This is a genomic window from Microbulbifer sp. CNSA002, from assembly GCF_047324085.1.
Taxonomy (GTDB): domain Bacteria; phylum Pseudomonadota; class Gammaproteobacteria; order Pseudomonadales; family Cellvibrionaceae; genus Microbulbifer.
On record NZ_CP172449.1, the window covers coordinates 1153872 to 1210000 of the forward strand.

Here is a 56129-nt window from a genome sequence, read left to right on the forward strand (position 1 = left end):
TCTGGCTGGTTCACCCGCCGTTCCTACTGCTCGGCTTGCTGTTGTTAGCGGGAAGAAATTGGCGCAAGGCGCCGCCCAAGCGTTTGCCCGAGGGTGTGAAGGAGTCGCCAGGTGAGTAAGCTCGATTTATATATCGCCCGCACCGTTATTGTTGCTGTGGGTGGCGCACTGATGATTATTCTTGGCCTCACTGTGGTCTTTGCATTAGTGGACCAGTTGGGGGAGCTGAAGAAGGATTACGGCTTTATCGATGCCCTGAAGTATGTGGGTTGGACATTGCCGGCGCGTATCTATGAACAGCTGGGCTTTTCCGCCCTGGTTGGATGTCTGGTGGGATTGGGTTCATTGGCAGGTACCAGTGAGCTGACCGTTATGCGGTCTGCCGGAGTCTCAATCGGTCGGATTACCTGGGCGGTGATGAAGCCCATTATGTTGCTGATTTTACTGGGCTTGGGCCTGGCGGAATTTGTTATTCCCAAGACCAATGTAATTGCCGAGAGTGACAAAGCCCGGGCATTGGGTGAGCTGGAGGCGAGCGGTCTGGAAAGTGGCCTGTGGCTGAAAGACAGCGGCGAGTTTGTTCATTTCAATGCGGCACTGCCGGATGGTGAACTTTACGGTGTTACCCGCTACCACTTCGGTGCTGATCGAGAACTGGAGCAGGTGGAGTTTGCTGAACGCGGCCATTTTGATGGCAAGCGCTGGGAGCTGGAGAATAGCCGCACGACCATCTTCACCGGTGAGCATACCGAGAGTGAAGTACTGCCTACGACCGAATGGAAGGCGGAGATTTCGCCTGAGTTATTCGCTTTGGTGGTGCCTTTGCCAGCGGACCTGTCACCGCGCAGTCTGTGGGCTTACGGCAAATTCCTCGATCGCAAGGGGGAAGACTCCAGTCGCTACTGGCTGCAGTTCTGGAAAAAAGTATTGCAGCCTCTCACTATCGCCAGTCTGGTGATGGTGGCGATCTCCTTTATTTTTGGCCCTCTGCGGGAAGTAACCACCGGACTGCGTGTGTTTACCGGATTGGTGGTTGGCCTGGTGTTCCAGTTTGTCCAGGATATGCTGGGGCCATCTTCCCTGGTATTTGGCTTCCCGCCTTTCCTCGCGGTGTTACTACCGATATTGCTGTGCTTTGGCGCGGGATGGTATCTACTGCAGCGGGCCCGTTAGGGCCCCTGGCCTTCTACTTTTTAGACTTCTTGGGAAGTACGCGCACCTCGGATTCGGAGATAAGGTCATGCCACGTGGCCTTGTCGGATCTGGCCCAGGCAGAGAAGTAACCGAGTCCCAAACAAGCAATAGACAGTGGCGCTACGATGGCGCGAAGGATGCACTGGCGCCAAGTGAGCTGGGCTCCGTTTGGGCTCGCCAGCAGCAGACGCCAGGCGCGCATCCCCACAGTTTGACCCGCAGCCCTCCAGGACCAGAAGTAATACCCTACGATAACCGCTAGAGCGCCCAGCTGGAAGAATGGTCCGCTGACACAGGGGTTGTAGTCATTTGCCTCGGGCTGGCAGTTGAGGCCCACCACGGTAGAGGCAACCATCAGCGCGATAAAGCCGTAAACCACCAGTAGGCCCATAAGTATCAGGGTGTCGTAGAGCAGTGCGGCCAGGCGTGGACCCACCCCGGCAACAGGGAGTTCAGGAAAGGATTTGGGGGTGTTCGAGCTACTCACGGTTATCTCCGCCGGTTTTAAGTGGCGGAGATTCTAACAAACCTGTAAACGGGGAAGGAGAGGTAGCGCGCCTGAGTTCAGGGGCTCCCTAAAACTCCAGCTCAAAAGAGAACTTGAATTTGTCGTCGGACAGAGAGATGCCGTAGTCCACCGAGCTGCCAATCTTGCCCTCGTTGTTGGTGTAACGGAGCAACCCTGTACGTGCGGCGCGGGAGTTCTGTGTCTTGTACGTTTCTAGGCCCATTCGCAGGATTTTGGATAATGCCTTGCCACCTTTCAGGGGCTTAAACTTATCTGGATTGGTGTGCATCTGCAGCCACTGGTAATTCAGGCGTCGCTGTACGTTGCTCATACTATTGGTGCGCAAGTACTCGGCGGCCTGGACCAGTGCTTCGTTATCCATAGCAAATGCACTGTCGGAGAAAAACAGACTGCCGGATTCCATATTCAGGGTTTCATGGGAATCCGGGATAAATAACTCATCGGCAGAACAGACGCAGCACGCGGGCAGAAGAAATAGGCCAACGGTTTTTGGCACTAGTTGATTGGCGCTGAATCGGAAACTGCAGAGTAGCATTCTGTTTACCCCTGGGTGTCAACTTCTCATTTCGATGGCCGCAAGCGGTCGTTGAATTTATTATGGGTCACCCTTAACAAAGCATTTTTTCGAATTAATTAGGCGGCTGATGCAACTCCACTTACTGGACAGTCCGAAAAAGTCATCTCTTTCCTTGGAGGCCGCATGAAATGGATACTTTTTCATTTTTGTCTAAGTGGTCGCGAGCGTGAGCAGGAGCCCGCCAATGTTTTTTTATTATTGTTTTGGTATTTCTGTGCCAATGCTGATGAAAAAATTGTCTTGAATAGCTCCTCTTTCCACCGGATCGGGGCTTAGGTGCCAGGAAAGAGTTCCAAAATGCGCTACCGCAAAATTCTCCCACAAATAATCAGTGAGGATGGGGTTGGTTGGCTATCGGCTCTGGGTTCGTAAATCGCTTCTATGGCAAAGCTGTTGTTGCGAAATAGCTGGACCCAACTTTCCAGGGTGCGGAAATACCAGGGAGCGGCCTCTTCAAAATCTCCGTCAATACCTTCCCAAGATCCCGGGCGCCATCCATCTCGATAGGGCTCATTACCACAGGCCTGATGGGGGTGAAGAGTTTGGATGACAAAGTACCCACCGGGCAGCATTAACTCGCGTGCATGGCTGAATAGTTGCTCGACAGATTCCTTTCCGATGAGGGAGAAGTTGCACACGATAAGTTCAAACTGCTGTTCCAGTTTTTCGGCGCAAATTTCTTCGTATTGCAATCGCCGGTAGGACTCATTGGCGCCTGCTCGAGCGCTGGCAATATCCACTAAATCTTTAACGCCATCGACACCACAGACTCGAATACCTTGCTCCGCCAGTTTTCTACTGAGCCAGCCTTCACCGCAACCGATATCTAAAATACTCGTAGGTTGGTACGCCATGATTGTGCTGACAATGGCGGCATCAGTGATCAGTCGGCGGCTGGGAATGGCGGCATTGTCTACTACTTTAGTCCACTCATGAGCATTCTTATGCCAGCAGGTGAGTACCTGATCATCACTGAATTCGGAATTGGGCATGCTTGGGTGACCTCCAGCCTGTCATTATTCACAGCTTGAGTGTACCGTCAGTGGACCATCCAGCTACAAAGGTGCTGAGGTCCCATGTCCACTCAAATGATTTTTGATTATGTGATCGTAGGTGCCGGCTCCGCCGGTTGTGTTTTAGCAAATCGGCTCAGTGCCGAAGAGCAGAATCGAGTTTGTCTTCTGGAGGCGGGTCCTAAAGATCGGAGCCCCTTGATCTCCATCCCTGTCGGTATTGGCGAGTTACTACCGGGTACTCGCTATAACCTACACCACCATACCACGCCACAAAAGCACCTGAATGACAGGAAACTGTTTTGGCCGAGGGGCAGGACCCTCGGGGGCAGTAGCTCTATAAATGCCATGGTTTATATCCGTGGTAATAGTGATGACTACGATGCCTGGGAAGCAGAGGGTAATCCCGGTTGGGGCTGGAAAGGTTTGTTGCCTTACTTCTTAATGTCGGAAGGCAATGAACGGGGTACTGATGCGCACCACAGTGGCTACGGCCCTCTGTCGGTCTCGGATTTAAAGTGGAAAACCCGGTCGGGGCATGCTTTTTTACGCGCAGCTGAGTCCCTGGGACACCGGCCGAATAACGATTTCAACGGCAGCCAGCAAAATGGCGTGGGTTTTTACCAAGTAACCCAACGGCGCGGGCGCCGCTGCTCTGCGGCTACAGCTTATCTGCACCCAGTTTCCAGCCGCTCTAACCTACATGTTCGTACCAACAGTCAGGTGGCGAGGATTATTCTCCGGGGAGAGAAAGCGACCGGCGTCGAATTGCTTGATGGCACTAAAATCCTGGCGAACAAGGAAGTGATTTTAAGTGCCGGTGCTATCCAGTCGCCACAGCTATTAATGCTGTCCGGTATTGGGGATCAGGACCAATTGCGTAAATCTGGAGTGACTTCGCAAGCGCATCTTCCCGGTGTTGGGAAAAACCTACAGGACCACCTGGATATCATCCAAGTAGTGGAAGCCTCTGAAGCGGTTAGCTTTTCCGAGGCACTATGGCCAAAGCTTCTCACAGCAATGCGCCTGCCAGAACTGATCTTTTTAAATAAAGGGCCCTTAACCAGCAATGTGGCCGAGGCGGGGGGCTTTGCCAGTTCCAGTCTGGCGGGGGGCAACCCGGATATTCAGTTCCACATGACGGCAGTCCCGACTTTCCAGCACGGGTTTAATAAGCGTACTTGCTACGGTTACTCCCTTCACGCCTGTGCCTTGAGGCCTAAGAGTCGCGGTGAGATCACTCTGGACTCCACCGATCCACGCAAACTGCCCAGAATTGAACCCAACTACCTGAGTGAGCCCGAGGATCTGCAGGTAATGGTGGAAGCATTTGAAATGGCACAGGATATCCTCGCTCAGGAGGAACTGAGTCGCTACAAGAAAAAGTCCTTGCGCCCAGAGCAGAAGTTGAGTGATAGAGAGTCAATCATCCACTATATTCGCCAGCATGCAGAATCCATCTACCATCCGATAGGTACCTGTCGAATGGGGAGTGATGAATTGGCTGTAGTGGACAGCGAGCTAAAAGTACACGGTGTGGATGGACTGAGGGTTGTGGACGCCTCCATAATGCCCACCCTGATCAGTGGCAATACCAATGCGCCTGTGATCGCTATTGCGGAGAAGGCGGCAGATTTGATTATGCAGCGGTCTTCGCGCTCGTTTGTAAAAGAGAATAGACACACTCAGGAAGTTGAATGATTTGGCAATGCCCGCTTTGTGCTGCCCCCTTAACTCTAGGAAAAGATACTTGGCACTGTACCAATCGACATAGTTTTGATCGCGCGCGTGAGGGCTACGTCAATTTGTTGCCCGTTTATCGCAAGCGCCGCAAAGATCCCGGTGACTCTTCGGAGATGCTTCACGCGCGGCGGCGCTTTCTTCACGCCGGTTACTATCGGCCTTTGGTTGATAGTATTTCGGCGCTCTTGCCCTACAAGCCCGGCCGCCGTTTATTGGATATCGGTTGCGGTGAGGGGTATTACCTGCGGGAGCTTGAGTCCGCTGGCTGGCATGGTCACGGCCTTTCCGGTATCGACATTTCAAAATCCGGCGTGCGTATGGCGGCCAAGCGCGACAGTGGCGCCCAGTTTGTGGTTGCCAGCAATGTGAATTTGCCGGTGGTTTCGGAGTCGGTGGATAACCTGCTGAAGATCTTTGCCCCAGCCCCCGATCATGAAATGGAGCGGGTAATCAAAACCGGTGGCCATTTGGTAGACGTATCCCCTGGCCCTGATCACTTGTGGTCACTAAAGAAGTACCTCTATAAAGAGCCGCGTAAACATCCCGCACCCAAAGTGATTGAGAAATTGACGCCGGAAGTCGATATGCGTTGCTGTTTCCCTTTCGTATTGAAGGGCAAGCAGGCCATTGCAGATTTTCTCGCTATGACGCCTTTTGCCTGGAAGGGCAACCGTGAAGAACGGCAGAAACTCGAAGAGCGCGACAGCCTGGAGCTGGAAGCGGACTTTGTTATTCGTCGTTTTATTAAACATAAATAACAGGCATTTGCTAGGTAGAGGTAATAGAGCAGCGTTATGGCGACTCCCAGAGACTTTGGATTTATGCGGCGAGCCCTGGAGCTTGCACAACTCGCTGCTGAGCGCGGTGAAGTACCGGTAGGTGCGGTTTTGGTCCAGGATGGAAAAATCATAGGAGAGGGCAGTAATCGCCCGATTGGGAATTGTGACCCCAGTGCCCATGCGGAAATCGTAGCCCTGCGGCAAGCGGCAGATAAACAACAAAACTACCGCCTGCCAAACACCACTTTATATGTGACGATTGAGCCCTGTACTATGTGCTTTGGCGCAATGGTACATGCGCGGGTAGGGCGGCTGGTATACGGCGCTACCGAACCCCGGGCCGGCGTTGTTGAGAGCCAGCTGGAATTGGCACAAGCCAACTTTTTCAATCACAAGATTACGGTGGAGTCGGGAGTCATGGCGGAAGAGGCAAGCAATTTAGTGCGCGAGTTCTTTCATGATCGACGCTGATCTGGCATTTGCTTTTGTGGTGAATTCAATAGTTGTCGCCACCGTCGTCCTGATTCACCACGAAGTATTGAGTGCCCTTGCCCGGATTGGCCGCTGGATTCCGATCAAGCATAACCTGGCGATTGTCCTGGGGGTGTTTGGCGCACTGATCGCCCACGTGGCTGAAATATGGCTGTTTGCCTACTGCTACTACTTTATGGTGAATTCGCCTTATTTTGGTACTTTGGTGGGCAACTTTAATGGCAGCCTGTTGGATTGCGCCTATTTCTCATTCACCACTTATACCTCACTGGGTTTCGGTGATATCGAGCCCTTGGGACATCTGCGTTTTACTGCTGGCCTCGAAGCCCTTACGGGACTGGTAATGATTACCTGGACCGCTTCTTTTATGTTTTTAAAAATGCAGCGTTATTGGGAGAATTGATCGCAGGGTTCTTAAGATTTAATTCGCGCCGTACGCCCTGTGCGTTGTGTGGGTTTTTCTGCTGGATAGAACTCTTTTGAGTGGAGCCTTAAATAAAAGTGCCTGCCCACACTGCGCCAGAGTTTTCCGAAAGGGTGCAGCCAATAGAGCCACCGGGCGACTTTCGTGCGGTGGATATTGGATTTAACAATATTGGAGATGTGTTCGTTTTCCCACAGAAGGTGGGGTTCAACGCCATACAGTTTTAGATCAAATTGCCAGAAGTGATCGAATACCTTGTCGATGGGTTCGAAAATACGGCTGGCATATTTTAAGACTTTCTCCATACCGCGCCGGTTAATCAAATATCCCTGTGCCCCACACCACCCCCGCTCTGGTCGTACTAACTGATGAACACCGTCATTCAAGGTTTGCACGACTTTTCGCTTGCGGACTTTAAGTCCCATCAGTCGAATCATCTCGATATTTTCAGGGAGTTGCTCTAACTCCGCTAAGACGCGGCCAAATGAGGGTTCTAGCTGTACATCATCTTCCAGAATACAGACCCGGTCCAAGCCGGAGCGGTATGCCCGGCGAATTGCTCTCAAGTGGGCGAGATAGCATCCAATTTCGGAGCTTTTGAGTTCGCACAAGTGGCGCCACCGGGTGACGTTACTTGCGATATGCTCATCATCTTCCAGTTCCGGAATGCCTGAGCGCCCATCAATCCCCTCAATCGTGTTGATATGCAGTCGCTGCATTTTCCCGGCGCTGAGTAATAGATCAACGTCATCACTGTTTGGTTGCAGAGTGATAATCCAACAGGGGGTATTGGCGATATAGGGTCGCTGACGGCGGCCGCGCGGGGTAATTGGGCGCCTAGAGCTTAAAGGGAGGCGGCGACGTTGTCTTGTTGGTGGGGAAAGCGGGTGCCGCTTGGGCTTGTGGCTGGTAGCAGCCAGCAGGCCAGGCAAAACTTCCTGAGCTACCACAGTTGCTAGAATGACAGGGCTTTTCCACCAAGAGGCGCTGAACAAGTGCCGGGCACCACAGGAGCCCCTTGGACGCTTGGAGGTCAGGGTTGGAAAACCTTTAGTTATACCGTCTGCAGACGGTATAGAAGCGTCATGGGCCATTAACTCCCCTGATCTTATGGTCCTAAGTTAAGTTGCTACGATTGAAGGTTAAGGTTTGACCTGCCAGTCCGAAAAGGATGAGGAAACTTACTACTGGGGTGGAAGGAAAGAATACACCGCACTCGAGACACGCTGTGAATACATCCCTGTAAGCTCCTAATCGGCATCCATGCCTCATAGGGTCCCAAGCGCGGTGTATTCTTTCCTTCTCCCTTTTTAGTATTTGTGAGAGGTGTCTTGTAGAGGTGCCAAGGTGGAGTTGGCTCAATAGGGGCTGTGGATGAACTCAGGCTTTATAAAAATGGCATTGATCCTGGGGCTTTTGAGCTCTGTTGGTCCTATGGCCATTGATATGTATCTGCCTGCATTGCCTGCGATGACAAAGGCCCTCGGTACCTCAACCCAGGTCGCGTCCTATACGCTGATGGCCTATTTTATTGCGTTCGGGGTATGTCAGATTTTTTATGGCCCCGCTTCCGATATGTTTGGCCGCAAACCGCCGCTCTATTTTGGTTTGCTGGTTTTTACTTTTGCATCTATTTGTTGTGCCCTGGCAACCACTATCGAGTGGTTGATTGCCTTTCGCTTCCTGCAAGGGGTGGGTGCTGCCTCGGTAATGTCGATTCCCCGAGCAATAATTCGAGATTCTTATACGGGTACTCAAGCAACTCGCCTTCTCACGACAGCAATTCTTGTCCTTTCAATTTCTCCTATGTTGGCGCCATTAATTGGTAGTCTGCTATTAATTTCGTTTGGTTGGCGCAGCATATTTTGGGGGATATCCATTGCTACTTTTTTAAGTCTGATACTTGCTATTACAAGCCTTCACGAGACCTTACCAGTGAATAAGCGCATACCATTTAAAATAGGTGCGCTGCTTGAGTCTTATTCGATATTGCTACGTGACCCCATCTATATAGGACTTACTTGTATAGGAGGGTTTGGCTTCGCTAGTGTACTTGCTTTTTTTGCGGCAGCTTCATTCCTATATACGAATTACTACGGATTGACCCCAACCGAATTTAGTCTCGCCTTTGCTCTGAATGCGCTTAGTTTCTTCCTGTCGAGTCAATTTTCGGCAAATTTCGGTGCCCGTTTAGGGATGGTGAAGCTGGTGAAGTGGGGTGTGACTGGATTTGTAATAAGCTCGGTGACTATGTATTTAGTAATAGAGGCCGGTTTTGATCATCTCGTACTACTGATATGCATGCTTATCGTGTGTAATATGTTTCTTGGTTTGGTTCTTCCGACGGCATTTATTCTTTCCATGGAAAGACATGGCCCTATAGCGGGAACGGCTTCTGCCCTGGCTGGTACTATGCAGTTATCAATCGGGGCTGTAGCTATCCTGATAACCAGTTTGGTTTTTAATGGAACACCAGAATCGCTTGCTGGGGTAATTGCGGTGTGTGGAATTTTGGCCTTTGTGGTTTCCTGGTTGGTTTTGCGTAATGTAGTCAGTATCACAGCAGACCAGAACGATTGAGTAATACCAAAATAAATTAAGTAATAGGGAATTGCTCTGTATAGGCATTTCACTCAGCATCGTTCGAGTGATGCTGAGTGAACTCTGGAGTACTTATTATCAGTAGGCACCAGCACTGTAGATCAGCTCATAGCTGTGGCTGTAAATTTCCAGAATGTTGCCAAAAGGATCTTCCATATAAATCATGCGATAAGGCTTTTCACCGGGGTAGTAATAACGAGGCTCCGGCATACGTTTTTTACCACCGGCCGCCACAATCTTATCCGCCAGTTCTTCCAGGTTAGGGTCTTGCACGCAGAAGTGAAAAATACCGGTTTTCCAGTATTCAAAATTATCTTCTGGGTTTTCCTGATTGCTAAACTGGAATAGTTCTACGCCAATCCTGTCCCCTGTCGACAAGTGAGCAATACGGAAACTACCCCAGTTTGGGCCAAATACGTCGGTGCACATTTCACCGATAGCACTTTTGTCCTCTGTGATATCTGTGGGCTTCATAATCAGGTACCAACCAAGTACCTCGGTGTAAAACTTCACAGCTTCTTCAAGGTTTGGCACTGAAATACCGATATGAGAAAAGGTTCTCGGGTATGGGCTACTCATAGCTGTCTCCTTTGTTGAATGCGGTTAAGTTACAGCCTCTAATTCATTACGTATAATTATCATTTGTAATATTTTTAAGTAGCGTTCGTAATGATAAATCCAGTGTGGTTAAGAAGCTTTTGTACTTTAGCTGAAGAGGGGCACTTCACTCGTACGGCGGATCGCTTGCATATGACTCAGTCTGGGGTCAGTCAGCATATACGCAAGTTAGAGGAGCAGTTAGGTGTCGCTCTGTTAGTCAGGCAGGGTAAACACTTCACGCTCACGGATGCTGGTGATCGGCTCTATCGGGAAGGGCAGGGGATTATTCAGAAGCTTTCCAGCCTGGGGCAAATTGTTGGTGAAGATCCTCCCCATCATGGGGATGTACGAGTAATGTGCCCCGGGAGCGTGGGGCTGAAGCTCTACCCCAAGTTATTGTCCCTGCAGAAGATCCACCAGGGTTTATCGATGAGCTGCCGTTTTGCACCCAACCTGGATGTGGAGAAGGCTATTGCGGAAAACGGCGCTGATATCGGATTAATGACTAGCCCGCCACAAGCAGAGGAGATTGACAGTCGGCCGATCGCCAGTGAAAGGTTATTGCTAGTGACGCCGGCTAAAGTGAAAACCCCTGACTGGGAGTCGCTTTTAGCGCTGGGGTACATAGGCCATCCAGACGGTATACACCATGCGAGTCTATTATTGGGAGCGAACTTCCCACAATTTAGAAGTCTTGAAGCTTTTCAACAAAAAGGGTTTTCCAATCAGATCAGCTTAATACTGGAGCCCGTTAGTATGGGTTTGGGTTTCACAGTTTTACCCGCCTATGCGGTAAGTGCATTTCGAAAGCCGAAATTGATTAAGGCACATAGCCTTGAAAATCCCGTTAGTGAGACACTGTATTTGGCGCTTAGGCGCACTCAACTTGTACCCGCCAGAGTCAGGTTTATTATTGGTGAAATGGAGAAATGGCTTTAATTGGGCTCCTAAGTATCAAAAAGCTGAACAGTTTTGGTAAAAATACCGGGTTGTTTCGCCTCCTGTTATTTTTCGCTTTATCACAATTTTCTCTTGTGGGAATAGCTAAAACCGAGAGTGTTAAAGATGAGCAAGATAAGATACTGATGTTGTTGGCTTATTCTATAGTATTCCAGGACTGGGTGAGACCTACTGATGAAAATAAAAGAGGTCATAATATTGGTGCGGTTTTATTTGATGATATTTCCAAGCACATTGGGGGAGTTCAGCTTAACTCGGTTTCAGTCTGTGAGGATAAGACCCAGCACGCTGAAGTGCGTGTAATGCAAAGATGTCTTGAGACAAAATGCTTAGGGCCTCAGACAAAATACTTAACTAATTCCAATGTCAGTATTTATACAACTCTTGAACCCTGCATGATGTGTAGTGGAATGATGATTTTCTTAGGCGTTTCACGTGTTGTATACGGGCAGACCGATCCCGACTACGGTAAAAGTATAGAGCGATTAAAGCAAAGTTATAATGGAAACTGTGGCAAGGAAAATTCTCAGTGTATCGTGGATAAGCCTGGAAATTATTACACTCGCCGTATAACGTCTGAACCGTCGAAATTAGTACAAAAAGAAAAGCTAGACGGAGCCTACTTCGCTTATGAGTTAAAGCATGGAGACCAAATAGTTAGCTTTTTATTGGGAGACGATGCGAAAGAAATTTATAAGGAATCCTATCGGGACTTCAAAAATCTAAATGTTCGACATAAGGAAAATCAACCAATATATCATCAAGCACTCTCAATCCTAGTGCAGCTGGAAAATGGTGAACTGCAGCTGGACTACTGTCCATACTGGCAGTTGCACCATCACTAATTACTCAAGAACTACTGACTCAGGGCTTTTCGAGCATGCTCTGTGAGGTTGATAGTGATCTCTTTAATCAATTTCGATTTTAAGTTCCAAACATGCCAGTAAAGAGGAATCTTCAAATACTGGTCTTCAGCGAGTTTCACCAGCTTTCCGCTTTTTAGCAGGCTGGCAATCTGAATATCTGGCGCCATTCCCCAACCCAGCCCCAGAGTTAAGAAACTGAGGAAGCTCTTTGAAGAGGGGATTTCATGAGATGGGTACTGACCAGTCTCCACTCCCCAAAACTGTTTAAGGTAACGACTCTGCAATTGATCCTTATAGTTGAACTCCACTGTGGGAGCGTAGTGGAGCTCTTCAACCTTAATCGGGTCTGAAAAAAACTTCTTCTTAAAAGCCTTGGTGCATACCGGGTAATAGGCCATGTGACCGAGCAGTACCGATTGGCAGCCCTGGAGGTTACTGGTTGTTGAACTGATACAGCCAATGACTTCACCATTCTTCAGCAGTTCATGGGTAGCGTCCTGATCGTCGACCTTTAGATCCACGAGCAACTGCTGGGATCGAATCAATGGCGTGATGGCGGCCAGGAACCAGGTATCCAAACTATCTGCATTCAGTGCGATACGAACCTTATTCTGGTTGCTATAGCGGGTCTTGCCTCCCTCTGGATCGATATCAGTGAGAAGCTCTTGCTGTAACAAGTGCATTTGCTGGTAGTACCCCAAAACTTTGAGGCCGGCTTCAGTGGGCCGCAAAGGGTTGGAGCGTATCAATAGGGCTTGGCCAACCTGGCTTTCTAAGGCTTTGATTCGTTGGGAAATCGCAGACTGGCTGACATGGAGTAGGGCGGCAGCCTTGTCAAAACTGCGCTCCTCTACGACAAAGGCAAAGGCTTGGAGTTGCTTTAGGTCTAGCATAAGAATTTCTTATGAGGGATCAGTATAATTAAGTTTACTTATTCTAGTTTGACTCTTAATCTCGCGCCACTATTCAGGCCCGCAGCCCTGCGGGCACTTCCAAATTAGAGAATGAAGCACAGGAGGCATCGTGTTTTCAGGGTTGTTGCTGGCGCCGCTCGCAAAAGGTTTTTTGACTACCATCAGTTTGATTATGGCGATCGGAGCGCAGAATGCGTTTCTGCTGACGCAGAGTATCCGTCGACAATATCACTTTAGTATCGCGGCTTTATGCGTACTGATGGATATTGCCTTGATTACAGGTGGTGTGTTCCTGGTTGCAAATCTCGCACAAGCGGGTGGCGACTGGATGATCTGGCTGACCTGGCTCGGTGCTGCTTTCCTGTTCTCCTACGGTGCCATGGCTTTCCGTTCGGCCTTCACTAACAAAGGTCTTGGAGAGCAAAAAGAGTGGATGAAATCCCGCCGCTCTGCCTTGATTACCGCGGTAGCCTTAACCCTGCTTAATCCACACGCGTATGTGGACACGGTTGTACTGATTGGCTCAGTAGGGGCGCAGTATGCTGGCAATGGAACCTGGTTTTTTGTGCTGGGGGCATGTAGTGCATCCCTGCTATGGTTCACCCTTCTTTCAGTGGGTGGCAGCATGATGCAGCCGCTATTTAAGAACCCCAGAACCTGGCAAGTACTCGATGTACTGGTGGGCATTATGATGTGGACTATTGCTATCAGCTTGTTGTGGGCGCAGTAGACACTCAATAATGGCTGCTAAACATAGCCGTAGACTAATAAGTCTACGGCTATTTTTTTGCTTCGAGGCCCCTAACTTATTCAGATAGTTTTCCACACTAACTCCCCCTTAACATTTCCCCTGGCCTGTTTAACCCGCCGTTTCGATCGCTCAAAAAGCGCCCAAATTGCATGCAGGGCCTCTCCACCAACCAATAAATGGCTGCCGCCAAAGCGAAGCTAAGTAGTGTTACTGCCACAAGCAACGTGGATAGAGAAATACTTGTAAGCCCTTGTCCCCAAGGTTGGCTTATGGCCCAGTTGCCGAAAAAGACAACGACTAAATGAAACAGGTAAATGGAATAGCTGATAGTCCCTAGAGCGGCTAGATGTCGTATTGGCTTTGGTGGAAGTAATACAAAAACGAGGAAGATTGCTAAAGCGATGAAATGAGATGATACAAAGCGGAGGGGAGTTTCGCTGATCGACCTACCTAATAGGTGCATGGCCATAACGAGTAGTGGTATCGAGAAAGTCGAAACCAGGCCCCAAAGCATATAACGATAACCGCGCCTTGTTTCGTAGCAATACCTGAGTAGGGTTCCGCAGAACATAACTGCGATAGCAAAGGGGAGGTAAGTAGTGGTGGCGGGAAGCTGGGAAATTGGAGAGGATGATTGCCCTAAAAGTTGCATGCTGACAAATACTGATAGCGCCCCCCAGCACACTAAGAGTAGATATCTGGGATTCCCTAGTAGTTGAAGGGTGAACATCAGTGCGCAGAGACAGTAAAAAAGCAGCTCTGCAGTGAGAGTCCAATATAGAATCTGAACACTTTCAAACCCCATAAGACCTTGCAGCATTGTGGTATTGGCAAGAATGGTAGATGCAGAGAATGTTCGGTCAGCGAGCAACCATGTAAGTCCGATAATTGCAGTCAGAGATAACCAGTAAGCAGGATACAAGCGGAAGAAGCGGCGGATAGCAAAGCTCTTAAGAGTATGATTAGATGCAAGAAGACTGTGGGGAATGACAAAGCCGGATATTAGGAAAAAGCAAAGTACACCTATCCTGCCAAAATCCAGTTGACTGATAAATTCAGCCAGTGCCGAGCCGTGCTGGGCGATGGATGGGGTGCGGATAAATACTTCACTACTGTGTTGCCAGACAACCAAAGTTGCAGCCAGCCCCCGTAGTACATCGAGATTAAGAAGGCGTGTGTTCATTGCTAACGACCTATATCCATGGTCAATCCAAGAAGGTATGGGCATGATCTTACCTTGCCTAAGTTGAACACACTATCTGTATTCTGTGTGATTCAACTCAAATCTTCGGGCTTTCATGCATGCCAATCCATTGATGGCTTCTCATCCAAGGCAACGCTGAATGGCAAGCTCAACTGAATAGGTGAAGTATTCTCCAGCGTTATAGTTAGCCTTTGTCCGTGAGGGTGTTTACTACCTGATCAACCTCCGTTTTATTTTCCTCAAGAAGCCTATCTGCTAGAACTTTCAGCTTCTTACTTGCTTTATAGTCAAATGGGTCAACATATGGATTAACAAGCTCTACATTTAAGTAGTTATATTTTATTCGCCCTTTAGGGCTAAGGGATTGTGCGATTTCCAAAGTGTATACTTGTTGGTCATCCATGGACCTCTGTACATTAGATATAAGGTCTTTCACCCAATTAATTCTTCCCCAGTTTTTTAAGTTTCTGTAGTTGGCTTCCATTGTACTCAGTGGAGACGTTCCGGCCCCGAGAATTAGCACATAGTAGTTTTTTTCAGGAAACTCTCTAATAATTTCGCGTAAAACAATACTAGCCGGATTATTTGCGTATATACCAGCGTCGGCATAATAGCGCTGATGAATGTCCCGTCCAGTAGTTACGAACTCGACAGGTGGGTATAGAGTCTCCGCACTAGCTGCCGCTGTTACAAGTTGATACAGTGTGTCTGTGGGCAGTTTACTGACTGCTTCACCACGGTTTTTGAATAGTTGAAGCTGGCCCATATGAATATTGAGAGAGGGGATGATGACGTAGTTCTTCAGGCTCGTAAACTTCAATTTGTCAGTGTAATGCTTTTCCATGGTTTCGCTTAAGCGTTCACCGCTAAAGCGAGGGGAGATAAAACCATTAAAGGTTAGCAATTTGTGATACCAGGGTACGGAGAATACGTATCGGCTATCTTGTTTATAAATATCAATAATTTTATCACTTTGGGATTTAAGGTTTTCAATCCCTGGATGATTATCGTCAAATGATTCTTGAGTCACATTGAGGCCAGTAGCGATGATGGCGCCAGTGGATACTCCACTAAAAACATCAAACAATTCATCAATAGGTTTGCCAGTCTGCTCTTCAATATGTTGAATAACATAGAGTGGTATTAAACCACGTATTCCACCGCCATCTATGATAAGGATGTTGATAGTATCTTTGTCTTTAAGGGGAGCATTACTCTTAATAAACTCTTTAGTAACAGGGTGGGCGTCATACTGAATACTTTGGGTCAGTCGATAATTGTAGACGTACACCAAGCCTAAAAACGCTATGATTACTAGTATGGTGAGGGCTGACGCTAGCCGAAGTTTCATTGATCTTCCTGAACGCTAAACTCTTAATACAGTGAGTGTGGCAAATCAGATTAGTTTTATTTCTTTGGGTTATTTAAAAGTTACTTAAGGCTGTTTTCTTATCTTGCTTTGGGACTGTGATAGGAAATTAAGCACTATTGGGGGTTCTTATTCGAATGAGAAAAAAATCGTAATTTCTATTCTCTTAGTTCCTTATGGAAAATTTCACTATCTATAAAGCGAAAAGCACATAAAGTAATCTGATGACTGAATGCCCAGGTATTGAACAGTAATTTAATGGAACTCTCTCAAGTCGGCGGCTGAAGACTGCACATTTCCCTTCGGACTTTATTTTACGGGCTTGATATAAGTATTGATGGCGCGCTAGAAATTATAAGTTGGTCGGTAATCAGGAAACCGTTTAGTCTACTGACTGTTGTGTCTTATACACAAAGTAACCGCAGGGTTGAATGGTTACAAGTTATCAATGAGCTAGTGACTGGAAACCCGTGAGCTCAGCCAAAATTGATTAGAGCGAAAGATGCCCACCCCGAAGGGTGGGAAATAGTTTAATGAGCTTGATGTTCTAAAGCGTTTAGGAAAGTTGCAATATCATTTACCTGTTGTGTGCTCAATTTCTGTCCCAATTGGTACCAAGCCATATCGTAAATTGCCTGCTCAATGGTTTCTACACGCCCGTCGTGGAAGTAAGGAGCACTTCTACTGACGTCGCGTAACATTGGAACTTTAAACATCATTTTATCGTTTTCAAGGCCTGTAACTTTATAACGACCTAAATCTTCTTGGTGTGGATATTGGTTGACCAGCCCCATCTTCTGGTACATGTTTCCACCCAAGGTTGCTCCATTGTGGCATGCTGAACAACCAGTGTTGATAAAGGTTTGCAGGCCCTTTAACTCGCTTTTTGTCATAGCCTGATCATCACCATTTATAAAATCATCAAAACGATCATTTGTAATCAGTGTGCGCTCAAACGCAGCTATGGCCCCAGCAATATTGTCGTAAGAGATAGCATTCTCTTTACCAAAGGCGTGTTTGAAACTTTCTTGATATTCGGCAATTTTTGAAATCTTTGCCACAACAGCCTCTTCTGAAGGCATTCCCATTTCTACAGGGTTTAGAATTGGACCTTTGGCCTGTTCCTTCAGGTCCTCTGCGCGACCATCCCAAAATTGAGCCACCTGGAACCCGGAATTCCAGACCGTTGGAGAGTTTCGGTCACCCTTGGTGCCAGGTAAGGCTCCCGGTGATGTCGCTTCATTGTCAACGCCCGAGCCGTTGTAGTTCCCTACTTGATGGCAGCTGTTACAGGACTGGCTATCATTGACTGAAAGCCGTTCGTCCATGAACAGTGTTCTTCCAAGCTCAACCATCGCTGGGGTGTCATTCTCACTGCCTGGCATAGTTTCTGAGAGAGTGCCGAACATAATTTTGGATTGCTGACGTAATTGATTTATATCAACTTCGGCCGCTGCCGATACAGTTGTTGATAGTAAGCTTGCTGCCGCTATCAAGCCGCCAATGATTGGAAGCTTGAGATCTCTTTTCGAAAAAATTTTCTTAATCACTTTGGTATCTCTCCCACATCTCAAAAAACAATGACAACTAACCTATTTTTAATCAAAGTTAGGCGGCGCCACTATATAGGGAAGCTCGTTCGGCTGATACCATGATTTAACAAAAAAAGCCGTGTATTTTTAGAATATCCAGAATCGTTCACAAAATACTTTTTCAGATATTATTCAGAACTCGGACTATACATTGAGTGCACTGGATTTGGAGAGATTGAAGTCTTGCTATTTGCCTTTGAAAATTGCAGGGCAATTTCTGAGATGGAGAGAAAGTGTAGGATACGGAAGATACTTATCAGTATCTCTGAAGAGAAATGATTCGTATTTCTGCTAACCGGTTGGCGGTGTAATATCTGCTTGAACGGTAAATGACTCCTTAATTATCTGAATGTGGTTAACTTCTTAGTTAGAGTTTTTAGATTTTAGGAAGCTATTAATCTTATTGTTATATCTTGTTAAAGTTTATATTGGTCTACGCACTCTAAATAGAGGCGTTTCGCTACCTATCAAGCTGCCGGGCTTAGTAAGAGTCTCTTCGATTATTCCGCTGCAAGGGCTGGGCAGCTCAATTGTGTAAGTTCCAAAATCAGCAACGAGTATCGTTTGTCCACCGTAAATTGGATAATCAACACCAACCATGACTTCTACTACCTCACCAAGTTCTTTTGGGCGGACTGAGCCCGTCAAAGGTTCTTGTTCGTGTGGAATCGAATCAAAAGAGGGTGCGCGTACAATTCCGTCTGTTGGAAAGCGCTCTTCCTCTGGGGATATTCTTTCGCCGCTTTCAATGGAACTTATGCCAAGAGCACCATTTATATAATTTAGTATGAATTTCCACATGTCTTTCTAAGATATTTTATAACTCTATCTTGCTTTAAATGGATAAAGTTATCTTTGTCGAATTACTTAGGGCTACTGACAAGAGAAAGGTCTCTGATGAATATTGTATCTGGATCATCATCATCTCTCCAAGCAATGCCTTTATCAAGAATGATTCCTTGAGCTATCAAAGAATCAACAACTTTATTTGTTACTTCTTTATAGTGCTCAAGGTCGCTTCGCGATCCGTTGACAAACGGCCAGTCGTCGTATGTATCTGATACAAAATCCACGTTATCATTGTGATGTTGAGCCTTGTACCACTTTACTATATAAGCAGATAAGGGGTTACTAAGAATTTCACCCATAGTATTGACGGGTAAATGAAGGAATATAATCTGCTCTTTTTTTGTATTATTTACAAGTGAGTATCCAACTGTCATATTTACTCATGTTTAATAATGGGTGTTTATTGATAGGATATTACAGATTCAAGTTTTTTTCGATTTTTTTAAGTACTCCTCTAAACTCGATGCTATATGGTTAAATTAATCACTTCTCAGTGAGTTAAGGCATTTGGAACGTACAAGACTCAACCTTTCCTGAGAATTACATTTTAGAGCCACCTGAAAATCTCTGTCGATATTCCCTAGGGGAGAGGCCGGTCTGTTTGTGAAACATTTTCCGGAATGCGCTGACATCCTCATACCCCACTTGCCAAGCGATCTGTTCGACTTGCAATGTGCCCGTTTCCAATAGTTCGCGAGCCTTTTGCAGGCGTTGCTGTTGAAGATATTCGGCGGGTCTATAGCCGGTAACCTTTTGAAATCTTCGTAGAAAGGTGCGCTCGCCCAGATTGGCGAGTTGAGCCATCTCTGCAACAGAGATTGGTTGTTGATAATCCCGGTGAATTTGCTGCTGTACTTTTAAAATTGCTTTATCACCATGATCTACAGGGGGTAGAAAACTGCGGTAATAACTTTGGTAACGGGTTCCCGTATCCACCAACAAGAAACGTCCCAACTCCATAACTATATGGGGAGGCATGTATCGTCCGACCAGGTGTAACCCAAGGTCAATCCAAGACATTACACCTCCTGCGGTGACAACATCCGGGTCTGCAATCAGGATGGAATCGATATTCAGCTCTATATCCGGGAACTTCTGCTTAAAAGCATCGGCCAGTCGCCAGTGAGTGGTCGCCTGGCGTCCATCTAATAGTCCTGCGTCGGCCAACATAAAAGCCCCAGCACAAGCGGAACAGGTTACGGCCCCCTCTTTGTGCCGCTTTAACAACCAGGTACTGACATCCTTCGGTGGCTCCATGTACTCCTGACCTTCCAGTACCGGCGGTACAATAACGATATTTGGGTCTTTAGCAGCCCCTTTTTTCTCGGGTATGACTTTTCCGTCATTAATTAGCCAGCGTGATACCTCAAATAGGGCCTTGGGTTCTGGGATTGACTCCTGACAGATGTGATTTGCGGTTTGGAACAGGTCGATTAGGCCATAAGTTGCCGACTGAGCGGCTCCGGGGATCATCAGTATTGCAATGTGGATTGTTTGGGTCACTAGCCCCCCCCTGTCAGTTCTTGCCTGTTTTATGTCGGTCTTGCCACGCCTGTATCTTAGCCCATCGCCCTAACATGCGCTTGTACATTTCAAAGACACAACCAAAGGACAATCTTATGAGCAAGACAGCGCTAATCGTCGTCGATATGCAAAACGACTACTTTGAAGGCGGAAAGTGGACTCTTGAAGGCATTGGCCAAGCATCAGACCAAGCCGCAAAAGTGCTGGCTGAGTTTCGCAAAAAGCAGTGGCCAGTTATTCATGTTCGCCATGAATTTCTCAGTGAGGATGCTCCATTCTTTATTGCCGGTAGTGAGGGTGCGAAAATTCACAAAAGCCTTCTGCCTGTTGAAGGTGAGCCGGTAGTACTCAAGAATGAAGTTAACAGCTTCAAAGGTACGGATCTTAAAAAGCACTTGGATGAGCTAGGTGTTAATAAATTGGTCATTGTCGGTGCGATGAGCCATATGTGTATCGATGCTATCACCCGAGCGGCAAGTGACTTTGGATATGAAAATACCGTTATTCATGATGCCTGCGCTAGTCGGGACATGTACTTCAATGGTGTCGATGTTCCCGCTGCACATATACATGCAGCTTATATGGCAGCACTACAATTTGCTTATGCAGAGGTTATCAGTGCTGACGAATACTTAACGCAGTAATTAACTCGCCTGCACTTTAGCGTTAAGCCACACACGATACTGCTATACCTTTATCGATAAGGACTTTAGGCATTATAAGCCTAAAGTCTTTCTTCAAGCTGCATGTTCAGCTCTATTTCATGATAAATTACACTGCATCTACAGGTTTCCGACTAGGCTTTTAAAGCTCTTAGTTTATGTGCGTGTAGAGATTTAGCTTGTTTTATCTTTAAACCAAAATTCAATTTCATCTGTTTCGACTTCAAAAGTCGCGGAGTGCTCTACATTTGCCGGTACGTGGTACCACTGTCCAATACCAATCCGTTGGGTGGCACCATTCATGGTGAGTATTAGTTCCCCCTTTGTGATAACGCCATGATTATCTGTGTCATGAGTGTGGGGTGGAATGAACGTTCCAGCTGGATATGATGCGAAAAGAACATCACTGTTTTCTGCCTTAAGCTTGTAAGCATCAAAGCGACCATCGTAGAGAGGTAATTCCTTAATTTTACTTGGATAACTGCCTGGCATCTCTGCTTCCTTGTTGAGTGCGTATAAAATAGTTTTGGGCTAAAGGTCCTGTAGGTAGAGTAAATCACCGCCCTTATAGTTCCAAGACTATCTTTATTATCTTTGTAGTTGGATTTTTGATCTGTTCCTAGATTCCCATAACAACCGACACACTTGGCAAAAGCGAGGGAGGCTAGCTGGCTGTAGTCTAGTAAGCTTCCACACAAACAAGCCAGGAACCTCAAGGGAGCCCGTACCAACCAGCTAACCTTAAAAGAACGATACCAGAATGAGGCTCTTAATGGGCAGAGCTATTCAGCTCGAGCCATTGCACAACACCTCCATAGATCCAATAAGACCATCTCTCGCGAGCTTGATCGTTGCAGCCCCTACTGTGCCGAGAGTGCCCATCGTCAGGCACTGCAACGGTGGCACGGAGCTCTTAAGCACAGCAAGCTAGACTTTGCCATGCAGGTACAAATCGACTTCCAGCTAAAAAAATGCAAGCCCTGAACAGATCACTGGGCGAATGCGGCTTGAACGGTGTACTAAAGCGGTTAGCTGTTCAACAATTTATCGCTGGATCCGTCGACTTAACTGGAGGTCACGTCTGCCAAGGAAAGCCAAATCTTATTGTAAACGGGCAAGTTCTGATGCAGGCGTAAAGCTTTTTCCAAAGCGCATAGATATTTCTGATTCGCGCTGCCGACTTTAATTAATTATCAAATATATATCCCAGTAGCCGCTGGATTGCGGACATGTCAAGACAAGTCTGCTTTTTAGGTTCACTCAAATGGTTTTAGGCGCTCCATAAGAAGGTTGCGGATATCTTCCATTGATTTTTTTGCAGTATCATCAGCGGAGTTCATCGCGATTAGAAAAATTATGTTGTTCTTCGGCATGATATGTGCTTCGGTGAGCCAATAGAGGTTACTACCGGTGTGTGTAAGCAGCAATAACTCTGGATCGTAAAATGCCCCCCAGCCCAGTGCGTAATTACCATTTACGGGTGAGTGTAGTTTGCGATAAGTTTCGGACTTCAATAATTTACCGCGGCCATGTACGCCATTGAGTTGGTCTTCTGCGAAGAGAATCCAATCTTTAAGAGAAATATTGATTGTGCCGGCGGGGCCGAGCGCTTGAGGATTATCACTTTGTATGTCAGCGGGATCGAGTGGTACGAGCTTGCCCCACCAGGTTTTTTTATGACCGTGCGGTTGGTCCAACTTGCCAGAGGATCCGGGCGCAGCAAATCCAGCATTTTTTATGCCGAGCGGAGTAAAGACCTGTTCCTTGATGAGATCCTCCCAAGTCTTGCCTGTTCGTGCCTCGGCGATGGCACCCGCGATAATGTAACCGAGATTGGAGTATTTAAATGAACCAGTTGCGGATGTAGGTTGCATTGCAAGGTAACTGCGTGCAACAGCAATACGCTGCGCCCGAATACTGGCTACCGACTCAATTAAGTCTTCAAATTGAGGAAATTCATTATCGTCGGTCAGAGATGGTAAGCCTGCGGTATGACTGAGCAATTGCGTGATCGTAATATTGCGGTAAGCGGGGTCCATATTTTTTGCGAAAGCGGGAAAAGAATCAGCGAGTGTATCCTCAAATCGCATGACACCTTGCTCAACTAAGCGTGCGATCATTGTTGCAGTTAGCGCCTTGGTATTCGAACCAATATGCCAACGATCGTCGATAGTGGCTGGTTCTATATGACCATGTGCACGAAAACCGTCTGCAGCTATAGCAGCGGTCTTGCCATCGATTTGAATCAGCGCGGCGACGGCTGGAAGATCGTTTTTGTTACGTGCTGTGGTAAGTGTCTGCTCGAGAAATGTCTGCAGCGCTTCGTCTGCACGTACAGCAACGGTTACTGCTAAGAGTGCGATTGTAAGAAAAATTTTTGAAATAATTTTTGTGTGCCGACTATGTATCATGATAAGCCTGTATTAAAAGTAACTTGAAAACTGGGTCAGATCTTAGTTGCCGCTAAAAGTAGTACGAAATTTCGAGTTATTGACGTACAACTTCGATTTCTGACTGGACCGTTTTGTTTAAGTTCCTAAAAATATGTAATTGTTGGGAAAAAAATCTATACAAAAAATTATTTTAAGTAATTTATGTCGTAATCATGATATTTATAACCTTCCAATACCAAGAAGCTGTTTGTACAAAGCTTGTAAAAGAAGTTGAGGGTATAAATAGGAAAAAAAGCATTTGATAGAGTGTCTTTTAAAAAAATATCAAATAATTCATTTAAGTCATGCGTTTATAAGATTATTGGAAATAGTAAATTGTTGATGGTCTGCTATATCTAAACCAGATAAGCCGCACTAGGAAATACCTGCGTACAACTTTAAGAGTCTTCTAGAACTTTTCTTATTGATAGATTTTGAGAGTGAGGAAGCCGGATGCTTGTAAAAGCCAGCTGCCCGAAGGCAGCACTAAAAAGTAATTGCTCAGTCTAAGCCCAGTTCTTGCTCAATTTGGGCTTTGCGCCAACCGGAGTAGTCAGAACGTAGTTTTGATTCTTTGGTGTTATTAGCAATAATGGCACGTTTCATACTGGGTCAGGCTAAAACGGCCAAAATTATCGGAGCGATCACCTGAAAGACCTTGGGCGGCCCTATCAGAGTTTTCAGTTTCTGGATCAGCGGAAGCCAAGAGGAAGGAACTACCTGCTCGGTGGTTGCCCAGGATGCTTGGGGTTCACTGCCCAGCTGTTTAATAAGGGGCTTATAGCGTAATGTTGCTGCATACAACGCTTCTTGTGGAGATGCCATTATTGCGGCATGGTCGCGCCTTTCAGCGCAGAGCAGGCAAATTTCTCTTGGAAGTTCACTCCGTACGGCTAATTCTGGATTCAGTGCCCAGTTACTAGCCTTTACCTGGCATTGGCATATTGAACAAGCATACTTAGGGATATCAGTGCTAAACAGTGAGTCTACCCCCAGCGGACGTCCACCGTTTGCCAGAATAATGGCTGAGAGTAAAAAAATGGCCGGCAAAGTACCGTGCATAAATTAACCAGCCCCTAGATTTCCATAACAACTGGCACACTTGGTAATAGCGAGAGAGGCCAGCTGACTGTAGGCTACTAAGTATCAAAGCGACCATCGTAGAGAGGTAATTCCTTACTTTTACTTGGGTAACTGCCTGGCATCTCTGCTTCCTTGTTGAGTGCGTATAAAATAGCTTTAGGCCAAAGGTCTCATAGGTAGAGTAAATCACCATCCTAATAGTTCCAAGACTATTTTTACTAACTTTGTAATTGCTCTTTTGGTTTGTTCTTTTCTATTGCTATGCGAAAGGACGGAGTTTTGGAAATAGCGTGCTAATTATCCGTCTAATTAAGAAGTAGCATGCTGCCATTAATAACCAAATATTTAATGAGATAAATAGTTAGTGGAACAAAATGGAATAAAAATTAAGTGCTCAAAATCCATCTTAATCCACTCTCAAAAAATCCCATGTTGATTACCCAATAGGAAGTGATAAATGAGCATATCATTACTCCAAGAGCTACCTTTATTTGACCAAATCTCCATTGCTCACGAATTCCTAAGTAGATTAGTATTCCTATGGTGGTTAGCATCATAGGCTCGTAAAAATACCTAATAGGAGCATTGAAGGGAAATAGAAATAAACCGTAGATAAGCCTTCCTAGTCCCGGCGGTAGTATAGCTACCAAGCTCAGCATCATGCAGAGCATATGCTTTTGGGGAGACTTTCGGTATTGGAACCCAGATAACAGAGAGAACACAAAAAGTGGTAATAAGAATAGGTCAACCCAATATACAAGTTTAAATATTTCACTTTTCTCTAAGGTTGATTCAATAGTGCTGAAAAATGCCCAGTATGAAGTGCCTATAAATAATGTGGCAACGACAACTGACAGCCAACCTAGATATTTATGAAGAGATGTGCTCCCTTTGAGCATTAAATAAGACTGTAAGCACATGATTCCAATCCATAGAAGGGAAACTATTCCATGGATATGATGCATTGTGGAAAGGTTTCGGTAAGCCATAACATAACTTGGTGTGAATCCAAGAATAATGATTGTCGATAAGCCGCAGAACCAAAAGAAAAGTGACCTAGGATTCAAATGGCTATCCTCATGTACCTATACCTAAATTAAGAGGCTTCTTTGTTTTAGGCGATGGAGTTAATGGTTGGCAGCCATCCTAGCCATACTTATAGAGCTATGCAAATATGTATCTCGCTACAAGTCAAATTAATAGGTCAACTCTGTGGGTTTCTTGGACTTGTATCGTCAGTACATATAGTAACGTATACAATTTATTTGTTATCGCCCTTGGCTAAATATAAGGCTTATTACTTATACTGCTCTAAGATAGTTTTCGATGAAGTTCAAACAAAATGACCTTAAGATGGAGGTATTTTATCTCTCTTATTTTTAAATTTAATAAGTGGAATTAGCTTGAAGTCTTCATTCAGAGCCTGAATTTTGCTAATCCTGTCACAGCGAAATACCCGAATATCCTCACGGAGCTTGTCCCAGGCTAGGATGTACCATACGGGATAACTAAGAAAGAGGTAGTGGGGTTCAATAGTTCGTAGTGTTTCTTTTCCGCTTTCGTCACAGTAGGTGATCTTTATGCGTTGAAGCATTAAGAAAGCCTGGTGGAGCTTCTCGACAGTTTTACGCTTTGGAGTTAAGAAATTTGAGAGCACAACCTCGGAAGCCGATTTTCCGATGATGATACGTGCCTTTATACCATTCACTTTACTTTTCATGGACGGTGAAAAGGAAGCCATTACCTTGTGGCGGATGCTACTTAAGTGTGCCATAAAGAGGGGGGATTTCATCTGTTCAGCAATAGCCAAACTGATCATCAGGTCAACAGCCTCTGTATAGTTTAAGTTGACACGACCAACGCCCCAGCGCTGGTCCAAACGGATTCCACCACCGCGCCCCACATCTGTTTCAATCGGCAAGCCTCGGCTTCTCAACACCTCTATATCTCGATTCAGCGTTCGAATGCTAACGCCCACTTCCTTGGCAATTTCACCAATCGTGATGGGTTCGTCCGACTTTAATCGGGCGGTGATAACTTCAAGTCTATCTATTCGTGAGAGGGTAGATGTTCGCATAGTTATCAAAATATGCCATATAGTGGCATATTTATCCATAACCTATGTCTCGTTCGGTGATATTGAATGATTACAAATTGATTGGAGGTTTTGGGTATATGGCGAAGGCAACTATTGGACGCTGTATTTTAGGTATCTTAGCCCTGTTTTTTATGGGGACTGGATTGGTGCTTATGATTAGTCCATCTGTCATGCTGGCCCACACATTTATCGGGCCTATTGATTCTGTGGGTGGGCTATCGAGTATTCGCTCTCTTTGGGGTGGGACAACAATCGCAATTTGGGCAATTGTTCTTCTTGGAGCGATAAGATCTAACGTTGACCATATTATGGTTGGATTTATTGCATTGATGTTGGTTCTAGTTGGCCGATTAGTAGGCTATTTTATTGATGGATCTTATCCAGAATTTATCCCTACAGTGGTCCCAACAATTGTGGCCGCTGTCATCATGATAATTGCTTGCAAGCTCATGGCACATACTGCGGATGTTTAAATATCGTTTTAAGTACAATCTAACCAAATTAAAGATAACAAGTTCTAGTTTGCTTAATTTGCAATCTATTTTGGAGAGGGATACTTAAAAAACAAATTTTCATATTGAAATAATCCGCATTGCAGGAAATACTGAGATACGCAGGCAGAATATCTTAATAAGTATTCTGCCTGTACCTATTTTTTGCCTAACATAATCGATATAGATATTGGGCAATATAGTAGGTAGGATAAGTTGTATTTTACATCTGTATTCAAAACAAAACGGTTAACTAGGAAGTGATTGGTTAATTTAAAGAATAAATTATCTGGTTAGTGCTTTATTTTTGACGCTGAAGGAATAGAAATGTCAAAAGATCCAAAGCTCATTGCTGAGCAGCTTAGAAAACCATCTGGTACATTGGCTTCAGAAACCGCGCAACAAATGAACAAAGCGAATGAAGCAACGAATCTTGCCGCTTTAACAGCTCTCAATGTGGTAGATGGTGATTCTGTTCTAGAAATTGGTCCGGGCAATGGCAAATTTGCAGTCGACGTAATTCGTAAGGGATCTTGTGTCCGCTATACCGGCATTGATTGGTCGAGCGATATGGTTGCAACCGCAAAGGGTCTAAATTTTGAATATATAGAGTCGGGTCAAATGGATTTTTTAGTTGGTAGCTCAGAAAGTCTGCCGTTTGCCGATAAACAGTTCGATAAGGTTCTAGCCGTACACACAATATACTTTTGGGACACCCTCAAAACTCATCTAGCAGAGATCTCCAGCGTACTAGCGACTAAAGGAAAGTTATGCCTAGCTTTTGGCGATAAATCTTTTATGCAAAATCTACCATTCACTCAATATGGATTCAGGCTGTTTGATGAGGGTGATATTTGTACCCAATTGTCTGATGCTGGGTTTAAAGTTGTATCCCGCGGGAAGCACAGTGAGTATGGAGAAAGTAATACAGGGCAGCTTGTGGAGAAGAAAATTAATATAATTGTGTGTGAGCTGAATCCATAAACAATTGCCAATCTTGGGGGGTTGTATCTTTCCGAAGAACACTTTTTATTTTGACTGATCAAATAGTACTTCTGGATTTAATTAAACCCCTATCTAATAGTAATTACCCCCATATCGAGTATATGTAGCAGCATATACTCATTCATTTGTCAGAGAATCAGAAATACAGAGGTAAACTGTTCAGGTAGCTCTAGCGCATGTTAGGGCTACTAAGAGTCCGTGGATATAGCATTGGCGCTTACATAGTCCTGCAGCTATAACGGTGCTTCAGCCGAGGAAGCTAGAGCTACAATGATCAAGATCTAGTTACATCAATACTAGAAAGCTCCAGCTCACTCACCGGGTATCCCTTTATGCCTATGAATCTTGCGCAGAAACTTATCCAAAGCCACCTTGTGAGTGGATCAATGGAGCCTGGCAGCCCAATAGAGATAAAGATCGATCAGACGCTAGCTCAGGATGGGACGGGAACACTTATTATGTTGGAGCTTGAGGCACTTGGTTTGTCTCAAATCAAGACTGAGCTTTCAGCACAATATGTAGACCATAACCTGTTACAGACGGATTTTAAAAACGCCGACGATCATATATTCCTGCAAAGTGCCTGTCGTAAATTTGGAATTTGGTTTTCGCGGCCCGGTAATGGTGTCAGCCATCCAGTACAGATGGCTTGTTTCGATGTGCCTGGCAAGACATTACTTGGCGCCGATAGCCATACTTGTGCAGCGGGTTCTATGGGGATGCTGGCGATTGGAGCCGGTGGCCTACAGGTAGCAATGGCCATCGCAGGCGTCCCCTTTGCACTGAAAATGCCCAAAATACTCGGTGTGAAGCTCGAAGGTGAGCTGCCGCCATGGATTAGCGCTAAGAACATCATTCTGGAAATGTTGCGTCGGCAGTCTGTTAAGGGCTGTGTTAACAAGATTGTTGAGTATTACGGCCCCGGCCTGGATAAATTGACAGCGATGGATCGTCATGTGATTGCCAATATGGGGCAGGAAATGGGCGCTACCACCAGCGTCTTTCCTGCCGATGAAGCAGTAAGGGCTTTCCTAAAGCAGCAGCATCGTGAAAACGACTTTGTCGAAATGAAGGCCGATGAAGGTGCTGGTTATGACGAAGAAGATACTATCGATTTATCAAATCTCGAGCCGCTAATTGCTTGTCCATCAAGCCCAGACAAAGTTGTGACGGTCCGTGAAGTGGAGGGCCGTCCTATCTATCAGAGCTATATTGGCTCTTCTGCCAACCCAGGGTTGAGAGACTTTGCGATACCTGCGCGCATGGTTTCAGGTCGCCGAATAGCCGATGACGTTTCCTTTGACATCAATCCAACCTCACGTCAGTTACTCGAAGAGCTCAGTCGGAGTGGAGATCTGACAAAATTGCTACAAGCGGGAGCTCGCTTGCATCAAACTGGGTGCGGTGGCTGTATCGGCATGGGGCAGGCTCCCGCCAGTGGCGGTATCAGCTTGCGCACGGTCCCACGTAACTTCCGTGGCCGCTCAGGCACCGCAGACGACCAAGTCTATTTATGCAGCCCCGAAGTGGCCACTGCCAGTGCGTTAAGAGGGGTGATCACTGACCCTCGTGACCTGGATATGGATTACCCCAGCTTCCATGAGCCGGAATATCTACCTGATATACGTCCGTTATTGCAGCCACCTCAAGAAATCCCAGTAGCAGTTGAGTTGATCAAAGGGCCAAATATCAAGCCCCTTCCTGATTTCGAAAAGCTACCGGAAGTTTTAACTGGCCCATTATTGCTGAAAGCAGGGGATAATGTTTCCACTGATGAAATATTACCTGCTGGAGCAGAAATCTTACCGCTGCGCTCAAATATCCCTGCCATCAGCCGTTATACATTCTCACGAATCGATGAATCGTTTTATGATCGGGCAGTGAAGCTCAATGGAGACTGTTTTGTTGTCGGTGGTGAGAATTATGGACAAGGCTCTAGCCGTGAGCATGCGGCAGTATCTTCACGCTTTCTTGGGGTAAGGTGCATAATTGCAAAAAGTATGGCCCGTATACACCGGCGTAATCTTATTAACTTCGGTGTGCTGCCATTGCTATTTGAGAATTTTGATGATTACAATCTTCTTCAACAGGGGGTAGCTCTTGAAATCGACAATCCAATTGCACAGATAAAGTCAAGCAGTTCAATTAAATTAATAATTAAATCATCAGGAGAATGTATTAACTTGCGGAGTGATTTGGCTAAGGACGAAATTGAAGTGTTGGAAGCAGGAGGTATGATTAATCAGGTAAGAGAAAAATACCTAAGCTCTAATAAGTAGTATGACTTTCTATAGCTGTAATTTGATAAAGTCAGCGCTGGTCCCGATCGGTAGCATTACTGATACCTATGGCTCCCTTGGTTGTTGACTAATATAGTAGCTATTTCTTCCAGCTCTTTATCAAAATACTCTGCATTCCTTTCTCCCGCTTTTTTTAACTTCTTCAGGTTTTCTGGTGTCGCATTGTCCATAGATGAGTCAGCAGCGTAAAGCTTTGGTTGTATCCGGTAGTAATTTGAATTCTCTACGGTAGAAGAAATTTGCTTCATATAGTAATGAACCATTTGCGCGCTTCCATTTACGGCGATATCAATGGCGGGCCTTGCCCAATTGAGTATCCCCCAATCTTTAACCTCCTTGAATTTGTATCCTGAAAGTTGCCTGCCGGTACCCAGAGATACAATAACCATATCTTTCATCCCAGAGACCCCACTGAATTTGATGGCTTCGGAGTAGGCGCATAAAGCAGGATCACTGGCTACCATGCCGCCATCAATTAAGACATATTTATTGTTGGATGGAGGTAGTGAAAAGATACGTGCTGGCTCAAAATAGGTTGGTACCGCGGTGCTTCCCAGTAGAAGGTCTTTAACCAGAAAGTCTTCATTCTTTACTATGGCACAATGTTGCCTAAAAATGATTTGTTCCCGCTTTTTGATATCATAGGAAACAAAGCAGCAAGGCTTTAATAGATTACTAAGTTTCATTTCCCCAAAGAATTGCGATAAAACCCTGTCCAACTCCATGGAACAGTACTTTTCCTCCTTCAATAACTTTAACTTTTCTAGAAAAGGCCATGAGCCTGAGCCAAATACCTTCTCGCCTTCCTTAAGGTAGAGGCTGACAGCATCCTGGGCAGAAAATTTTGGTTTTCCTTGCTTGTTAGGGCAGATGTAGGCGGCACCTAATATTGCACCGGTACTTGTTCCGGCCACCAGGTCGAAGTACTCGCCTATCCTGGCGTCAGGATTGCCTGATTTCACCTTTAGCTTGTGTTCAAGGGACACTAGTATCTGGCCAGGCAAGATCCCCCGGATTCCTCCACCATCGATAGAAAGGATTCTGATAGCCATTGCCGATGCCCTCTGGCTCCGTAGATTGTACGCGACCCTAGAAACATAGCATTTGGTAACAGGGGTAATACTCCATATACCCTGGATACCATTAAAAAAGCTTATAATATCAATAAGTTAGGCGCATCTATCACCATGCTGAGTTTATTAGTATGGTTAAGGTAAAGAAGCTAATATAAGGATTGATAGATATGGGGATTAGTAGGCCTCTGAGCTGAAACCTAAAGTTCAAGGGCTAGAGTGTCATGGAGTTAGTCGGAACACAAAAGTAGATTCTTGCGCAACGCCGATTACTGTGCACCGGTGCAGCCGTTTGAAGTCTCTATGGTATATTGGGCGACTCTTACGCTATTTTTATAAGTGATGCTTGCAATACAAACTGTAATGCCCAGCTTAAATCTATAAAACAACGTAGTCCTTTATTTTCAGATTTAAATATATTTAGAATCAAAGTTGTTGTTCTACTGAAGTCATGTTTTCACGTGAGGCAAATAATACCGATATGTGTATAAAATTTCAATGTAACACGTATTGTCTTTTCTAGTGTTTGATTATTAAGATCGTGAAGGAATCTTATAGATCACATACTGGCGCCCACGATAGTCGATGCCTTTTGAAAGGTAAAGCCACCTTGATACAGCCACTTTAACGGGTATATTCCACGCTTTATCTGAGGAGCCTTCAATCTTTATATCTCCTGGAACAAGTCCTCCTCCTTCAGATCCCGGTTTCTCCACTAACTCAAATGAAACTATTATGCACACTGGTGGGTGCTTGCTGATGCCTAGCGGGCGCATAGGTGCGGTCTTTATTACTGGTTTGGCTTTAGATTCTGGTATATCAAGGTCTAATTGAGGGCAGTTATCAGCGCTTTCGCTCGCCTGCGCGGCCATAAAGAGCACCGTTAGAGTTGGAATAATTAGACTCTTCATTTCGTATAAGCTCTCATATTAATCAAGGTAATAGTAGGCCTTTAAAGCTAATGTACAAATTTTAACAAGATGACATTTTAGGAGTGGCTTGGATAGCTATTTGGTAGGCTTTTCGCGTTGACTGATGCTGCTTATATAATATTGCTGAAAATATTAATATAAAATGTCGAATTTGAGCAAGTTGTATCGTTTTAAGGCATAATAGGCGCCAAGTGAATTCTATGGCGCCTTTGTTATTGTTCTTCTAATATCTAAATGGGAGGGTTAGCATTAAACCTGAACTCATAATTGGAGATGTATTCGGGTGCTTTAAAGTCCTCTGGTGTACAGCGAGGTGAGGCTCTGGAGAATTTCTCTGGCATGCTTCTTGGTAGAAAATCATACGAGCTTCCATTGAGTTTATCTTTCATAGATATGTTGCAAACCCAATTCTTATCTGCCACTTTTTGTATGGAGAAATCCATTTCTATACTTTGATTCTCTTCAGGGTTAAACGTAATAAAAGTGGAGCAATAGTATGACTTAGTATAGGTCTCAAAAGGGAGGTAGGATTTTGGCATTGCTGTAAGTAGAAGTGTTACAGTCGCCTTAGTAGGCAAGTTAATCACTTCACCTTTAAAGTCTTCGTGAGTGATTTTTTGTCTTTGATAGTAGCAGTATTCTGGATCATCCATATAGTAAACATCCAGATCAGCCCTGCCACCGTTGAAATTTTCTGATAGATTTATAGATAGTTCAGCTGAGTTTTCTGTTTGATTGTTTTCAAACTCTCTTAAGATGGTATATTCAGCACTTTCATAGTCATTTGATTTTTTGTATCGTGCCGAAGTTAGATCACTCTTGATGTCGTTATAATTTGTTTTTTCGAAAATATTAAAATAGCTATAAGTGCTTTTACTTACTTGATGATACCGGAAATAATGCGTCTCTCCACCTGAAATAGTAATCTTGATTTTTTTTTCAATACCTCCAGCCCTAACTTTGTATGTTCCTGGGGGCAAGTGAATCCACGTGTATCCTTGATCATACAACTTTGCCACAATTCTGTCGTTAATAATGAATTTGGTAGGAAAACCGCCGCCGTGATAAACATCACCACGCATTAAATAAAGCAAGCCTTTGCCATCAGGGGGTGGAGGAGCTGGTGTGAACTTGGGACCAATTGCGCAAGAGCTAATAATAAAAACAAAAAATAAAACAGTAATACGCACTATATTTCCTTACTGCATTGATAGTGTGTTAGTTTGAATGCCTTATACCACCTGATTGGTGGATATATGGGGTTCTTTTGTACATGGTTATTACAGCAATAACCTATCTTCAATTGGAGTGAATTTGCTCGCCGCATTAATTAATGCTCCAGCCGTCAATTCCGGAACACCATATACTTCAATCTTCTTGCCTCTATCTAACCTGAGCTTATGGGCAAGAATGTCAAAGTCGCCATCTCCTGACACTAAAATCACGGTATCTACCGAGTTTGAATATTCCATAGCATCAATAGTGATGCCCACATCCCAGTCGCCCTTGGCTGAGCCGTCGGATCTTTGGGTGAAGGGCTTTAACTTCACTTCGAAACCAATCGACCGTAAGATGTTTTGAAATTCATACTGTTTTCTATCACCACGGTCGATGGCGTAAGCTATGGCTTTAACAACTTTTTTACCCCCTGTCACCTCCCGCCAAAACTTGTTGTAATCAAAGTTTCGTTTATAGATTTGTCGACATGTGTAATAAACATTTTGCACATCAACAAATATGGCAACCTTTTCCATTTGGGAATCCAGTTATTATAAAATTCTGAAATTGACAGTGAAGTTATGATCTGCATGCACCAGGGTGGATGCATTAAGCCACTAGTTTTACATACTTAAGCGATGATTGTCAGCCAAATTTAGAGGTGAGGAACATCTCGGCAACAAAGCCAATTTATCAGTAGTTGATGAGTTGTATCGAGATATATAGTGTTGGGCAGTGGCCCTATGAAGTAGCATGGCTCGCTTATATGCACATGCTATCCTCAGATGGCCACTTTATAGTGAGTATCCTACCGTGAACGCCTTCTTTGCGGGATTCTGTGCGGATAATCAGAAAGGGAATTTTCTAGAGAAATGGATACTAAGTAGCGGATTGTTGTTCCAGCCAGTTTAAAATCACTTGATTGGTTTCTTCCGGTCTTTCCTGTTGAATCCAATGGCCGCAATTAAGGTTCACCTCATCTACATTGGGGACGAAATCTTTGATATCTGGAGACCTAGGTATCAAATCATGATCGCCGTAAATCATAAGGGACGGCTTTTGGATAACTGGGTCTACATCTGCCAAGATATGCCAATTGCGATCCAGGTTTCTATACCAATTTATGCTACTTGTAAAACCCGTTTTTTCAAATGCGGAAACGAATACAGCCAGTTCATTATCATTCAGCAAGGGGGCACCAAGCGGTGATGCTGCTCTCGCGAGATTGATCATTACCATACCAGGCTCCGGCGGTGTAGGAGGTACGTTTTTACGGAGCAAATTGTGAAGGAACTGGGAAGCGTTCTTGTCTAACACTGCGTCCGCAACACCTGGCTGCCTATTGAAGTGCACAAAATAATAATCGCTCCCAAGGAGTTCCTCCATAAACTCGATCCAAGGTTTTTCTGTTCGGGCTTGATAGGGCAGTGCGAGGTTTATAATTTTATTAACACGGCTTGGATGTAATAGCGCTATTCCCCAAACGACCATTGCACCCCAATCATGACCGATAAAGGTGGCATCTTGGTATCCGTAGTGATCCAGAAGTGCAGCTAGGTCGCCGGTTAATTGTTCGATGTCATAGCTGGTTACTTCCGCTGGGCAGGATGAGTTGCCATAGCCTCGCTGATTGGGAACGATAACGTGGTAGCCCGCTGCGGCGAGAGCGGGTATTTGGTGGCGCCAGGAAAAGGCATGTTCCGGCCATCCGTGACAAAGCACAACGGGGTTTCCTGTGTTCTGTTGGCCCGCTTCAAAGACCTCCAGCTCTATGCCATTCACTGAGATAAGAGTAGGTGTGGGGAAATCGAGTATTCTAGACAATTTACTTCCTCTTTTTTGGGGAGGTCTTGAGAGCTGCTATTTACCAACAGGCTCCGCTTTCTATCCTTAAGGGTTGTTCCAACTTCAACATCCCTTTGCTGGATCGTGAGTGCATAGGCTAGAATCTAATAGTGCCAAAAACTGTCACCATTTATTAATGTCTGTGTAAAATGAATGTACGTCTCCGACAAGACGCCATAGTGCGAAGCCTTCGCCGAAAGGGCACTTTGACGATTGCCGATTTAGCCGCTGAAGTTGGCGCATCCAGGCGCACCGTGCTGCGTGATATCAGCTCGTTGCGGGATGAGGGCTTTGTTATCCGTTCTGAACCTGGTCCTGGAGGCGGCCTGCAACTTGATCCGCAATCGGTTCAAACTACAGCTCGGCTCTCGGTCGCTGAGATTTTTGCGCTGCTTATTAGCGTTGCATCCGTGCGTGCAGCAGGGAGTTTGCCCTTTTCGGATCTTGCGGATGCCGGGCTGGCAAAAATAGAGAAGGCTTTACCCGTTGATAAGGTGCGTGATTTACGCAGGTTTATGGATTGCCTGTACATCGGCAAGCTTTCACCGGAGGTAGACGTATCTAATGTCGGAGAGATGTCGCCCTTACTACTGCCTACATTTGAAACGGCTTTTCTTCAGCGACTATACCTGAGCTTCCAATATCGTGATGCGAAAGGGGCAGTAACTAGCCGGGTTGTTGAACCGCAAGCTATGTTGATCTTACCACCCGTATGGTATCTGGTAGCTTGGGACCCTGCTCGCAATGACTTTCGTCATTTTCGAATGGATCGGATTAGCCAACCTGAATACCTTTTGGATAAGAAATTTCGAAGACGACATATAGTCTTCGAAGATGGCGTATCTCCTATTCGTGATAATCCCAAAGTTTCAAGATGATTGGGTTCTTGACGGTAAGTATGATCGCTCTCGCGAAAGGCCAATAATTGGTGGCAGTGTAACCCCTTAGCTTACTCGACTCTGCCCCCAATAATTGGTCCAGGTTTTCCGCTCACAGGTTTTACTTGTCTATCTTCTGCTCCCTCTGGATACGGTTATAAATTTCTTCACGATGAACTGCCAAAGATTTGGGGGCCTTTATTCCTACTTGTACTTGATTGCCTTTAACGTTCAATACAGTGATTGAGACATTAGCCCCAATTCTGAGGTTTTGGCCAATTCGGCGAGTCAAAATCAACATATGTTATTCCCTAATGATACTCAAATCATGGGTAGCCTTTCCGCAATGTGAAAGCTTAGAAAGAAAGTTGAAGAGTGAATACGGGGTGGGGCACGGGAACGGTAGGCATAAAAGTAGAAAAGACGGACACAACGCTGCCAGAACCTGAGTAATTGCCTCAAGTTGCTGAATGTGCTCCACTTTATTGAAGACGAGCGGGTTTCTAGCGTATCATCCATACAGCCACTTTGATAATGATCCTATCAATTTGGTTAGCTGGCCCCTGGTGTTGGTAGCACCTTGGGTCAGCGACTTTTACTTACTTTTAGGTCACGCTACCGTTCTCCTTTGAGGGAATAGGCAATTTATAAATTTTGAACTCGATGTTTTCACAAATAACGCTGCTCAGCAGCGATTAAAATATCGAGAAATATTTACTTACCTTACGCAGTTTTGTTACTGAAAACAATCTGAATAAATTCCAATAAGATCATTTCTGCGCCTATCTTTTTAGCTGTATTTTCAATTTTAAAATATGTTAGCTGCTGTTGGGGTTTGATATTGTTGGGCCATAGTTGATCTAGATTAAATTGGCTAAATTAAATTAAATCACTGGTATACATCGCAAATATCTCTTTTGATTTTTGTAAGTAGGTATCTTAGTACAAGGGTGGATTGTATTTTTCTATTTTATTTTTGGGGCTCTTATCGCAGTAATTATGGTCGCGAATTGAGATTTACGAAATGACACAAATTGAAGTAATCTCACTCTTCGTTAGGTTTCGGTGAGGCAGGATGTGGAGGAGGCAGTTTAGTCGTTGCGTTAAAAATTGTAATCTAGGCAATGCAGAAACTTATAAATAGTTAAAATATAGACAGTATGAGTACACAAGATATAGAAAGCCGGCTTCTGGGCATCAAACAACAACTTAAACAGCTGAGTGGTTTGGATAAGGATTGTTCTCTCTTTGGTGCAGAGCGCTGGAACTATAACTTCCGTCGGTTTTCGGAGGAAGAAATTAACGGTATCGAGAAACAGTACAGCATTTCTTTACCGCAGGAGTTTCGGGCCTTTCTTCTTGAGATAGGTTTTGGGGCTGGGCATTCTTATGGTGCTAACGTGGAGGGTCTTCCGCACTACTACCAGGATGACGAAGATGAATATCCGATGTCAGAAGGTACCATTGATATTGCAGAAATAGGCTGTGGTATTGAATTTATGTTAGTTATTAACGGTGCTCATAGGGGAGAAGTATGGGTTACTCAGAGTTACCGTGAGCCACAGCCTTGGTCTAGTAGCTATCTTAACTGGTATGAAGACTGGCTGGCTAAAAGCATCGAGAGCTTAGAAGTACCGCAAAACCCTCCCAAGGGCTGACTACCACAGCTTTCCTCAAATACTCTCGGTAGCTAGCAGAATACACATTGTTCTGCGACAACCCCTCTGCTTCTCCCTTGCATTGAGTTGAGCGGTGTAGCCTATGTACTACTCACCGGTGTTCCCTCACCTTAAGCCTTGTTAATCATTTTTTAATCAAAAAATAGATCGCTGATCGTTTCTTATACAGTCTATGGCTTGTCCCAGCACTTTATACGACTGGGTTGCCAATACACAGGAAGTGCATATCTGCGGCTATGGCGTAAACGGTGATTACGCTCGTACCAAACTCCTTGATAACACTGGTAATTCGCGTGCAGAAGGGCGATATGGGCGGAGTGGGCTCTGGACTGGCGGCAATAGTGACTTGACAGTTCCTGAACCTCTTACCGTATACTGTATGCATGTACAGTATATTGAGTGGAGGTAGTAATGGGAGCCAGAAGTATCACTATTGACGGGGAGCCGATCCGGATCTGCCGTTACCGATCGGGTTATAACAACCGGCCAATGTACGCTATCTGTATCCTTAACTATACAAAATACGTACGCAGCTTTTCGGTATCAGTGGAGATGAATCTACGCGAGGAGTTAGAGCTGACCCTGGCGCAAATGCGAGGAGTTGAGCGAAGTATAAATTGGATGGAAGTATCAGCTTAGGAATGTAAGGACTTAAGCTGTTTTTATGGATAAGGAGCAAATTATGGGAAGAAAAATCAATCGGTTCGCAATTTTTGCAGAGCGGGTTCATTTAATGAATGGTGGTGCAAAAAGCTTTAGGGATTCTGCACCCACAGAGGAATCCGCAAAGGAACTGGCAGAAGAAATTGCTAAATCTGAAAAAGCGCTGTTTTATTCCTGGTTACAAATTCTCGATATAATGACCGGAAGTTATACAGAATACTCAATCAAAAGGGGTGGGGTATTGGAAGAAAGGGAGTGCCCCGAATAATAGGAGCCTGGTAACTAAGGTAGACTTAATGAACGAAGACAGAGGGTAGAAAAAGTAAGTAATAGTTACATGTATAGCGTGAGTAATTTAAAGTTCAGGTTAAGGCAGGTTGTGGTTTGATAATCTACCGAGTGACCAGAGCTATTTACAGGGGTAAAGTTGAATAGCTCTGGCTACGGCACAGTTAGAAAAACTCCAAGCTGAAATTGATTAAAATCAATTTCTGAAAAATATCATTAAAATAAAGCCCCTTTGTACATAATCAGGCTCAGTAGTGGTAGAGTCTAGTTCTAACAGAAATAGAACGCTGGCGGTCAGTACCTAACTTATCCATCTACTCAATTTACGAATGAACCGATGGTTATTAGCAACTAACTGGATGGTAAGCACACATAGTTAACTTCACTCTCGACTTTCTTAGCCCAGGAAGTTTCAATCCAATAATTTTCTTAAGCAGAAAAGGCATGACAGCGATAAAGTTGTGCCGTTGGCAGTATTTATAGGGAGCCTCAAAATGGCAAATCGTTCTTATCTTTATAGCCTTAGTAATCAACCTAAATCCTATTCAGACCGCCCCGAGACTATCTCAGGCTTATCTGAATGGCCATATAGTATTCCCTTCACCTACCGTGTACTAATGTCCGGGAATCCCAATCTGTGCGCGTCATTGGTCTCGGATGGCTTTGAGGACGATTCACCTGATGATAAAACTCAACTTTATGCTATTAGTAGTGACTTTGAGGCAGGATTTGAGCGGTTAAAGAAATTTGTTGAAGTTCTGCGAGTTATTAGCAAAGACATTACGGATCTGCCGGATTCAATGCTAAATGAAACGTTAGAATTCCTTCAAGAGCATAAGGATAGGCATCTACTGCTTGAGACTATCGAGCTGGACTGTATGGATGACTCTGAAGAGTCAGTTCTGCGTGGCTACGTTGAATCCGAAATTATCGCTTGCCGTGAAGCTGGAGCAGCTATTGATGCACTTCCTGAAGACCCAGAGGCATCAGCTGATATTGTAAAGAGTGCAGCAGAAAACAATTCAGAATCTGTTTTAAGTCCATTTTATGGGCTCCAGTTCAATGATAAATTTGACAACGTTGAGAGTGAGCCTCCGGTGGGTTTGTATTGGAGTGATATTCTTTATTACGATTTAGAGAGCAAAAAGGAATTTGAAGAGTCTCTTGAATAATTGAATGTCGAAACTCTTATTTCCACTTAAAGAAATGCTGGGCTAGTTTTAGAGGCTTCTGTGTCTTTCCCAATGTATTGTATTGGTTCAGCACTTCACTCTTGTCGATATGAGGATGATGGCTTGATAGTGCTTATGAGGTGGTATTAATAGCCAACTTTCCGGTATCCCATATCAACCCCAGTCAAGTTACCATTTGGCGACATTGCTTATATAACTTTTCATAAGATGACATCAGGCATCTAGAGTTCACAACTTAAAGTGCAAAATTCATATATTATTTAGCACTATCAACTACAAACCATTTCAGTAAAACTTAATGTTTAGAAATCTTCTAGTGCTAGTGTTGATGCTAGCGTTTAGCACCCATTCCCTTGCCGATAAGTTAAAGAAGTATGAAGACGAACATCTATTTTTATTTCATCCTGACAGCTTCAGTGTAAGTTATGAGGTAGATAAAGATGGATTCAGGGAGATCTTTGTTGATGGTCCAAACCGTACGTCAGTATTTATTACTGTAACTCCATATCCAGTTGAATTGCCACTGCCAGATCTAGCCGAAAATATTAGTAGGGTTATGCTAGAAGAATACAGCAGAATAGAAGTGCTTGAAAAGGAAACGCGCAAAACCATTACCCCTATAGATGGTAGGATGGTTCCAGGTATTATCAATATTTATAAAACTGATGGTTTTTATAAAGTTAACACTGTGAGAACTACCTTGTACCTTATTCATAAGGGGGACAGGTCTGTTATTGTTATAGAGGAACGTAGCAATAGGGAAATTGAAGCAGACAGAGACATGGTAGAGAAAATACTGGATAGCATAAGAATAAAGAAATAAATGTTCTGTAATGGTGGATACTAGTTTTTATAGGCTTAGGGCTGGGGTGCCTCTAATGAGATTTGAGTAATGGGTAGAGGAGGTACTGGTTATCTCCTGTATTTATAAAGCACTTGATCCGGTATCTTATGTGAGTGTCTAGATTTGTTTAAATTGTAGACTCACACTACTCAGTTAGGATTCTCCAAGTGACTTCACAATAGATCGATAATTTCATTTTCTGTGAGGTTGTTCCAAGATTTTTTTTGGTTGACAAAGAATTCCCTTAGCATGCTATTTTTTTCACATTTGTTAAGTGCCTAGCAATGTGAAAGTTACCTCATTTACTCTAATTACGTGAACTATATATGATCGCGTGCAAGATTTGCCTGCATGAGTTCACTGCGGGCAAAAAGGAGTATTTAATAAGGTCAGAATTATGTGTACTCAGAGGAAGCCTTACAGTTGCCTATTAGTGCTAGCTTTTATGGGCTACTTTGTTTCGCCTCCTGCGTGGTCTCATGTACGCTGGTTTGTACAAAACGATGGTAATGCAGTTGAGTTTGAGTGGAATTGGATATATGCGTTAGTTCTTTTGGGGGGCTTTCTATACTGTATGGTGAATAGATCCTTACAGTCGCTTGAGGCAGTAGCTGTTCACAAGGCATCCAACAAACTCCCTTACCTCTGGTCCGATATTGGCCGTCACAAAATTTGGCATATCACGTCTGCCTTGATTGGGTTGACCTTTGTTTTTAATTATTTTTCGGGTGTATTACTGGCCCCAAACCTGGAATTCTCTGCCACGCAAAGTCTTGTTAATGAGTTTCAGCTGGTAATTGGTATTGTGTTAATTTTAGATGTCAGCCTAAGAAGCTCCGGATATCTAATCTTCGCGCTTTTGCTCTCAATAATGGCTACTTACCCATTCTCAATCTGGATTGACTATGGCTTTGAATTTTTAGGGCTTTCACTAGCATTTATATTGTATCAAAAGCCAGGTCTTGGATTGCTTGCTTTACGTTGTGGGCTAGGCCTTCAGCTTATGACTCTGGCAGTTCACAATAAGTGGCTCAATCCTCACTTGGGTCTTGAATTTCTGCAGCACTATCATTGGAACTTCATGTCTAATCTGGGGTGGCACTCTTTCTCCGATTTGACCTTCGTTTTTTCTGCGGGAATGGCTGAATTCTGCTTTGGTTTGGTTATCTTGCTCGGGTGGTCAACACGGTTGGCAACTATTACGGTATTGAGTTTCTTCATTTTGACCGCGTCTATTCTTGGTGTTCATGAATTGATAGGGCATTTGCCAATACTTGGGGCTGGAATTCTACTGGTTGTATTTGGCGGAGGTTCTAATTTGAAGGATATTAGAAGAGGTGGGTTTATCTCAGTTAGATCCTTAAGTGCCCACTAGGTATACGAATTAAATAATATATGGGCCTGAAAAAATTGGGCATCCGTAGATTTGATAGGAGGTTCTAGTGAATTTTAAGAGCCGCATGGAAGTGGCATTTGTTATCTTCTATCTAGTAGCCTATCTATAGCAATTTGTCTGATATCAATATGGCCTGCGATTAAAATTATTGATTTTGTGGATATCCAGAATTGTTATTCAATCCAAGTTTGCGGCTTTGCTGAATATTAATAGTACTGTATAGTATACCTTTGGTAAGTGCTTTAGGGGTTATTAAGGTCTATTATTGTGATCTTCAAGCCTTTCACGTTAGAGGTTTTTATGGGTGGCAAGGATTTTAGGATCGCTTTGTTTTTATGTTTCTCTGCTTTTATTTTTTATCTTTCTTGGTCGACAAAGCAATCCCGGCAAGTATTTTTTGATAATACAAAACTAATAGATGCTGAAAGCATAGAAGGTGTAGTATTTTTAGCGAGAGGTCAGGAATTTGAGTTGTTGCCTAAATACTATGCTGAATTTGCGAATTGCTTTCATAAGGCAAACAATAAAGGAACGGCATTTGGTGGGGAGGTAGTTGAATTTTATATCTACCTGAAATCAGAAGGCATATTTTATGCACAAGTGGGGCTTGTTCATAATATTGAGTCCGTAAAATTTGGGGGGCTGCCGATGAAATTAATTTGGCCTGAAAAAAATATAGATGTTGGGCGCGGTGGTTTTATGGGGACAAGTGATTGTCTTTATACGTATTTTAAGCAAGGTTTGGATTTGCTCGGCAAAGGTTGATTTGATATGTGCCTCGTTGAGGTTGAGAGGGCCGTTGGTGTCTAGGAAAATTATTGTCACTTTATTGTTATGTGTAGTAAACGTTAGTGTTTTAGCAGTAGATTCCAATCAAGATTCACTGGGAACTCTTCGTGCTTTAGAGAGTCGGCTTGAGAGCCAGAGGTTGCAATATGAGCATTTGCGAAAAAAATGCCCAGTTAAATGGTTTGCTCACCTCAGTGAAAAAACTATAAATGAGCAAGAATATTTTGCTTATGCGGCAGCAAAGCTGCCGAAACTGCTTGAGCTTGAATTAAATAAATCATTTTTTCCTAATATGGAATTCAGGATTTCAGTAGTGATTAATCATTGGGGTAAAATTGAAAAAATAGTGTTACTAGAAGTTGATGATGATAATATATCTGGAAAATTACGGAAGATCTTTTCAAATATGAAAGCGGAGCTAAATGCACCAAAGAATAATGGAGGTTGTGCTAAATTTGGAATGATACTTTCCCTTGAGTATGCTAGAGGATATGGTGATTTTTTGATAAAAGAATAAAAGTTTTGTGAAGATTATTAAGGCTGGCTCCTGCCGGGGCGGGGCTTAACTAAAAACTAGTAAGTCTGACTAGGGAGATTTACACAGTGTTTCTAATAGTGTAAATCTCTGTTACATAAAAACTCTCATAGCACACAGCGGGTGCCGCAGTGGTAATAGGGAGTGGCCTCTGATTAGATTTGAGTACTGCGTGGAAGAAGCATTGCCCCCCCCTGTTTCTCTCTTTCAAATAATAATAACCTACTTGTAGTCGTTGACTAGTTGCCCATCAGATGACTCCTTGAATTGAGGGTGTTCGTCATCAATTTCGTAAAAATCAGATTTTTCGCCAGTGAAAATATGCCCCATAGTTTTCAACCCGGTTGGGCCATCTAGTGATCCTGCAATAATTCCAGTTGCATCGAGATTAAATGGTTCCCAGAATAGGCTTGAACCACATTGCTGGCAGAAGCCTCTGCGGGCTACTTCTGATGTTTTATACCACGCCAGCCCGTCATCTTTTGTTATTTTAATGTTGACCTTGCGAGCTTTGGTATGCGGGCCGAAACTTCCATGTAGTTTTTGACACATACTACAATGACAGTTAACTACGTTGCGTAGTGGCCCTTTAACCTCGTACCGCACAGCTCCACATAAGCAACCACCGGAAGTAATTGAATTATTACTATTCATATAATGAGCCTGTAGATGCAAAAATTTACTTGAATTTAGAGCTTAAATTAAGTATGCCTTTTTATTTTCAGTAATAATGATTCTTTTAAATGGAAAATGCCATTCTAATTTTATGATATAAATATTGATGGCCTAGATAGCTATTTATTTGTTTCATCCTGAACTACAAGATGATAGTGGTTCCTAATTGTATATGTTATGAAGTCAATAGTTAAATTTAAAGTAAGATTGTGTGTTCTAGATTTAATTTATCTGAGGCGATGCTCATAGTTTTTACCAGATTCTATATCTCTGGCACATGAAAATATTATCCATGCACAGCGGGAGGTGCGGTGGTAATAAGGGGTGCCCTCAAGTGAGATTTGAGACTAGATGGAAGGGGCATTGGTCATCCCTATATGTATGACTATTTATACAGCATTTGATCCGGTATTTTATGTGGTGTCAATATGGATGGCGCTTGAAGCTACAAATTTTGTGGGTGTCCAAAATCTCTGAACCTTATCTTTCTAGAGTCATGAGATCAGAATCTTGCTCTAACCTCATAATTAGATCCTGGCTAGTATCTACAGGTTGGTTATATATTTAAAGTAACAGTTGTTGGCGAACAAGGTTGGCTCCGCACACATTTTGGATGAAAACCTCTATTTTGCTTTGCTTGGTGATATTTTGAAATGTTTCACCGCCCATAGAATAGAAGTTTGCATGAATTATCTCATCACCCAAATCAGGCTCGTCCATGTCGAGTAGTTCAAATATAACATATGATCCATCATTGTGTATTTTAGCGGCATACATTCCTCTGTTTGGGTTTATAGCTTTTATCGTGGCTCTCATTTCTTATCCTTAGTGTTTTTTGAACTCATCCGGTGTTTTATGCGGTGTCAATATGGGGGCGCTTGAAATATTACTTTTGTGGGTGTCCAGAATCACTGTAATAGATTGTTCGCGGAAGAAAATGAGGTTCTAACTATCATTGCTAGAACGATTGGTAAAAGTATTGACACAAATAGTAATTCTAAAAACACTATGAGCCGCGTTTTTAGTATGGCCAAAGCGAAAAACCATAGTTTTGAGAGTCCCGTCCGTTCAGAAATATTTGCCTTGAAAAATATTTTCTTGCTCCAGCGGTCTATATCAGAGTAGCAGCCTGTGTATAGTTGTCTGAAGTTTCCAATGAATGCTAGAAGAAATGCAATAAGCAACACATAAAATATAAGCGTCATCTCCCAGTTGCTTAAATCAATTTTGGTAAAATCAAGTTTGCTACCGATGATTAGTACAAACGCAAAAAGTAATATTTTGGGTGCTAAATTTCTCAAAAATTCCAAATAATATTTGCTTCCTTTGCCAGGGAGTCGGAGTGAATTTATTTTTCTGGGCATAATTGATTCCTTTGGGATAGGTTCTATTGAAGGGGGCTTTATTTTTATTGTTTGTTATACGTACTATGCATAATGTTGTCATCAAATGGCGCTATTTCTATGGATGTCCATGATTATATTTTCTGCTACGCAGCAATGTTCTTCGTACACAGGGGGAAGCGCTGTGATAATAGGGCGTGGCCTCTAGTAAAATTTGGGCACTGGGCGGAAGAGATATTAATTACCCCCTATTTGTCTGGCTATTTATACAGTATTTGATCCGGTATTTTATGTGGTGTCAATATGGGTGGCACTTAAAGCTACCCCTTTTGGGGGTTTGCAGAATAGGGGACATTGGGTCACATTAGTTAGAGGTGATTGTTACAGACCAACAATAAAGGAATCCATCATGACTATCAGCAATGCTCAAAGGCCACTTCCCAACACGCTGTTCATTGTTGGTGAAGCCCGAGACATAGCCTCCGAAAGTATGGAAGGCTTCGAGATGCTGCGAAACCTATTCCACGCTATTGCCCAAGCCCCTGATGTTCCTAGCGTGATAAAAGGGCTGGCTAGAATTGGCGATTCCATAGTGCACGATTATCATAACTCGATGGATTGCCAGCGGGAGAATATGGAGGAACTGGAGGGGCGAATAAGAAAGGGAACTGTAGCTTGGTAAACCTTGGGGTCTAATAATGCTAGCTATTTAGGCTCTTGAGTTTTGGGCCTAGATAGAGAAGTTAGTTGCATTTGAAGTCTTAACTTTTTGTATCGGAGGTTTCAGGTGTTTGAAGGTGTAGCAGTTTATAGATGTAATCAATTATGGTTGGAATTTTTTTAGAAAAATTTATTCTTGCTTTAAGCTCGAAATCTAAAAGGTTTTTTTCAGGATGTCCTATCCCTCCGCCGATAAATAGTCTTGATCCTATACCGCCGGACTGGCTTAGATTAATAGTTTTTTTGCTTGCATGGCTATAGCCGTTGAAAACTCTCTGAGCAGCTTTGAATACTTCTATGAATTCTGCATCTATGCCTAAGGCTGACTTATTTTTCTCTATCAATGGTAAGTAAAGATACGGCCATTTGTAGTGTTTATCTTCCATAAAAATATCTAAAAATAAAAAATTTTCTTCTATTTTTTTCCCATTCTTTTTGTAGGTTGTTCTAAGCTCTCCACGGTGAGAGAGAAGGATAGCTATGCAAGTGGCTTCTACAGCCTGCCGAAACATGTTACCTGATGCAATTATGTGCTCGATGATTAAGAGCTGCATTGACGAAAAAAGATTGTTGATTGCCAGGTCCAAGTACCTTTCCGCTATTTTAGCTTGTTCGTCTTTTTCATTTTTGACTAGCGAGGCGTACTGATTAATTTTAGTGTGGCAATAGGCCATTATCTCAGTGAAGTGTTGAACACTCACAGGGTGCTTAGCTGAAAAGCTATTGGTTTCATCCGCGTAATTCTGACATAAAACACCAGCTAAGTTAGTGGCGATGGTCGGGTCTATTACTGGCATCTGATCTCCTTTCAGTATTTTGTAAATATTTTCCACCCTGAATTTCTCGGGCAAAAAGATTAACTGTAAACGTATATAAGGGGTCAGCCTCTGTCACGAGGTTTTTAGCTTTGGCAGTAAATTTATGAATCTAGGAATCACTAGGAATCACCAGAGATGATTTTTTTGGTGGTCTGAAAAATCTAGGTGTAGCAAAAGTGCTGCTAGGTCTATTCGTAGAGCGAGGAAAATGGCTAAAGGTTTCACTCCTGCATTATGAGAGGAGTGTCAGATAGCTGGATTGCCTATTGCTGAGCCTGTAAGTACAGAAGGTTAAGCAAATGCCAAATGTTGGGTTGAATGCAATGGCTCTGCTAAGTCATTGATTTGAAAAGAAAAATGGTACCAGAGGCCGGACTCGAACCGGCACGCTTTTAAGGGCGGGGGATTTTGAATCCCCTGTGTCTACCAATTTCACCACTCTGGCACTTTCGCTGCTCGACCTTGGGGTCGGTGCGAAGAGGGCGTGATTATAGCAATGCTTTCGCTTGGGTCAACCAGTGATTTCAATAACTTAGCGCATTTTCTGTCGTCCCAGTTAACAGCTCCTAAAATTTCCTATAACCTTCGCGACCTCTCCATAGTTTCTAGATTTCCAGGATTCCATGCAGCGTCAGGACTTTGACTTTCATCTGCCCGATGAGCTGATCGCCCGCGCGCCCACCGAGGAGCGCCGTGGCAGCCGTCTTTTGTGTCTGGATGGGCCCAGCGGGGCCATTGCACATCGGCAGTTCCCAGATATTCTCGATCAGGTCCAAGCTGGTGACCTGATAGTCTTTAACGATACCCGGGTGATCCCGGCGCGTTTGTTCGCGCAGAAGGAGACCGGCGGTAAGTTGGAAATCCTGGTGGAGCGGGTGCTCAACGAGACGGATATCTGGGCCCACGTGCGCTCCAGTAAGTCGCCCAAGCCCGGTTCCACCATCGTCCTTGAAGACGGTACCCGTATAGAGGTGACCGGCCGCAAGGATGCACTGTTTGAATTGTCCTTCCCTAAAGAAGAAGGTGTGCTGGCGATTCTGGATCGCCTCGGCCATATGCCGCTGCCTCCTTATATTGATCGCGAAGACGATGCCAGCGATCGCGAGCGCTACCAAACCGTATACGGCCGCAATGCCGGTGCTGTGGCGGCTCCGACGGCGGGGCTGCACTTTGATGATGAGATGATCGGCGCATTGCGGGATAAAGGTGTCGAGGTTGTCTTCGTTACCCTGCATGTGGGTGCGGGTACTTTCCAACCAGTGCGTGTGGACAATATTTATGAGCACCAGATGCACAGCGAAGTGCTGGATGTCTCCCAGGATGTGGTGGATGCGGTAACTGCTTGTCGCGCTCGCAATGGCAGCGTGATTGCCGTGGGTACCACCAGCGTACGCGCGCTGGAAAGTGCGGCGCGCAGTGGCCAGTTACAGGCCACGGTGGGGGAGACAGATATCTTTATTTACCCCGGCTATGAATTCCAGGTTGTGGATAAGTTGGTCACCAACTTCCATCTGCCGGAGTCCACCTTATTGATGCTGGTGAGTGCCTTCGCGGGGTACCAGCATACGATGGCCGCTTATAAGGCCGCAGTTGAGGAGCGCTATCGCTTCTTTAGTTACGGCGATGCCATGTTTATTACCCGCGATCCCAATGCCAAAAAAGAAGAAGTAGCACCAGCGAAAGGAGATACCCAGTGAGCCGCGAATGTTTTATGCAGTTTGAAGTGGATACCACTGATGGCAAGGCCCGTCGCGGCCGCTTGCGTTTCCCTCGCGGTGTGGTGGAAACCCCGGCGTTTATGCCGGTGGGCACTTACGGCACCGTGAAAGGCATGTTGCCGAGGGATATCGAAGGGATCGGTGCACAGATTATTCTCGGCAATACCTTCCACCTGATGCTGCGCCCGGGTACCGAAGTGGTTAAAGCCCACGGCGATCTGCACGACTTTACTCAATGGTCCGGCCCGATCCTTACCGACTCCGGCGGTTTCCAGGTGTTTAGCCTGGGTGAGCTGCGCAAGATTACGGAAGAGGGGGTTTCCTTCCGCTCGCCTATTGATGGCAGCCCGGTATTCCTGGACCCGGAAGAGTCCATGCGCGTTCAGCGGGACCTGGGTTCCGATATCGTCATGATCTTCGATGAGTGCACCCCTTATCCGGCCACCACCGATGAAGCGCGCAAATCTATGGAGTTGTCCCTGCGTTGGGCGGAGCGCTCCAAGAAGGCTCACGGCGATAGCCCGTCGGCGCTGTTCGGAATTGTGCAGGGCGGTATGTACCCGGAATTGCGCGATGTGTCCCTTAAGGGGTTAACTGATATTGGCTTCGATGGCTATGCCATTGGTGGCCTGTCTGTGGGTGAGCCGAAAGACGAGATGATCAAGGTATTGGATCACCTGGCTCACAAGATGCCGGAAGATAAGCCGCGCTACCTTATGGGCGTGGGCAAGCCGGAGGATATTGTCGAGGCGGTGCGTCGCGGTGTGGATATGTTCGACTGCGTCATGCCCACTCGCAATGCGCGCAACGGCCACCTGTTTACCTTTGAAGGCGTGGTGAAAATCCGCAACGCCAGGCACCGTCACGATACGGGTCCCTTGGAGGAAGAGTGCGATTGCTACACCTGTGAGAATTTCTCCCGCGCTTACCTGCATCACTTGGATCGCTGCGGTGAAATTCTCGGTGCGCAGCTAAATACGATTCACAATTTGCGCCACTACCAGCGCTTGATGCAAAAGCTGCGCGATGCAATTGCCGCCAATGAATTGGAGGCTTATGTCGCCGAGTTCTACCGTGGTCTGGGCCGCGAGGTTCCGGCGCTGGAGGCCTGATCAGGCGTCGCTTTTACCCTGCCTGGGGTGCTGCCCGTCTCATTGCGGCACCCCTGTAATTTGTCCGTTCCCACGATCCCCGTATAATCAGCCCCCACTTTTATTGGGGGCGGTGTACCTTGCATTCTGCGTATACTGCCCGCATATCCAGGCAAATTGCTTAGGCAGATTGCCAAGATTTACCGGCCCTCGGGGTCACACTAGAACAATGAGAACAGCATGAATCGCTACCCGATCTGGAAGTACTTTCTGATTCTCGCGGTTGTGGCCTTTGGCCTGATGTACGCCGCGCCCAATCTCTACAAGCCGGACCCTGCCGTGCAGATTTCCGGGCAATCCAGTGCACTCACCATCGGCCCCGATGTCCTTGCGAATGCACAAAAAGCCCTGGATGAAGCGGGCATTGCTCACTTCGGCGGCGAAGTTGGGGACAAGTCAGTACTGATCCGCTTGAACTCCATGGAGGAGCAGTTGCCGGCTAAAGAGGCGATTCAAAAAGCGCTTGGTACCACCAACTATGTTGTCGCCCTGAACCTGGCTTCCACCACACCCCAGTGGATGAAAGATATCGGCGCTAGCCCGATGAAGCTTGGTCTGGACCTGGCGGGTGGTGTGCACTTCCTGATGGAAGTCGACACCAACACCATCGTCAAGAACAACATGGAAAGCTACGAGCAGGAAGTGAAGAGCAAACTGCGCGAAGCCAAGGCCCGTTACCGCAATGTGGAGCTGGTGGATGATCGCGAGATTATTGCCCGCTTCCGCAACGATGAGCTGCGCAGCCGGGCGATGTCCACTCTGCGGAAGGAATTCCCGCAGCTTCAGCTGCGCGAGTCCGGCAGTGGTGAAAACCTGGAGATCCGCGCAACCCTGACCGATCAGGAAATCAAGCAGCTGGAAGATTACGCAGTAACCCAGAACCTCACCACTCTGCGCAACCGGGTGAACGAGCTGGGTGTTGCTGAGCCGATCGTACAGCGCCAGGGCCGCAACCGTATCGTTGTGGAGCTGCCCGGTGTACAGGACACCGCAGAGGCCAAGCGTATTATCGGTAAGACTGCCAACCTCGAATACCGTATGGAAGCTCGCCCGGATGAGCTGGTTTCCAACAAGGAATACTTCGAGTACCGCGATGAGCGTCAGGCGCAGATGTACGGTGGTGCCTGGTTGGAGCGCCAGATCATTATCAAGGGTGACAGCGTTACCAATGCCCGCGTCGGTTACGACGAGAGCGGCTTCCCGCAAGTAAATATCACCCTCGACGCCCGGGGCGGCGAGATGATGCACCGCGCTACCTGGAAAAATGTCGGTCGCCGCATGGGCACCCTGTTTATCGAGACTCGCTTTGAGCCGGTAACTGAGATCGACGAAAACGGTAATGAAGTTACCGTGCAGAAGCGCACCGAAGAGAAGAAAATTATTAATCTGGCCACGGTACAGAGTGCCCTGGGCAAGCAGTTCCGCACCACCGGTCTGGACAGCCCGGCTGAAGCTCAGGAACTGGCCCTGCTGCTGCGTGCTGGCGCCCTGGCTGCTCCCATGTACTTTGTGGAAGAGCGTGTGATCGGCCCATCTTTGGGTGCCGATAACATCAAGGTGGGTGTGCAATCCGTACAGATCGGTCTGCTGGCCGTGATTATCTGTATGCTGATTTCCTACCGCGTATTTGGCTTGGCCGCGAACCTGGCCCTGGCGGTGAATATGATCCTGCTGGTGGCGGTGATGTCGCTGTTGGGTGCAACCCTCACGTTGCCTGGTATCGCCGGTATCGTATTGACCGTGGGTATGGCGGTGGATGCCAACGTGCTTATCTTCTCGCGAATACGGGAGGAACTCAGGAATGGGATGCCTCCCCAAACAGCGATCAGTGCCGGTTTTGACAATGCTTACAGCACCATTGTGGATGCGAACATCACCACCCTGATTGTGGCGGTGATTCTGTATGCCATCGGTTCCGGCCCGGTACAGGGCTTCGCGGTAACCCTGTCTATCGGTATTCTCACCTCCATGTTCAGTGCCATCATGGGTACGCGAGCAATTGTTAACTTGTTCTACGGCGGTCGCCGTGTGCAGAAGCTCTGGATTTAAGGGAGTCAGTCATGAGTGAGACCAAAGTGGATAACGGCAAAATTACCGAGTACATGGGCAAGCGCGTCTACGACTTTATGCGCTGGCGCAAGATCGCCGGGATTGTCTCGGTGGTGCTGGTACTTTCCTCCATCGCCGCACTGGCAATGAACGGCCTGAAGTTCGGCTTGGACTTTACCGGTGGTACCCAGGTTGAAGTGGGCTATGAGGTAACGCCTTTTATTAGCGACGTGCGCGATCAGCTGGAAGCAGCGGGTTACGACGGTGCCACGGTAGTGAATTTTGGTTCTGAGAAGGACCTGCTGATCAAGTTGCCCCCTGTGGTGACCGAGGAAGAAATCCAGATCAGCGCTACCGATCAGGAAACAACGACACCGATCGGTGACAAGGTTGTGGCTCTCCTGAGAGAGGGGAGTGAGGGTGATGTTGAGCTGCGCCGTGTCGAGATGGTCGGCCCACAGGTAGGTGCCGAGCTGCGTGACGACGGCGGCCTGGGCATGATGCTGGCCCTGTTTATGGTGATGATCTACGTTGCCCTGCGCTTCCAGTACAAGTTCTCTTTCGGCGCTGTAGCGGCTCTGGGCCACGATGTGATTATCGTGCTGGGCTTCTTTGCGGTGATGGGATTGGACTTTGATTTAACCGTGCTGGCGGCAGTACTGGCGGTGATCGGTTACTCCCTGAACGATACCATTGTGGTATCGGACCGTATCCGCGAGAACTTCCGCAAGGTGCGTAAGGCTGAGTCTGAGGAAATTATCAATATCTCTATCAGCCAGACCCTGGGCCGTACCTTTATGACGTCCTTCACCACCTTGCTGGTGCTGTGGGCGCTGCAGTTCTTCGGTGGCGAATTGATCCACAACTTCTCCCTGGCCTTGATCGTGGGTGTGGTTGTGGGTACTTACTCCTCTGTTTACGTAGCTGCCAACGTGCTGATGGCTTTGAATATCAACAAAGAAGATCTGATGCCGCCGGTGAAAGAGGGCGCAGAACTGGAAGAAATGCCCTGATGTGAATGAGAAGTGGCTGCGTTGACGCAGCCATATTCGAGCGGCCCCGGCCGCGCTTTGCTGCTGGTCAGCGGAGCGCCGTCGGGGTTTTTTATTGCGCGGAGGTTAGGCTCTGGGCTTTTTGCCGAGGGTGATGTGCTTGGGGCCGGAAGTATTGGTCTGGCCGCTCACCCCTTTGGGCACCTGCTCGATCTCACCGCCACCGGCGAGGAACGCCTTTACCTGCTCCTCGATACTTTCGCTGGTCTCGAGGGGAGCGGCTTGTTTGCGATTGGAGGAAGAGGAAGGTTTCTTGGCCACGGCGCTATCCGGTTTTTATGTGTAAGCGGGCCATATTAGCACGGCTTGCACAAAAAATCACCCAAGTGGCCAGAGTCTGCACATAGCGGGTGTTTTGTCGACAGCTTTCGAATAATTCTGTCGTTTTTGGACAAATCGGGCTGCTGCGAGGCAGCCCGGAAGATAGTGCGTTATTCAGCTTCTTCTGTGGTCTCTTCGGTTTCCAGCGGCCAACCGCCCATCTCTTTCCACTTGTTCACGATGCCGCAAAACAGGGTTGCGGTTTTTTCTGCGTCGTACTCGGCGGAGTGGGCGCAGTTGTTATCAAATTCGATTCCAGCAACCTGGCAAGCTTTGGCCAGTACGGTCTGGCCGTAGGCGAGGCCAGCGAGACTGGCGGTATCGAAGCAGGAGAACGGGTGGAATGGGTTGCGCTTGATGCCGGTCCGCTCGACGGCTGCATTGACGAAGCCCAGGTCGAAGTGGGCATTGTGGGCAACCACGATGGCGCGGGTGCAGCTGTGCTTTTTCACAGCGCTGCGAATCTTGCGGAACAGCTCGGGGATGGCGATTTCTTCAGGCCAGGCGTCGCGGTCCGGGGATTCCAGGTCGATGCCAATAAAGTCGAGAGCGGATTGCTCAACGTTGGCGCCCTCAAAAGGCTCCAGGTGGAAACTGTGGGTCTCCAGCGGGAAGAGGTTGCCGGAGTCATCCATGTCGAGGATAACCGCAGAAATTTCCAGCAGTGCATCGGTGCGGGCGTTAAAGCCGCCGGTTTCAAGGTCGATGACCACGGGCAGAAAGCCTCGGAATCGCTGGGCGAGAGAGCTTTTTGGTCCTGTGGGTTCTTCGGCGGGTGTCACGGTGGTTCCTTGTAAATCTTGTCTTCAGGCCAGCAGCATTTGGCGCTGGTGGGGCAGGGTATTGTATTCGAATTGCGGCGCCTGCCGGGAGTGTTCTCCCGCAGGCGCTGTAATCAGGGCGCTCGCCGATTACGCAAGTTGCCAGTTTAAGGTTTCACCGGCTGCGAGGGGAATCAGATTTTCACCACCCATATCCAGTTTTTCCGGCAGGGTCCAGGGGCTCTTGACCAGGGTGATGGTGCCCTCGTTGCGCGGCAGCTCGTAGAAGTCGGGGCCGAACTCACTGGCAAAGCCTTCCAGCTTGTCCAGTTTGCCCGCGCGCTCGAATACTTCTGCGTAGAGCTCAATAGCGGAGTAGGCGGTATAGCAGCCGGCGCAACCACAGGAGTGTTCTTTTTTGTGGTGGGCGTGGGGGGCTGAGTCGGTGCCGAGGAAAAACTTCGGGTTACCGCTGGTGGCCGCTTCGATCAGTGCATTTTGATGGTAGCCGCGCTTGAGGATTGGCAGGCAGTAAAAATGCGGCTGGATACCACCAACCAGCATATGGTTGCGGTTGTACAGCAGGTGGTGTGCGGTAATGGTTGCGGCAACGCCTTCGCGGGCGCCTTGTACAAACTCTACTGCTTGGGCGGTGGTGATATGTTCAAACACCACTTTCAGCGTGGGGAAATCATCTACCAGGCGGGACAGGGTTTTCTCGATAAAAGCCTGCTCGCGGTCGAAGATATCGATATCGCTGGTGGTCACTTCACCGTGTACCAGCAGCTTCATACCGCAGGCCTGCATCTCTTCCAGGGCTGGGTAGATGTTGGCGATATCGGTAACGCCGGAATCGGAGTTGGTGGTCGCGCCCGCTGGGTACAGTTTGGCGGCGATAACACCCGCTTCATGGGCCTTGCGAATGACGGCGGCGTCGGTCTTGTCGGTGAGGTAGATCACCATCAAGGGTTCGAAGTTGGTGTCGGCGGGAACATTGGCGTTGATACGTTCCTTATATGCCACTGCACTTTCGGCATCGGTCACAGGGGGTACCAGGTTGGGCATTACAATCACGCGGCGGAATTGTTTTGCAGCATCGGGCACGGTGCGCCCGAGAGCGGCGCCGTCGCGCAGGTGAATGTGCCAGTCGTCGGGGGCGCGCAGGGTAATTTGCTCCGTCATGGTACTCCGTAAAGCTTCTTAGCGTAGTGAGTCGTTGTGCGGCGCGAATGCTACCCGAAGCTGTACAAAATTGCGATGCACGAAAAGGTTAAAAATCAATCAATTGTGCTTACTCGCGCCTTGGCGCTAGTCGATCGCGAGCTTAGGCGCTACAATCGCGCCCCGACAAAGAGTGTGGGTATTGTTGTGCCCGCAATTTACCGATCCTGGGCATATCTCCAAGAATAACTCCCCCAGACCGACACTAGTTTCGCGTAGTGGCATTCCCCGTCTCCGCGTTTTTGTCGCGGCGGCGTATTTCCGGCAGCAGAGGACAGCAATGAGCAAAATCGAAAAGGTGGTACTGGCATACTCCGGTGGATTGGATACGTCAGTAATCGTGCGATGGTTGCAGGAGACTTACGGTTGTGAAGTGGTGACTTTCACCGCTGATATCGGCCAGGGTGAAGAGGTGGAACCGGCCCGTGCCAAGGCCGAGGCCCTCGGGGTTAAAGAGATATATATCGACGACCTGCGCGAAGAGTATGTGCGCGATTTCGTTTTCCCGATGTTCCGCGCCAATGCGATTTATGAAGGGGAGTACCTGCTGGGTACTTCTATTGCGCGTCCGCTGATTGCCAAGCGCCTGATTGAGATTGCCAACGAGACTGGCGCCGATGCCATTTCCCACGGTGCTACCGGTAAAGGTAATGACCAGGTGCGCTTCGAACTGGGCGCCTACGCGCTGAAGCCGGGCATCCAGGTAATCGCCCCCTGGCGCGAGTGGGACCTGAACTCCCGCGAAAAGCTGATGCAGTACTGTGAGCAGCACAATATTCCGGTGGACTTCTCTTCCAGCAAGAAGAAGTCCCCTTACTCCATGGATGCCAACCTGCTGCACATCTCTTACGAGGGCGGCAACCTCGAAGATCCCTGGGCGGAAGCCGAAGAGGATATGTGGCGCTGGAGTGTGAG

58 protein-coding genes, 1 tRNA gene and 1 pseudogene (2 of these 60 cut by a window edge) are annotated in these 56129 nt (G+C 46.1%); 31 read left to right on the forward strand and 29 right to left on the reverse strand.

Annotation, left to right across the window (positions count from 1 at the left end):
• Both lptF and lptG read left to right on the forward strand, forming a co-directional pair.
• On the forward strand, window positions 1–119 hold the end of the coding sequence (gene lptF / locus ACG1BZ_RS05015; RefSeq protein ID WP_413664646.1) for an LPS export ABC transporter permease LptF. Its footprint begins 1015 nt before the window's first position; only the last 119 of its 1134 coding nucleotides appear in the window; its start codon lies beyond the left edge, outside the window; its stop codon occupies window positions 117–119.
• Window positions 112–1173, forward strand: a complete 1062-nt coding sequence (lptG, locus tag ACG1BZ_RS05020; RefSeq protein ID WP_413664647.1) for an LPS export ABC transporter permease LptG — start codon at window positions 112–114, stop codon at window positions 1171–1173. Before lptF ends, lptG begins: the two co-directional genes overlap by 8 nt.
• A gap of 13 nt (window positions 1174–1186) precedes the next feature.
• On the opposite strand, the gene ACG1BZ_RS05025 is transcribed toward lptG, so the two are convergent.
• Window positions 1187–1681 carry an RDD family protein gene (locus ACG1BZ_RS05025; RefSeq protein WP_413664648.1) on the reverse strand — a complete coding sequence of 165 codons (495 nt, stop codon included), beginning with the start codon at window positions 1679–1681 and terminating at the stop codon, window positions 1187–1189.
• Between the two features lie 88 nt (window positions 1682–1769).
• Window positions 1770–2258, reverse strand: coding sequence for a hypothetical protein (locus tag ACG1BZ_RS05030; RefSeq protein WP_413664649.1), 489 nt, complete (start codon window positions 2256–2258; stop codon window positions 1770–1772).
• 165 nt (window positions 2259–2423) lie between these two features.
• Here ACG1BZ_RS05030 and ACG1BZ_RS05035 point away from each other — a divergent pair, with 165 nt between their 5' ends.
• Window positions 2424–2576 carry a hypothetical protein gene (locus ACG1BZ_RS05035; RefSeq protein WP_413664650.1) on the forward strand — a complete coding sequence of 51 codons (153 nt, stop codon included), beginning with the start codon at window positions 2424–2426 and terminating at the stop codon, window positions 2574–2576.
• A gap of 26 nt (window positions 2577–2602) precedes the next feature.
• Here the strand turns inward: ACG1BZ_RS05035 and ACG1BZ_RS05040 are convergent, their stop codons facing one another.
• Window positions 2603–3292: a class I SAM-dependent methyltransferase gene (locus ACG1BZ_RS05040; protein ID WP_413664651.1), complete on the reverse strand. Its 690-nt coding sequence runs from the start codon at window positions 3290–3292 to the stop codon at window positions 2603–2605.
• An 84-nt stretch (window positions 3293–3376) separates the two neighbouring features.
• On the opposite strand from ACG1BZ_RS05040, the gene ACG1BZ_RS05045 reads away from it, so the two are divergent.
• From ACG1BZ_RS05045 to ACG1BZ_RS05060, 4 genes are read left to right on the forward strand one after another with little or no spacing between them, the layout of a single operon-like run.
• Window positions 3377–5014, forward strand: coding sequence for a GMC family oxidoreductase (locus ACG1BZ_RS05045; protein ID WP_282933980.1), 1638 nt, complete (start codon window positions 3377–3379; stop codon window positions 5012–5014).
• Window positions 5011–5814, forward strand: a complete 804-nt coding sequence (locus tag ACG1BZ_RS05050; protein WP_413664652.1) for a putative RNA methyltransferase — start codon at window positions 5011–5013, stop codon at window positions 5812–5814. The genes ACG1BZ_RS05045 and ACG1BZ_RS05050 overlap by 4 nt, the downstream gene beginning before the upstream one ends.
• Before the next feature lie 36 nt (window positions 5815–5850).
• Entirely contained in the window at window positions 5851–6306 is a 456-nt protein-coding gene (tadA, locus tag ACG1BZ_RS05055; RefSeq protein ID WP_413664653.1) for a tRNA adenosine(34) deaminase TadA, read from the forward strand.
• On the forward strand, window positions 6293–6730 hold the full coding sequence (locus ACG1BZ_RS05060; RefSeq protein ID WP_192879377.1) for an ion channel: 438 nt from the start codon (window positions 6293–6295) through the stop codon (window positions 6728–6730). The genes tadA and ACG1BZ_RS05060 overlap by 14 nt, the downstream gene beginning before the upstream one ends.
• A gap of 11 nt (window positions 6731–6741) precedes the next feature.
• On the opposite strand, the gene ACG1BZ_RS05065 is transcribed toward ACG1BZ_RS05060, so the two are convergent.
• Window positions 6742–7845: a glycosyltransferase family 25 protein gene (locus ACG1BZ_RS05065; protein WP_413664654.1), complete on the reverse strand. Its 1104-nt coding sequence runs from the start codon at window positions 7843–7845 to the stop codon at window positions 6742–6744.
• A gap of 280 nt (window positions 7846–8125) precedes the next feature.
• Between ACG1BZ_RS05065 and ACG1BZ_RS05070 the strand changes: the two genes are divergently transcribed.
• The gene (locus ACG1BZ_RS05070) at window positions 8126–9331 is read left to right on the forward strand and encodes a multidrug effflux MFS transporter (protein WP_413664655.1); all 1206 of its coding nucleotides are present in this window, start codon (window positions 8126–8128) and stop codon (window positions 9329–9331) included.
• A 99-nt stretch (window positions 9332–9430) separates the two neighbouring features.
• On the opposite strand, the gene ACG1BZ_RS05075 is transcribed toward ACG1BZ_RS05070, so the two are convergent.
• A complete protein-coding gene (locus ACG1BZ_RS05075; protein WP_413664656.1) occupies window positions 9431–9931 on the reverse strand; it encodes a lactoylglutathione lyase family protein in 501 nt (166 codons plus the stop codon).
• Window positions 9932–10021: 90 nt separating this feature from the next.
• Here ACG1BZ_RS05075 and ACG1BZ_RS05080 point away from each other — a divergent pair, with 90 nt between their 5' ends.
• Complete coding sequence (locus tag ACG1BZ_RS05080) at window positions 10022–10891, forward strand: LysR family transcriptional regulator (RefSeq protein ID WP_413664657.1); 870 nt, start codon at window positions 10022–10024, stop codon at window positions 10889–10891.
• Complete coding sequence (locus tag ACG1BZ_RS05085) at window positions 10882–11757, forward strand: deaminase (protein ID WP_413664658.1); 876 nt, start codon at window positions 10882–10884, stop codon at window positions 11755–11757. Before ACG1BZ_RS05080 ends, ACG1BZ_RS05085 begins: the two co-directional genes overlap by 10 nt.
• Before the next feature lie 11 nt (window positions 11758–11768).
• Here ACG1BZ_RS05085 and ACG1BZ_RS05090 read toward each other — a convergent pair whose 3' ends face one another.
• Window positions 11769–12671, reverse strand: a complete 903-nt coding sequence (locus ACG1BZ_RS05090) for a LysR family transcriptional regulator ArgP (RefSeq protein ID WP_413664659.1) — start codon at window positions 12669–12671, stop codon at window positions 11769–11771.
• 130 nt (window positions 12672–12801) lie between these two features.
• Here ACG1BZ_RS05090 and ACG1BZ_RS05095 point away from each other — a divergent pair, with 130 nt between their 5' ends.
• Window positions 12802–13422, forward strand: a complete 621-nt coding sequence (locus ACG1BZ_RS05095) for a LysE/ArgO family amino acid transporter (protein WP_282933969.1) — start codon at window positions 12802–12804, stop codon at window positions 13420–13422.
• 97 nt (window positions 13423–13519) lie between these two features.
• Here the strand turns inward: ACG1BZ_RS05095 and ACG1BZ_RS05100 are convergent, their stop codons facing one another.
• From ACG1BZ_RS05100 to ACG1BZ_RS05125, 6 genes are all read right to left on the reverse strand, one after another.
• Entirely contained in the window at window positions 13520–14626 is a 1107-nt protein-coding gene (locus tag ACG1BZ_RS05100) for an acyltransferase family protein (protein WP_413664660.1), read from the reverse strand.
• A gap of 205 nt (window positions 14627–14831) precedes the next feature.
• On the reverse strand, window positions 14832–15998 hold the full coding sequence (locus tag ACG1BZ_RS05105) for a patatin-like phospholipase family protein (protein ID WP_413664661.1): 1167 nt from the start codon (window positions 15996–15998) through the stop codon (window positions 14832–14834).
• A gap of 548 nt (window positions 15999–16546) precedes the next feature.
• Complete coding sequence (locus ACG1BZ_RS05110) at window positions 16547–17566, reverse strand: cytochrome-c peroxidase (RefSeq protein WP_413664662.1); 1020 nt, start codon at window positions 17564–17566, stop codon at window positions 16547–16549.
• 465 nt (window positions 17567–18031) lie between these two features.
• Window positions 18032–18409: a hypothetical protein gene (locus ACG1BZ_RS05115; protein ID WP_413664663.1), complete on the reverse strand. Its 378-nt coding sequence runs from the start codon at window positions 18407–18409 to the stop codon at window positions 18032–18034.
• 62 nt (window positions 18410–18471) lie between these two features.
• A complete protein-coding gene (locus ACG1BZ_RS05120; RefSeq protein ID WP_413664664.1) occupies window positions 18472–18831 on the reverse strand; it encodes a hypothetical protein in 360 nt (119 codons plus the stop codon).
• A gap of 166 nt (window positions 18832–18997) precedes the next feature.
• Entirely contained in the window at window positions 18998–19960 is a 963-nt protein-coding gene (locus tag ACG1BZ_RS05125; protein ID WP_413664665.1) for a GlxA family transcriptional regulator, read from the reverse strand.
• A gap of 116 nt (window positions 19961–20076) precedes the next feature.
• Here ACG1BZ_RS05125 and ACG1BZ_RS05130 point away from each other — a divergent pair, with 116 nt between their 5' ends.
• Window positions 20077–20625, forward strand: coding sequence for a cysteine hydrolase family protein (locus tag ACG1BZ_RS05130; RefSeq protein WP_413664666.1), 549 nt, complete (start codon window positions 20077–20079; stop codon window positions 20623–20625).
• Window positions 20626–20817: 192 nt separating this feature from the next.
• Here ACG1BZ_RS05130 and ACG1BZ_RS05135 read toward each other — a convergent pair whose 3' ends face one another.
• The gene (locus tag ACG1BZ_RS05135) at window positions 20818–21135 is read right to left on the reverse strand and encodes a cupin domain-containing protein (RefSeq protein WP_413664667.1); all 318 of its coding nucleotides are present in this window, start codon (window positions 21133–21135) and stop codon (window positions 20818–20820) included.
• Window positions 21136–21429: 294 nt separating this feature from the next.
• On the opposite strand from ACG1BZ_RS05135, the pseudogene ACG1BZ_RS05140 reads away from it, so the two are divergent.
• Window positions 21430–21627, forward strand: a pseudogene (locus ACG1BZ_RS05140) (helix-turn-helix domain-containing protein); the annotation flags it as partial.
• Between the two features lie 272 nt (window positions 21628–21899).
• Here ACG1BZ_RS05140 and ACG1BZ_RS05145 read toward each other — a convergent pair.
• The 3 genes from ACG1BZ_RS05145 to ACG1BZ_RS05155 form a co-directional block, all read right to left on the reverse strand.
• Window positions 21900–23054 (reverse strand): serine hydrolase domain-containing protein, encoded by a 1155-nt coding sequence (locus tag ACG1BZ_RS05145; RefSeq protein ID WP_413664668.1) that lies wholly within the window; start codon window positions 23052–23054, stop codon window positions 21900–21902.
• A 633-nt stretch (window positions 23055–23687) separates the two neighbouring features.
• Window positions 23688–24137 (reverse strand): hypothetical protein, encoded by a 450-nt coding sequence (locus ACG1BZ_RS05150; protein ID WP_413664669.1) that lies wholly within the window; start codon window positions 24135–24137, stop codon window positions 23688–23690.
• A 1369-nt stretch (window positions 24138–25506) separates the two neighbouring features.
• Entirely contained in the window at window positions 25507–26274 is a 768-nt protein-coding gene (locus tag ACG1BZ_RS05155) for a helix-turn-helix transcriptional regulator (protein WP_413664670.1), read from the reverse strand.
• 23 nt (window positions 26275–26297) lie between these two features.
• Between ACG1BZ_RS05155 and ACG1BZ_RS05160 the strand changes: the two genes are divergently transcribed.
• The 3 genes from ACG1BZ_RS05160 to ACG1BZ_RS05170 all read left to right on the forward strand — a co-directional run bounded on the left by ACG1BZ_RS05160 (window position 26298) and on the right by ACG1BZ_RS05170 (window position 30031).
• On the forward strand, window positions 26298–26729 hold the full coding sequence (locus tag ACG1BZ_RS05160; protein ID WP_413664671.1) for a DUF4345 family protein: 432 nt from the start codon (window positions 26298–26300) through the stop codon (window positions 26727–26729).
• Window positions 26730–27074: 345 nt separating this feature from the next.
• On the forward strand, window positions 27075–27731 hold the full coding sequence (locus ACG1BZ_RS05165) for a class I SAM-dependent methyltransferase (protein ID WP_413664672.1): 657 nt from the start codon (window positions 27075–27077) through the stop codon (window positions 27729–27731).
• Window positions 27732–28084: 353 nt separating this feature from the next.
• Window positions 28085–30031 (forward strand): aconitate hydratase, encoded by a 1947-nt coding sequence (locus ACG1BZ_RS05170; RefSeq protein ID WP_413664673.1) that lies wholly within the window; start codon window positions 28085–28087, stop codon window positions 30029–30031.
• 56 nt (window positions 30032–30087) lie between these two features.
• Here the strand turns inward: ACG1BZ_RS05170 and ACG1BZ_RS05175 are convergent, their stop codons facing one another.
• The 5 genes from ACG1BZ_RS05175 to ACG1BZ_RS05195 all read right to left on the reverse strand — a co-directional run bounded on the left by ACG1BZ_RS05175 (window position 30088) and on the right by ACG1BZ_RS05195 (window position 35099).
• Window positions 30088–31104, reverse strand: a complete 1017-nt coding sequence (locus ACG1BZ_RS05175; protein ID WP_413664674.1) for a patatin-like phospholipase family protein — start codon at window positions 31102–31104, stop codon at window positions 30088–30090.
• Between the two features lie 554 nt (window positions 31105–31658).
• Window positions 31659–32036, reverse strand: a complete 378-nt coding sequence (locus ACG1BZ_RS05180; protein ID WP_413664675.1) for a hypothetical protein — start codon at window positions 32034–32036, stop codon at window positions 31659–31661.
• A 251-nt stretch (window positions 32037–32287) separates the two neighbouring features.
• Window positions 32288–33247, reverse strand: coding sequence for a hypothetical protein (locus ACG1BZ_RS05185; RefSeq protein ID WP_413664676.1), 960 nt, complete (start codon window positions 33245–33247; stop codon window positions 32288–32290).
• A 90-nt stretch (window positions 33248–33337) separates the two neighbouring features.
• Window positions 33338–33811, reverse strand: coding sequence for an NYN domain-containing protein (locus tag ACG1BZ_RS05190; RefSeq protein WP_413664677.1), 474 nt, complete (start codon window positions 33809–33811; stop codon window positions 33338–33340).
• Between the two features lie 343 nt (window positions 33812–34154).
• Window positions 34155–35099 carry an alpha/beta fold hydrolase gene (locus ACG1BZ_RS05195; RefSeq protein ID WP_413664678.1) on the reverse strand — a complete coding sequence of 315 codons (945 nt, stop codon included), beginning with the start codon at window positions 35097–35099 and terminating at the stop codon, window positions 34155–34157.
• A 170-nt stretch (window positions 35100–35269) separates the two neighbouring features.
• Between ACG1BZ_RS05195 and ACG1BZ_RS05200 the strand changes: the two genes are divergently transcribed.
• Window positions 35270–35998: a helix-turn-helix transcriptional regulator gene (locus tag ACG1BZ_RS05200; RefSeq protein ID WP_413664679.1), complete on the forward strand. Its 729-nt coding sequence runs from the start codon at window positions 35270–35272 to the stop codon at window positions 35996–35998.
• Between the two features lie 121 nt (window positions 35999–36119).
• Here the strand turns inward: ACG1BZ_RS05200 and csrA are convergent, their stop codons facing one another.
• The gene (csrA, locus tag ACG1BZ_RS05205) at window positions 36120–36299 is read right to left on the reverse strand and encodes a carbon storage regulator CsrA (protein ID WP_413664680.1); all 180 of its coding nucleotides are present in this window, start codon (window positions 36297–36299) and stop codon (window positions 36120–36122) included.
• Between the two features lie 859 nt (window positions 36300–37158).
• On the opposite strand from csrA, the gene ACG1BZ_RS05210 reads away from it, so the two are divergent.
• From ACG1BZ_RS05210 to ACG1BZ_RS05245, 8 genes are all read left to right on the forward strand, one after another.
• Window positions 37159–37656 carry an SMI1/KNR4 family protein gene (locus tag ACG1BZ_RS05210; protein ID WP_413664681.1) on the forward strand — a complete coding sequence of 166 codons (498 nt, stop codon included), beginning with the start codon at window positions 37159–37161 and terminating at the stop codon, window positions 37654–37656.
• A gap of 432 nt (window positions 37657–38088) precedes the next feature.
• A complete protein-coding gene (locus ACG1BZ_RS05215) occupies window positions 38089–38316 on the forward strand; it encodes a hypothetical protein (RefSeq protein ID WP_413664682.1) in 228 nt (75 codons plus the stop codon).
• Window positions 38317–38341: 25 nt separating this feature from the next.
• Entirely contained in the window at window positions 38342–38608 is a 267-nt protein-coding gene (locus ACG1BZ_RS05220) for a hypothetical protein (RefSeq protein ID WP_413664683.1), read from the forward strand.
• Window positions 38609–39122: 514 nt separating this feature from the next.
• Entirely contained in the window at window positions 39123–39800 is a 678-nt protein-coding gene (locus ACG1BZ_RS05225) for a hypothetical protein (protein WP_413664684.1), read from the forward strand.
• 319 nt (window positions 39801–40119) lie between these two features.
• On the forward strand, window positions 40120–40644 hold the full coding sequence (locus ACG1BZ_RS05230) for a hypothetical protein (RefSeq protein ID WP_413664685.1): 525 nt from the start codon (window positions 40120–40122) through the stop codon (window positions 40642–40644).
• A 466-nt stretch (window positions 40645–41110) separates the two neighbouring features.
• Entirely contained in the window at window positions 41111–42040 is a 930-nt protein-coding gene (locus ACG1BZ_RS05235; RefSeq protein ID WP_413664686.1) for a hypothetical protein, read from the forward strand.
• Window positions 42041–42361: 321 nt separating this feature from the next.
• Window positions 42362–42826, forward strand: coding sequence for a hypothetical protein (locus ACG1BZ_RS05240; RefSeq protein ID WP_413664687.1), 465 nt, complete (start codon window positions 42362–42364; stop codon window positions 42824–42826).
• 37 nt (window positions 42827–42863) lie between these two features.
• Window positions 42864–43367: a hypothetical protein gene (locus tag ACG1BZ_RS05245; RefSeq protein WP_413664688.1), complete on the forward strand. Its 504-nt coding sequence runs from the start codon at window positions 42864–42866 to the stop codon at window positions 43365–43367.
• A 240-nt stretch (window positions 43368–43607) separates the two neighbouring features.
• Here the strand turns inward: ACG1BZ_RS05245 and ACG1BZ_RS05250 are convergent, their stop codons facing one another.
• Together ACG1BZ_RS05250 and ACG1BZ_RS05255 are read right to left on the reverse strand one after the other, a co-directional pair.
• On the reverse strand, window positions 43608–44039 hold the full coding sequence (locus ACG1BZ_RS05250) for a GFA family protein (protein ID WP_413664689.1): 432 nt from the start codon (window positions 44037–44039) through the stop codon (window positions 43608–43610).
• A gap of 585 nt (window positions 44040–44624) precedes the next feature.
• Window positions 44625–44876, reverse strand: a complete 252-nt coding sequence (locus ACG1BZ_RS05255) for a hypothetical protein (protein ID WP_413664690.1) — start codon at window positions 44874–44876, stop codon at window positions 44625–44627.
• Window positions 44877–45812: 936 nt separating this feature from the next.
• On the opposite strand from ACG1BZ_RS05255, the gene ACG1BZ_RS05260 reads away from it, so the two are divergent.
• Window positions 45813–46085, forward strand: coding sequence for a hypothetical protein (locus ACG1BZ_RS05260; protein ID WP_413664691.1), 273 nt, complete (start codon window positions 45813–45815; stop codon window positions 46083–46085).
• A 79-nt stretch (window positions 46086–46164) separates the two neighbouring features.
• On the opposite strand, the gene ACG1BZ_RS05265 is transcribed toward ACG1BZ_RS05260, so the two are convergent.
• On the reverse strand, window positions 46165–46920 hold the full coding sequence (locus ACG1BZ_RS05265; RefSeq protein WP_413664692.1) for a hypothetical protein: 756 nt from the start codon (window positions 46918–46920) through the stop codon (window positions 46165–46167).
• Window positions 46921–47299: 379 nt separating this feature from the next.
• Window positions 47300–47386: transfer RNA gene (locus ACG1BZ_RS05270), tRNA-Leu, on the reverse strand.
• Between the two features lie 178 nt (window positions 47387–47564).
• Between ACG1BZ_RS05270 and queA the strand changes: the two genes are divergently transcribed.
• From queA to secF, 4 genes are all read left to right on the forward strand, one after another.
• Complete coding sequence (gene queA / locus ACG1BZ_RS05275) at window positions 47565–48638, forward strand: tRNA preQ1(34) S-adenosylmethionine ribosyltransferase-isomerase QueA (RefSeq protein WP_413664693.1); 1074 nt, start codon at window positions 47565–47567, stop codon at window positions 48636–48638.
• On the forward strand, window positions 48635–49771 hold the full coding sequence (gene tgt, locus ACG1BZ_RS05280) for a tRNA guanosine(34) transglycosylase Tgt (protein WP_413664694.1): 1137 nt from the start codon (window positions 48635–48637) through the stop codon (window positions 49769–49771). The genes queA and tgt overlap by 4 nt, the downstream gene beginning before the upstream one ends.
• A 219-nt stretch (window positions 49772–49990) precedes the next feature.
• Complete coding sequence (gene secD / locus ACG1BZ_RS05285) at window positions 49991–51859, forward strand: protein translocase subunit SecD (protein ID WP_413664695.1); 1869 nt, start codon at window positions 49991–49993, stop codon at window positions 51857–51859.
• Between the two features lie 11 nt (window positions 51860–51870).
• On the forward strand, window positions 51871–52872 hold the full coding sequence (gene secF / locus ACG1BZ_RS05290; RefSeq protein WP_413664696.1) for a protein translocase subunit SecF: 1002 nt from the start codon (window positions 51871–51873) through the stop codon (window positions 52870–52872).
• A 105-nt stretch (window positions 52873–52977) separates the two neighbouring features.
• On the opposite strand, the gene ACG1BZ_RS05295 is transcribed toward secF, so the two are convergent.
• The 3 genes from ACG1BZ_RS05295 to pyrC form a co-directional block, all read right to left on the reverse strand.
• Window positions 52978–53172 carry a hypothetical protein gene (locus ACG1BZ_RS05295; protein ID WP_413664697.1) on the reverse strand — a complete coding sequence of 65 codons (195 nt, stop codon included), beginning with the start codon at window positions 53170–53172 and terminating at the stop codon, window positions 52978–52980.
• Window positions 53173–53342: 170 nt separating this feature from the next.
• Window positions 53343–54014, reverse strand: a complete 672-nt coding sequence (gene rnt, locus ACG1BZ_RS05300; protein WP_282931564.1) for a ribonuclease T — start codon at window positions 54012–54014, stop codon at window positions 53343–53345.
• A 129-nt stretch (window positions 54015–54143) separates the two neighbouring features.
• Window positions 54144–55175: a dihydroorotase gene (pyrC, locus tag ACG1BZ_RS05305; RefSeq protein WP_413664698.1), complete on the reverse strand. Its 1032-nt coding sequence runs from the start codon at window positions 55173–55175 to the stop codon at window positions 54144–54146.
• Window positions 55176–55494: 319 nt separating this feature from the next.
• On the opposite strand from pyrC, the gene ACG1BZ_RS05310 reads away from it, so the two are divergent.
• Window positions 55495–56129 carry the 5' portion of an argininosuccinate synthase gene (locus ACG1BZ_RS05310; protein ID WP_413664699.1) on the forward strand. Its footprint extends 586 nt past the window's final position, so 635 of the gene's 1221 nt are visible here — the first part of the coding sequence; the start codon lies at window positions 55495–55497; the stop codon falls past the right edge of the window.

What these genes read in the sequence shown, in the direction of transcription:
- ACG1BZ_RS05030 (WP_413664649.1), bottom strand. Translation starts at nt 2,258, where the DNA reads ATGCTACTCTGCAGTTTCCGATTCAGCGCCAATCAACTAGTGCCAAAA.
- ACG1BZ_RS05035 (WP_413664650.1), top strand. Translation starts at nt 2,424, where the DNA reads ATGAAATGGATACTTTTTCATTTTTGTCTAAGTGGTCGCGAGCGTGAG.
- ACG1BZ_RS05040 (WP_413664651.1), bottom strand. Translation starts at nt 3,292, where the DNA reads ATGCCCAATTCCGAATTCAGTGATGATCAGGTACTCACCTGCTGGCAT.
- ACG1BZ_RS05045 (WP_282933980.1), top strand. Translation starts at nt 3,377, where the DNA reads ATGTCCACTCAAATGATTTTTGATTATGTGATCGTAGGTGCCGGCTCC.
- ACG1BZ_RS05050 (WP_413664652.1), top strand. Translation starts at nt 5,011, where the DNA reads ATGATTTGGCAATGCCCGCTTTGTGCTGCCCCCTTAACTCTAGGAAAA.
- tadA (WP_413664653.1), top strand. Translation starts at nt 5,851, where the DNA reads ATGGCGACTCCCAGAGACTTTGGATTTATGCGGCGAGCCCTGGAGCTT.
- ACG1BZ_RS05060 (WP_192879377.1), top strand. Translation starts at nt 6,293, where the DNA reads ATGATCGACGCTGATCTGGCATTTGCTTTTGTGGTGAATTCAATAGTT.
- ACG1BZ_RS05065 (WP_413664654.1), bottom strand. Translation starts at nt 7,845, where the DNA reads ATGGCCCATGACGCTTCTATACCGTCTGCAGACGGTATAACTAAAGGT.
- ACG1BZ_RS05070 (WP_413664655.1), top strand. Translation starts at nt 8,126, where the DNA reads ATGAACTCAGGCTTTATAAAAATGGCATTGATCCTGGGGCTTTTGAGC.
- ACG1BZ_RS05075 (WP_413664656.1), bottom strand. Translation starts at nt 9,931, where the DNA reads ATGAGTAGCCCATACCCGAGAACCTTTTCTCATATCGGTATTTCAGTG.
- ACG1BZ_RS05080 (WP_413664657.1), top strand. Translation starts at nt 10,022, where the DNA reads ATGATAAATCCAGTGTGGTTAAGAAGCTTTTGTACTTTAGCTGAAGAG.
- ACG1BZ_RS05085 (WP_413664658.1), top strand. Translation starts at nt 10,882, where the DNA reads ATGGCTTTAATTGGGCTCCTAAGTATCAAAAAGCTGAACAGTTTTGGT.
- ACG1BZ_RS05090 (WP_413664659.1), bottom strand. Translation starts at nt 12,671, where the DNA reads ATGCTAGACCTAAAGCAACTCCAAGCCTTTGCCTTTGTCGTAGAGGAG.
- ACG1BZ_RS05100 (WP_413664660.1), bottom strand. Translation starts at nt 14,626, where the DNA reads ATGAACACACGCCTTCTTAATCTCGATGTACTACGGGGGCTGGCTGCA.
- ACG1BZ_RS05105 (WP_413664661.1), bottom strand. Translation starts at nt 15,998, where the DNA reads ATGAAACTTCGGCTAGCGTCAGCCCTCACCATACTAGTAATCATAGCG.
- ACG1BZ_RS05115 (WP_413664663.1), bottom strand. Translation starts at nt 18,409, where the DNA reads ATGTGGAAATTCATACTAAATTATATAAATGGTGCTCTTGGCATAAGT.
- ACG1BZ_RS05120 (WP_413664664.1), bottom strand. Translation starts at nt 18,831, where the DNA reads ATGACAGTTGGATACTCACTTGTAAATAATACAAAAAAAGAGCAGATT.
- ACG1BZ_RS05130 (WP_413664666.1), top strand. Translation starts at nt 20,077, where the DNA reads ATGAGCAAGACAGCGCTAATCGTCGTCGATATGCAAAACGACTACTTT.
- ACG1BZ_RS05135 (WP_413664667.1), bottom strand. Translation starts at nt 21,135, where the DNA reads ATGCCAGGCAGTTATCCAAGTAAAATTAAGGAATTACCTCTCTACGAT.
- ACG1BZ_RS05145 (WP_413664668.1), bottom strand. Translation starts at nt 23,054, where the DNA reads ATGATACATAGTCGGCACACAAAAATTATTTCAAAAATTTTTCTTACA.
- ACG1BZ_RS05150 (WP_413664669.1), bottom strand. Translation starts at nt 24,137, where the DNA reads ATGCACGGTACTTTGCCGGCCATTTTTTTACTCTCAGCCATTATTCTG.
- ACG1BZ_RS05155 (WP_413664670.1), bottom strand. Translation starts at nt 26,274, where the DNA reads ATGGATAAATATGCCACTATATGGCATATTTTGATAACTATGCGAACA.
- ACG1BZ_RS05165 (WP_413664672.1), top strand. Translation starts at nt 27,075, where the DNA reads ATGTCAAAAGATCCAAAGCTCATTGCTGAGCAGCTTAGAAAACCATCT.
- ACG1BZ_RS05170 (WP_413664673.1), top strand. Translation starts at nt 28,085, where the DNA reads ATGCCTATGAATCTTGCGCAGAAACTTATCCAAAGCCACCTTGTGAGT.
- ACG1BZ_RS05175 (WP_413664674.1), bottom strand. Translation starts at nt 31,104, where the DNA reads ATGGCTATCAGAATCCTTTCTATCGATGGTGGAGGAATCCGGGGGATC.
- ACG1BZ_RS05180 (WP_413664675.1), bottom strand. Translation starts at nt 32,036, where the DNA reads ATGAAGAGTCTAATTATTCCAACTCTAACGGTGCTCTTTATGGCCGCG.
- ACG1BZ_RS05190 (WP_413664677.1), bottom strand. Translation starts at nt 33,811, where the DNA reads ATGGAAAAGGTTGCCATATTTGTTGATGTGCAAAATGTTTATTACACA.
- ACG1BZ_RS05200 (WP_413664679.1), top strand. Translation starts at nt 35,270, where the DNA reads ATGAATGTACGTCTCCGACAAGACGCCATAGTGCGAAGCCTTCGCCGA.
- csrA (WP_413664680.1), bottom strand. Translation starts at nt 36,299, where the DNA reads ATGTTGATTTTGACTCGCCGAATTGGCCAAAACCTCAGAATTGGGGCT.
- ACG1BZ_RS05210 (WP_413664681.1), top strand. Translation starts at nt 37,159, where the DNA reads ATGAGTACACAAGATATAGAAAGCCGGCTTCTGGGCATCAAACAACAA.
- ACG1BZ_RS05215 (WP_413664682.1), top strand. Translation starts at nt 38,089, where the DNA reads ATGGGAGCCAGAAGTATCACTATTGACGGGGAGCCGATCCGGATCTGC.
- ACG1BZ_RS05220 (WP_413664683.1), top strand. Translation starts at nt 38,342, where the DNA reads ATGGATAAGGAGCAAATTATGGGAAGAAAAATCAATCGGTTCGCAATT.
- ACG1BZ_RS05225 (WP_413664684.1), top strand. Translation starts at nt 39,123, where the DNA reads ATGGCAAATCGTTCTTATCTTTATAGCCTTAGTAATCAACCTAAATCC.
- ACG1BZ_RS05230 (WP_413664685.1), top strand. Translation starts at nt 40,120, where the DNA reads ATGTTTAGAAATCTTCTAGTGCTAGTGTTGATGCTAGCGTTTAGCACC.
- ACG1BZ_RS05235 (WP_413664686.1), top strand. Translation starts at nt 41,111, where the DNA reads ATGGGCTACTTTGTTTCGCCTCCTGCGTGGTCTCATGTACGCTGGTTT.
- ACG1BZ_RS05240 (WP_413664687.1), top strand. Translation starts at nt 42,362, where the DNA reads ATGGGTGGCAAGGATTTTAGGATCGCTTTGTTTTTATGTTTCTCTGCT.
- ACG1BZ_RS05250 (WP_413664689.1), bottom strand. Translation starts at nt 44,039, where the DNA reads ATGAATAGTAATAATTCAATTACTTCCGGTGGTTGCTTATGTGGAGCT.
- ACG1BZ_RS05255 (WP_413664690.1), bottom strand. Translation starts at nt 44,876, where the DNA reads ATGAGAGCCACGATAAAAGCTATAAACCCAAACAGAGGAATGTATGCC.
- ACG1BZ_RS05260 (WP_413664691.1), top strand. Translation starts at nt 45,813, where the DNA reads ATGACTATCAGCAATGCTCAAAGGCCACTTCCCAACACGCTGTTCATT.
- ACG1BZ_RS05265 (WP_413664692.1), bottom strand. Translation starts at nt 46,920, where the DNA reads ATGCCAGTAATAGACCCGACCATCGCCACTAACTTAGCTGGTGTTTTA.
- queA (WP_413664693.1), top strand. Translation starts at nt 47,565, where the DNA reads ATGCAGCGTCAGGACTTTGACTTTCATCTGCCCGATGAGCTGATCGCC.
- secD (WP_413664695.1), top strand. Translation starts at nt 49,991, where the DNA reads ATGAATCGCTACCCGATCTGGAAGTACTTTCTGATTCTCGCGGTTGTG.
- secF (WP_413664696.1), top strand. Translation starts at nt 51,871, where the DNA reads ATGAGTGAGACCAAAGTGGATAACGGCAAAATTACCGAGTACATGGGC.
- pyrC (WP_413664698.1), bottom strand. Translation starts at nt 55,175, where the DNA reads ATGACGGAGCAAATTACCCTGCGCGCCCCCGACGACTGGCACATTCAC.